The following is a 54,504-nucleotide window of genomic DNA, read 5'->3' on the forward strand; positions in this document are numbered from 1 at the left end:
CTGGCGGCAGAAGGCGGCGCAGGGGATCTCCGAGGGGATCGCGGGCTTCCTGGAGAAGTAGGAAGCCCGGCGCCCGTGCCTACGAGCTGGAGCTGGGGAAGGCCTTGACCGGGCCGCCCGTGTCCACGAGTTCGCAGCGTTCCTGTTCCACGTGGCAGCGGACCAAGTAGGACGGCCCGTACTGCGGGGCGATAGGGGCAATCATTCCGTCTTTGGTCCGAGCGGGTTTCGCCTCGGCCAGTTCCAGTAGCACCGTGTCGTCGTCCTCCCAGGCCATGTCCTGGGGATGGACCGATGGGACCGACCACAGCCCGCCCGTCACCTCGCCGCTCGACGTGTCGCTCACGACGTATCCGCCCTCGCGCAGGGCGACGAACCGCTGCCCGTCCGGCGAGAAGTGCACGTCCTCCATGTCGCAAACCTTCCAGCGCTGGTTGTCCGGCTGCGCGATGGAATAGGCGCGCATGCAGCCGTCGGACGTGGACAGGAGCACGGTGTCCGAGGCCACCGAGTAGTCCTCCACCCCCCCGTCCCGGTCCGCGGACGGCCAGGGCGTTCCGTCCCGGTCGAGGCTGCCGATGTTCTGGACGCGCGCGTCCCAGTTGATGAGTACGTCGTCACCGGCGAAACCGTGGACCGAGTCGATGTCGTCGTAGGAACGGGAGCCGACCTTGCCGGTGGTCAGATCGGCGCGCTTCACGACCTGCGACCGGCCCTCGTTGGGGTGCACGGTCCACGCCGCGAACCGCCCGTCCTCGGAGACGTTGAGCTGGGTGGTGTACTCGCCCTTCGCCGTGCGTTCGAGTTCCGTCGAGGTTCCGTCCGCGTCGACATGGACCACGACCGCGACATCGCCGGGCCCGTCCGCGAGATAGACGAATCCCCTGTCTCCGGCGCGCCAGATCCGAAGCCCGGTGTACTCCTTCGGAATGGGGATCGCCCGGCCGCCGAGCATGACCCGCAGGGCTCCCTTTCCCTGCTCGCCGCGCGTCCCGTACGGCACATCCGTGTCCGGCCCGACGGGCATTTTCCGCAGCGCCTGCGGTACCGAGTCCGCGGTCGCCCACTCCGGCCGCGAGGCCGGCGGCTGCTCGCCGGTCCCCGGCAGACCGCTCAGCAGGACCCCGACCGCCGCGACCGCGGCCACCGCTGCGGTCGTCGCGGCCAACCGCCGCCGCCCCACCGCGCGTTTGCCGTCGCGCAGCACGCGGTCCGCCCAACCGTCGGGCAGGGACACCTCGTCCGCCCGTGTGGCGAGCAGTTCCCGCACCTGGCCGCCCTGTTCCTGCTCTTCGCTCCGCTCCGTCACAGCGCTTCCTCCACAGCGTTCGGCAATCCCCCGGCGACCATCGCGCGCAACTTCTTCAGGGCCCGGTGGGCCTGGGTCTTCACCGTGCCGACCGAGCAGCTCAGCAACTCGGCGGTCTGCGGCTCGGTGAGGTCCTCGTAGTAACGCAGTACGATCACCGCGCGTTGTCGGGGCGGCAGCGAGCACACCCAGGCCCAGATCCGCTCCCGTTCGTCGACCTCCGAGGCTCCGTCCGGGGCAACGGGGTCGGGCACGTCGAGCGCGCCTTCCGGCAGACCGCCGGTCAGTCGCTCGCCGCGCACGCGTCTGCTGCGCCACCAGGAAGTGGCGGTGTTGGCCAGCGTCCGCCGGACGTAGGCCTCCAGCGCCCGCGGCTCACGCAGCCTGGGCAGGGCGACGTACGCCTTGACCAGCGCGGACTGCAGCAGGTCCTCGGCCAGTGCGTGGTCGCCGCCGGAGAGGAGATAGGCGGTGCGCAGCAGGGCTCTTGAACGGAGCTGCACAAACTCGGAGAACGCCTCTTCGTCGCGTCTGCCTGCCATGTCCGCCTCTCCTGGAACTGTCATCGACATGTAGGGGACGCGCGGGCGGGGCAGAACCGTTGACCGGAGGAACCGTGAGTTTCCTGCGCAGGTAGCGGGCGGGACGTTCACAAACGATGATCCCGGGGGACACCGTGACGGGACGGACGATAGTGTCGTCCCTACGATGAGGGGTCACCCCCGCGCTTCACACCGGGCCTGAGGGCGACATGGTGACAGCGACGCCTCTTTCTGATGACGAGACGACTGAACTGAAGGACCTTGAAGTGAATATCCGCTCCCTCACTAGAGGCGACGGCGTGGTGATCGGAGCAGCGGTGTTGCTCTTCATCGCGTCGTTCCTCGACCTGTACTCCGTCGACGGAGTTCCGGACAGCTTCGACCTCCCCAACCTGTGGGAGAGCGGGCCGGTCCTGCTCGGGGTCGTACTGGCGGGCCTGATCGGTGGCGCGCTCGTCGTGATCACCCGGGGTCGTCCGCAGCCCCTGAAGGTCGCCGGACTCGACCTCGGCCAGTTCGGCGCCGCGTTCACCGTCTTCGCCGCGTGGTGTGCGCTGGGCAACATCTTCGACGTGCCCGGTGGCTTCGACAACTTCGGCGGCTCCAACGACGGTGCTCCCGACGCCGGCACGGGGCTGATCCTCGCCCTGGTCGCGACGCTGATCATGGCCGGCGCCGCCGTTGCCACACCGCTGGTCCCGGCCCTCAAGGCCCCGCTCCTCCCGGCCCCCGGCCCCGCCGCCCCCCAGCCGTACGGCGGCCAGCCGCCGCAGGGCGGTTACGGGTACCCGGGTGCGCCGCAGCCGCAGGCCGGTCAGCCGCCGTTCGGTGGCCAGCCGCAGCCGCAGGGCGGTCAGCAGCCGTTCGGCGGTGCCCAGCCGCAGGCTCCGGCGCCGCAGCCCGCCGGGGACTTCTCGCCGTTCTGGTTCGCGGTTCCGGTGGCCCGTCCGCTGTTCGCGGAGGACGGTTCGCCGACGCCGATCGCCGAACTGGCTCCGGGCACCTGGTACCTGGCGGTCGAGCAGCGCGGTGCGCAGCTCATCGCGCAGACGCAGGACGGGCGTCGCGGTGTCCTGCAGGACACCAGCGGCATCCAGCGCGGCTGACGCGATCACAACGGTCACGGCCCCTCGCCCTTCCGGGCGGGGGGCCGTTGTCGTACAGTCGCAGCCCCCGTGAACTGACACACCGTCAGGAGATGCTGTCATGCGGCTCGGTCTTGCCCTCGGTTACTGGGGCCGCGGCCCCTCCGCCTCGCACCTGCCGCTGGCACGGGAGGCCGAGCGGCTCGGGTACGACTCGGTGTGGACGGCCGAGAGCTGGGGTTCCGACGCCTTCACCCCGCTGACCTGGATCGCCGCCCACACCTCACGGATCCGGCTGGGGACGGCGGTGGCCCAGATGGCGGCCCGGTCACCGACCACGACCGCGATGCACGCCCTCACCCTCGACCACCTCTCCGGCGGCCGCATGATGCTCGGCCTCGGCCTGTCCGGGCCGCAGGTGGTGGAGGGCTGGTACGGGCGCCCGTTCCCGAAGTCGCCGCTGACCGCGACCCGTGAGTACGTGGATGTCGTACGGCAAGTGCTGCGGCGGGAGGGGCCGGTGGAGTTGGACGGGCGCTTCCACTCCCTCCCCTACCGCGGGCCCGACGCCACCGGCCTCGGCAAACCCCTCAAGCCCATCACCCACCCCCTGCGCCCCGGCGCCCTCCCCGTTCTGCTCGGTGCCGAGGGGCCGAAGAACGTCGCCCAGACGACCCGTATCGCCGACGGCTGGCTGCCGCTGTACTGGTCGCCCACCCGCCCCGAGGCCTACGCCCTCCCCGAAGTCCTCCCGGAGGGCTTCCTGGTGGCACCCATGGCCCAGGTCCGCGTCTGCGACGACGTGGCCGAGGGACTGCTCCCGGTCAAGACCATGCTCGGCTTCTACATCGGCGGCATGGGCCACGCCAGCCGCAACTTCCACGCCGACCTCATGGCCCGCATGGGGTACGAGGAGGAGGCCCGCCGTATCCAGGACCTGTTCCTCGCCGGGCGCCGGGAGGAGGCCGTGCTCGCCGTACCGGACGCCTTCGCCGACGAGATCTCCCTGGTCGGGCCCCGGGAACGGATCGCGGAGCGGCTGGAGTTGTGGCGCAAGGGCCCGGTGACGGACCTGCTGGCGCTGGCGCCGGACGAGAGGTCGCTGCGGGTGCTGGCCGAGCTCAACTCGTGAACGGGGGTTTGCCGGACGCGGACCGGGCTACCCGCCTGGCATGTCCCCTCGATATCGCAACGGCACCAACCAGGCCGGCACGGTCATCGCGGCCGTCGCCGACATCATGGCCTTCATCCTGGGCCTGTGGATCCTGATGTACCTGCTCGACGCCAACCGCGGCAACGCCTTCGTGGAGTTCGTCCACGACACCGCCCGCTGGCTGGCGGGCTGGTCCCACGACTTGTTCACCTTCGACGAGGCCTGGGCCAGGGTGGTGGCCGGTTACGGCCTCGCCGCGGTGGTGTACCTGTTCATCGGCCACGCCATCGCGAACCGGGTGCAGCGCCGCTAGCCGAACCCGGCCTACGCCCTGTCGCAGCAGTCCGGGTCCAGCCCCAGCGGAAGCTGCTCTCCCCCAAACACCTGGCACGTCGCCTCATGGCCTCCCAGGGCCGCCACCGCCAGCAGCAGGGAACCCGCGGTCCAAGTCGTCAGCTCCTGCGGCCAGATGGCGTCGTCCTCGAAGACATAGCCCGTCCAGTACAGGCCCGTCTCGTCGTCCCGCAGGTGCTGGATGGACTGGAGGATCTCCAGGGCGCGGTCGGACTCGCCCATCGCCCACAGAGCGAGGGCGAGTTCGGCCGACTCGCCGCCCGTCACCCACGGGTTGGGGACCACGCAGCGCACGCCGAGCCCGGGGACGACGAAGCGGTCCCAGGACTCCTCGATACGGGCCTTGGCCTCGGCGCCGGTGAGGGCGCCGCCGAGGACCGGGTAGTACCAGTCCATGGAGTAGCGGTCCTTGTCCAGGAACCGCTCGGGGTGCCGGCGGATCGCGTGGCGCAGGGCGCCCGCCGCCAACTCCCAGTCCGGTTGGGGCTCCTCGCGCTGCTCGGCGATGGCGAGCGCGCACCGCAGGGCGTGGTGGACGGAGGAGGACCCGGTGAGCAGGGCGTCCGCCGTCGGTGTGCCGTCGTCGTCGCGGCGCCAGCCGATCTGGCCGCCGGGCTGCTGGAGCCGCAGCACGAACTCGATCGCCGCGTAGACGGCGGGCCACATGCGGTCCAGGAAGGTGTCGTCGCCGGTGGAGAGGTAGTGGTGCCACACCCCTACGGCTATGTAGGCGACGAAGTTGGTCTCCCGGCCGCGGTCGGTGACGTCGTCGAAGGCGCCGTCGGCGTAGGCGGCGTACCAGGAGCCGTCCTCGTTCTGGTGCCGGGCCAGCCATTCGTAGGCGCGCTCCGCGGCGGCGTGCTCGCCGGCCGCGTCCAGGCCCATCGCGGCCTCGACGTGGTCCCAGGGGTCCAGGTGGTGGCCGCGGAACCACGGGATCGCGCCGTCCTCGCGCTGCACGGCGAGCAGTCCGGCGACGGTGGCGGCGGCCTGCTCGGCGGTGAGGACCCCGGGCAGGACCAGGTGTTCCGTCCGGGGGGTGGTCACTTGGCGTCCACCCGCGGCAGGTGCGGCTTGGTCGCGTACGCCACGAAGCTCTTGCCGATCAGCGGGTTGAGGGCCTGCTCGGCCACCCGCGTGGCCAGCGGCTTCTTCATGATGTCCCAGACCAGCAGCTTGTGGTAAGCGCGCACCGGCAGCGCCTTGTCGTTGTCGACGCCGAAGGCGCACTTCAGCCACCAGTACGGCGAGTGCAGCGCGTGCGCGTGGTGGGTGCCGTACGGCTTGAGGCCCGCCTCGCGGATCTTCGCCAGCAGCTCGTCCGCCTTGTAGATGCGGATGTGGCCGCCCTCGACCTCGTGGTAGGCGTCGGACAGGGCCCAGCAGACCTTCTCGGGGCCGTAGCGCGGGACGGTGATGGCGATCCGGCCGCCCGGCTTGAGTACCCGGACCATCTCCGCGAGGACGCCCTTGTCGTCCGGGATGTGCTCCATGACCTCGGAGATGATCACGACGTCGAAGGACTCGTCCGGGAAGGGCAGCGCGAGGGCGTCGCCCTCCATGGCGGTGGCGGTGGCGCCCTCGGGGGCCTCCCCGGCCTCCTTCATCGCCGCGAACCACTTGGCGACCTCGCGGATCTCCTCGCCGTTCTGGTCGAGGGCGACCACGTGCGCGCCGCGCCGGTAGCACTCGAAGGCATGCCGGCCGGCACCGCAGCCGAGGTCCAGGACTCGGTCGCCCGGGGCGAGCGGGAACCGGGAGAAGTCGACGGTCAGCACGTGGCCCTGCTTTCGGAGCTCTCGGAACGTACGGAGGTAAGGGAATCTGCGGAAACCTGCGGGGCGGGCCGGCGGCCGCCCGCCCGCGCGATCGCCTCCCGGTAGTGCGCGACCGTCCCCTGCGCGGCGCGCGCCCAGGTGAAGCGTTCCAGCACCCGTTCGCGGCCCGCCCGGCCCAGGCGCGTACGCAGCTCGGGGTCGGCGAGCAGGCGGCCGAGGGCGGCGGCCAGGGCGCCCGCGTCACCGGGCGGTACGGCCAGACAGGTCTCCCCGTCGGGACCGGCGACCTCGGGGATCGCGCCGCCCGTGGTGGCGACCAGCGGGGTGCCGGTGGCCATGGCCTCGGCGGCGGGGAGGGAGAAGCCCTCGTACAGCGACGGCACACAGGCGACCTCGGCCGAGCGGACCAGGTCGACGAGTTCGGCGTCGGAGATGCCCTTGACGAAGTCGACGGCGCCTTCGAGCCCGTAGCGCTCGACGGCCTGCGCGACCGGACCCTCGGTGGGCTTCTTGCCGACGACGACGAGGTGGGCGTCGGGCTGCTCGGTGCGCACCTTGGCGAGCGCCTCGACGAGGAACACCAGCCCCTTCAGGGGCACATCGGCGCTGGAGGTGGTGACGATCCGGCCGGGTATCCGCGGCACCGACGGATCCGGCGAGAACAGGTCGGTGTCGGCGCCGATGTGCACGACGTGGATACGGTCCTCGCGCACCCCGAGGTGCTCCACGATCTCGGCGCGGGAGGTGCCGGAGACGGTGAGGACGGACGGCAGGCGGCGCGCGACGCGCTTCTGCATGCGGGTGAAGGCGTACCAGCGGCGCACCGAGTAGCGGCGCTGCCAGCCCTCGGCCGCGTCCAGCTCCAACTGCCGGTCCACGGTGATGGGGTGGTGGATCGTGGTGACCAGGGGCGCGCCCACGTCGCCCAGGAGGCCGTAGCCGAGCGTCTGGTTGTCGTGGACGACGTCGAACCGGCCGCGCCGGGCGCGCAGATGGCGGCGGGCGCGCAGGGAGAAGGTCAGCGGCTCGGGGAAACCGCCGGTCCACATGGTGGCGACTTCGAGGGCGTCGATCCAGTCCCGGTACTCGTCCCGCTTCGGGGTGCGGAAGGGGTCCGGGGAGCGGTACAGGTCGAGGCTGGCCAGCTCGGTGAGCGGCACGCCCTCGTCGAGTACGGGGTAGGGCTGGGCGCCGATGACCTCGACGCGGTGGCCGAGGCGGGCCAGTTCGCGGGAGAGGTGGCGGACGTAGACGCCCTGGCCGCCGCAGAACGGGTTCCCTTTGTAGGTGAGAAGCGCGATGTCGAGCGGTCGCTCGCCGTCCGCGGCGGGTTCCTGGGGGGACCCCGTCCGACTGGCCTCAGCGGTCACTCCGGGCCCCCTTCTCCCTGCTCTGGTCCCGCGAGATTATGCCGGGACGCTAATGTAGAACAAGTTACAGACTTGATCGTTCAAGAGCTTCCGAATCTACCGGCAGGTAGAGACGGCGTGAGCAGTGGATCAGGTGATTCACGCCACGGTCGGGCTCTGGCGAGGAGAACGGCGAGGGGACAAGGTGGACAAGGTGGCAGCCAGTACCGCGAGACCGGTCACCGCGCCCCTCACCGAGCGGCAGGAGGCGCGGCGCCGCCGCATCCTGCACGCGAGCGCGCAGCTCGCCAGCCGGGGCGGTTTCGACGCGGTGCAGATGCGGGAGGTCGCGGAGTCCTCGCAGGTGGCGCTGGGCACGCTGTACCGGTACTTCCCGTCCAAGATCCATCTGCTGGTCGCGACCATGCAGGACCAGCTGGAGCGGATGCACGGCACCCTGCGCAAGAAGCCGCCGGAGGGCGACACGGCGGCGGAGCGGGTCGCGGAGACGCTGATGCGCGCCTTCCGGGCCCTCCAGCGCGAGCCACACCTGGCCGACGCGATGGTGCGGGCGCTGACCTTCGCGGACCGCAGTGTCTCGCCCGAGGTGGACCAGGTGTCCCGGCAGACGACGCTGATCATCCTGGACGCGATGGGCCAGGAGAACCCGACGCCCGAACAGCTCTCGGCGGTCCGGGTCATCGAGCACACCTGGCACTCGGCGCTGATCACCTGGCTGTCGGGCCGGGCCTCGATCGCACAGGTGAAGATCGACATCGAGACGGTGTGCCGCCTGATCGACCTGACGGCACCGCCTCAGGAATAGGGCCGGGGCTATTCCTCGGGCGGGAACACGGCCTCCCCGCTCCCCACCATCGTGATCACGATGGCCTCCACCGGGCAGTTCTCGGCGGCGGCCAGCACGCCCTCGGCCGCGTCCGTGTCCGGCTCGACGGGGTGGGACTGGCGGGCGGTGTCGAGCCGGAAGCCGGCGGGCGCGCGGTGGACGCACTGGGCCGAGCCGATGCATACGGACCGGTCGACCTCGACGTGCCAGCGGTCGCCCATCGCCTACGCCTCCCACCCGGCGGGCAGGTGGATCATCTTGTGCTCCAGGTACTCGCCGTACCCCTCGGGCCCGAACTCCCGCCCCAGCCCGGAGTTCTTGTAGCCGCCGAAGGGGCCGAGCATGTCGAGGCTGAAGGTGTTCACGGAGTACGTGCCGGTACGGACCCGGCGGGCGACCTCGATGCCCCGCTCCACATCACCGGTCCACACGCTCCCGGAGAGCCCGTAGTCCGAGTCGTTGGCGATCTTCACGGCCTCGTCCTGGTCGCCGTAGGGCAGCAGGCAGATGACCGGGCCGAAGATCTCCTCGCGGGCGATGCGCATGGAGTTGTCGACGTCGCCGAAGAGGGTCGGCTCGACGTACCAGCCCCGGTCGCGGCCGGGGGGCCGTCCGCCGCCGGTGAGGATCTTGGCGCCCTCCTCCTGCCCGATGCGTATGTAGTCGAGGTTGCGCTGCTGCTGGCGGCGGGCGACGAGCGGGCCGACCTGGGTGGCGGGGTCGAGGGGGTCGCCGACGACCAGGGCGTTCGCGGCGGCGGCGAGGGCCTCGGCGAACTCGTCGTAGCGGGAGCGCGGGAGGAGGATGCGGGTCTGGGCGACGCAGGCCTGGCCGTTGTTCATCCAGGCGGCCGGGACGATACCGGCGACGGCGGTCTCGACGTCGGCGTCCGGCAGGACCACCGCGGCGGACTTGCCGCCGAGTTCGAGGGTGACGCGGGTGAGGTTGCGGGCGGCGACCTCCATGACGCGCTTGCCGGCGGCGACGGAACCGGTGAAGGAGACCTTGTCGACGCCGGGGTGCCCGACCAGGTACTCACTGACCTCCCGGTCGGCGGGCAGGATCGACAGCACGCCCTCCGGCAGCCCGGCCTCCGTCGCGATCTCGGCGAGGAGATAGGCGTCGAGCGGCGACTCCGGGGACGGCTTGAGGATCACCGTGCAGCCGGTGAGCAGCGCGGGCGCGAGCTTGGCGGCGGCGACGAACTGGGGCACGTTCCACGGCACCACGGCGGCCACGACCCCGACCGGCTCACGTCGCACGAGGATCTTCCCGAGGACTCCGTCGCGGTGTTCCTCGTAGGTGAAGTTCCGGGCCACGGTGATCGCGGAGTCCCACACCATCATCGCGCCGAGCGCCTGGGCGAGGACGCTCCAGGAGTACGGGGAGCCGTTCTCGGAGGAGATGACGCGGGCGATCTCCTCGTGCCGGACGGCGATGGCGTCCTTGATCCGGTTGACCACCTCGATCCGCTCGTCGAGGCTCATCCGCGGCCAGGGCCCCTCCTCGAAGGCCCGCCGCGCCACGGCGACCGCCCGGTCGACATCGGCGGCGCACGCGTGCGGCACCCGCCCGATGACCTCCTCGGTGTGCGGCGAGATCACCTCGATGACGTCCTCGCCCAGGGGGTCGGTGAACTCCCCGCCGATGAACAGCTGTCCGTGTTCCACGAGCTCGGTCATGCCCGACGCCTCCTGCGGACCTGGAGCGCTTGATTTCTGACGCTGTATCAGAACTGATACCAGTTCTATTGGGAGGAGTCCACGGGCGGGCCGGACCCGGAAAATGGGGTGCATCGGTCGACTCAGGCTACTTTTGCAACTGGTTCTAGTTATAGTGAGCCAGGCTCGTGGGGTGGAGGGCAGATGGCGGGAGCGCAGGACCTCGGTGGGGGCGTACGGTCCGTTCGGGTGCCGATTCCGGACAACCCGCTCGGGCACACGCTGGTGTACGTCGTGGACACCGACCGGGGGCCCGTGCTGATCGACACCGGGTGGGACGACCCGGGGGCCTGGAACACCCTCGTCGAGGGGCTGGCGGAGTGCGGGACCGCCGTCGGTGAGATCCACGGCGTGGTCATCACCCACCACCACCCCGACCACCACGGCCTGTCCGGCAAGGTCCGGGAGGCTTCCGGGGCGTGGATCGCGATGCACGAAGCCGACACGGCCATCGTGCGGCGTACCCGGTCCGCCGAACCCGAGCGCTGGTTCACGTACATGGCGGCCAAGCTCACCGCCGCCGGCGCCCCCGAGGAGCACGTCGCCCCCCTGCGCGCGGCCCGCCGCCGCAACCTGCCCGGCCTCAACCCCGCCCTCCCGGACCGGGAGATCGTCCCCGGCGAACTGCTCCCCCTCCCCGGCCGCCGCCTGCGCGCGATCTGGACCCCGGGTCACACACCCGGACACGTCTGCCTGCACCTGGAGGAGGCACACCCGGCCGGACTCCCCGGCAACGGGCGCCTGTTCTCCGGGGACCACGTACTCCCGGAGATCACCCCGCACATCGGCCTGTACGAGGACCCCGACGACGCCACCGTCACCGACCCGCTCGGCGACTACCTCGACTCCCTCGAACGCGTCGCCCGCCTCGCCCCGGCCGAGGTCCTCCCGGCCCACCAGCACACCTTCACCGACGCCGCGTCACGCGTCGAGGCCCTCCTCGCCCACCACGAGGCCCGCCTCACCGGACTCCTCTCCCTCCTCTCCAACCCCCTCACGGCCTGGCAGCTCGCCGAGCGGATGGAGTGGAACCGGCCCTGGGAGCAGATCCCCTACGGGTCCAGGAACATCGCGGTGTCGGAGGCCGAGTCCCACCTGCGCCGGCTGGTGAAGCTGGGGCGGGCGGAGGTGGTGAGCGGGAGCGAGCCGGTGACGTACGTCGCGGTGTGAGGGGGCGGGCGCTTGCGGGCCGTGTTGCAGGAGGCGTGGGCCACACAGGGGGCGTGAGCCGTTCAACACGCCCGTCCACGTGCGGGCCGAGCCGGTCCCCCCGCCCCCGGCCTCCCCGCCGGCGCCTTCCTACGGGCCGGTAGAGTGGCCGCGTCGTCATCACACCCGTACGGGGGGAAGCCGGTGCAAATCCGGCGCTGACCCGCAACCGTGAGCAGCGCGCAGGCGCTGCGAGCCGGACTACCCCGCGCGGTACGTGAACGGCTCACGTGCGTCGGCATCCCGTCGGCGCATGGCACCGTCGAGGTCTGCGGAGCCGAGCCGCCCGGGGTCCGTCCCGCGCTGCCCGGCTCCCCTCAGGGAGAGGCACCCGCCGATCATGAACGTCCGCCGCAGCGCCGCGGCCCTGGCCGCCACCGCCGTGATCGGCCTGGCCACCCCCGTCCTGGCCGGCCCCGCCGTGGCCGCCACCCCGTCCCCGTCGCCGTCCGTCGAACTCCCCTCCGGGCTCTACGGCTCCGGTGACCCGACCTACGACGGCGTCTGGCGCCACTCCCTCGCCCTGATAGCCCAGACCCGGGTCGGCGTCACCCCCTCCGCCAAGGCCGTGGACTGGCTGCTCGGGCAGCAGTGCGCCAACGGCGGCTTCGCCGCCTTCCGCGCCGACCCGGCCAAGGAGTGCGACGCCAAGCTGATGGTCGACACCAACAGCACGGCCGCCGCCGCCCAGGCCCTGGCCGGGCTCGGTGACGGCAAGTACATGGGACAGGCCCAGAAGGCCGCCCAGTGGCTGAAGAGCATCCAGAACAAGGACGGCGGCTGGGGCTACACACCGGGCGGTGCCAGCGACGCCAACTCCACCGCGATCGTCGCCGGCGCCCTCGCCGCGACCGGCCAGGACCCCGACACCATCGTGACCGGCGGCAAGTCCCCCTTCGACGCCCTGCGCGCCCTGGCCCTGCCCTGCGACCAGGGCGGCGCCTTCGCCTACCAGCCCGACAAGAAGGGCAAGCTGATCGCCAACGCGGACGCGACCGCGGCGGCCGTGGTCGGTCTGCGGGGCGCGGACCTGAACTCCCTGAAGGCCGCCGACGACCAGGCGCTCACCTGCACCGACGGCAAGGCTCTCAAGCCCGCCCAGGCCGCCGCCAACGGCGCCGCCTACCTCGCCGACGCCCTGAAGAAGGACGGCCACCTCCTGTCCTCCATGCCCGGCGCCGAGGACCAGCCCGACATCGGCAACACCGCCGACGCGGTCGTCGCCCTCGCCGTGACCGGCGGTCCCGAGGCGGCGGCCGAGCCGCTGGCCTGGCTGGAGAAGAACGCCGCCGACTGGGCGAAGCAGAACGGCCCGGCCGCGTACGCCCAGCTGATCCTCGCGGCGGACACCGCGGGCGCCGACGCCCGGAACTTCGGCGGCACGAACCTCGTCGAAGGGCTCAACGCGACCGGCCCGGCGCCGAAGGCGGAGGCACCCGCCAAGGAGTCCAAGGACGAGAAGAAGGACGACAAGGACGGCGTCAGCCTCTGGTGGGTCATCGGCGTCGGACTCGTCGGCGGCATCGGCGTCGGCTTCCTGATCAGCAGCCGCAAGAAGGGACAGCGGAAGTGATACGCCGTGCCCTCGCCCTGCTGCTGACCGCGCTGGTCCTCGGCACGGCGGCCGCTCCGGCGCAGGCGGCGACGTACCGCTACTGGTCGTTCTGGGACCGGGACGGCTCGAAGTGGACGTACGCCACCGTCGGCCCCTCCGTCTCCGTCCCCTCGGACGGCGACGTCCAGGGCTTCCGCTTCACCGTCAGCGAGGACTCCGCCCAGGCCGCCCAGCCGCGCGGCGAGCAGACCTTCGGCACCATCTGCGCCCGTACGCCGGAACGCGACGGCCGCAAGCGCGTGGCCCTCGTCCTCGACTTCGGTACCGCCAAGGACGCGCCCTCGGGCGAGACCCCGCCCCGCCTGCGCACGGTCTGCGCCCAGGTCCCGGAGGACGCGACCACGGCGGAGGCCCTCGCCGAGGTAGCCAAGCCCCTGCGCTACGACTCCAGCGCCATGCTCTGCGCCATCGACGGTTACCCGACCGCGGGCTGCGGCGAGGAACTGGGCAAGACCAAGGACAAGGACGTCGGCAAGAGCCAGTCGAAGAGCACGAACGACTCCGACAACTCCCCGTCCCTGGGCCTGTGGGCAGGAGCAGCAGGCGTGGCAGCCCTGGGCGCAGCAGCCCTCTGGCAATCCCGCCGCCGCCGAAATGACTGACACCGGCAACACTGAACGTAGCGGCGGAGCATCGTGCTCACGCAGCTGCGGGCAGTCGTGCCTCCCCCAGGGCCTCAAGGGCCTGGGGGGACCCCCAGGCGGCACGGGTGGGCGCAGCGGCACCCGGCAAGCGCCGGCGAGCGCACCCACCCCACGCCGACCCCAGCCCAGCCGCACCCGGCACGCACCGGCAAGCACCCCCCTCCACCCCGGCGCCTGGTGGCTCTGGGCCCTGTCCCTCGGCACCGCCGCCACCCGCACCACCAACCCCCTCCTCCTCACCCTCCTCATCGCGACATCCGCCTACGTCGTAGCGACCTGCCGCCATAACGCCCCCTGGTCCCGCTCCTACAACACCTTCCTCAAACTCGCCCTCGCCGTCCTGGCCCTCCGCTTCGCCTTCGCCGTCCTCCTCGGCTCCCCCATCCCCGGCACCCACACCGTCGTCACCCTCCCCGAAGTCCCCCTCCCCGACTGGGCCCAGGGCATCCGCCTGGGCGGACGAGTCCACGCCGAAGCCCTCGTCTTCGCCTTCTACGACGGCCTCCGCCTCGCCACCCTCCTCATCTGCGTAGGCGCCGCGAACTCCCTCGCCAACCCCACCCGCCTCCTCAAATGCCTCCCCGGCGCCCTGTACGAGATGGGCGTCGCGGTGGTCGTGGCGCTGACCTTCGCCCCGAACCTGATCGCCGACGTGCAACGCCTGCGCGCCGCCCGCCGCCTGCGGGGCCGCCCGGACCGTGGCTTCAAGGGCCTGCTCCAGGTCGCCCTCCCCGTCCTTGAGGGCGCCCTGGAACGCTCGGTCGCCCTGGCCGCCGCGATGGACGCCCGCGGCTACGGCCGTACCGCCGACGTCCCTCCGGCCGTACGCCGTACCACCTCCGCCCTCACCCTCGGCGGCCTGCTCGGCGTCTGCGCCGGTACGTACGGAGTCCTCACCGCGGAGGGCGGCACCTACGGCCTCCCCGTCCTCCTCCTCGGCCTCACCGCCGCCCTGGTCGGCCTGCGCCTGGGCGGTCGCCGCGCGGTCCGCACCCGGTACCGCCCCGACCCCTGGGACCTGCGGGCCTGGCTGGTCACCGGCTCCGGCGTGGCGGTGGCCGCGCTGATGTTCCTGGCCGAGGCGGAGAACCCCGCCGCCCTGGAACCGAGCGTCATCCCGCTCACCGCCCCCACCCTCCCCCTCTGGCCCGCGGCGGCGATCCTCCTGGCGCTGCTCCCGGCATTCGTCGCCCCCGCGAAGGCCAGCCCGATCCCCAGCCCGAAACCCACCAAGGAACCGTCGTGATCCGCTTCGAAAACGTCTCCGTGACGTACGACGGCCGCCCCGAACCCACCGTCCGCGGCATCGACTTCGAGGTGCCGGAAGGCGAACTCGTCCTCCTGGTCGGCCCGTCCGGCGTCGGCAAGTCCACAGTCCTCGGCGCCGTCAGCGGACTCGTGCCGCACTTCACGGGCGGCACCCTGAGCGGCCGGGTCACGGTCGCGGGCCGTGACACCCGTACCCACAAGCCCCGCGAACTGGCCGACGTGGTCGGCACGGTGGGCCAGGACCCGCTCGCCCACTTCGTCACGGACACGGTCGAGGACGAACTCGCCTACGGCATGGAGTCCCTGGGCCTCTCCCCCGCCGTGATGCGCCGCCGCGTGGAGGAGACCCTCGACCTCCTCGGCCTCGCCGACCTGCGCGACCGTCCGATCGCCACGCTCTCCGGAGGCCAGCAGCAGCGGGTGGCGATCGGCTCGGTCCTCACCCCGCACCCCCAGGTCCTGGTCCTGGACGAACCGACCTCCGCGCTGGACCCGGCGGCGGCCGAGGAAGTGCTGGCGGTACTCCAGCGCCTGGTGCACGACCTCAGTACGACGGTCCTCATGGCGGAACACCGACTGGAGCGCGTGATCCAGTACGCGGACCAGGTGGCCGTACTCCCCTCCCCCGGCGCCCCGCTGACCCTCACCGCCCCGGCGGAGGCGATGGCGGTCTCCCCGGTGACCCCACCCGTCGTGGACCTGGGCAAGCTGGCGGGCTGGTCCCCGCTCCCGCTGACCGTGCGGGACGCGAGGCGGCGGGCGGGCGATCTCCGGGACCGCCTGGAGGCGCTGAGCCCCGAGACACAGCGCCACCCCCGCACGTCCCCGGCCGAACCCCGCCACCCGACGACCCCGCCCCGCCGCCGCTGGTTCACCCGCACCCCTCGGCCCGCAAAGGCCCCCCAGGCCCCCCGCACCGCCGAGGTGAAGGGCCTGTCCATCACCCGGGACCGCATCCGCGCCCTCCACGAGGTGAGCCTCACCGTCTCCCCCGGCGAGACGGTCGCCCTCATGGGCCGCAACGGCGCCGGAAAGTCCACCCTCCTCAACTCCCTCGTGGGCCTGATCACCCCCACCCGGGGCACGGTCGAGGTGCACGGCCGCACCCCCCACCGCACCCCGCCCCCCGAACTGATCCGCCACGTGGGCCTGGTCCCCCAGGAACCCCTCGACCTCCTCTACGCCGACACGGTCGCCGCCGAGTGCGCGGCGGCCGACGCCGACGCGGAGGCGACCCCCGGCACCTGCCGCGCCCTGGTCACGGAACTGCTCCCGGGTGTCGCGGACGACACCCACCCCCGCGATCTCTCCGAGGGCCAGCGCCTGACCCTCGCCCTGGCCGTGGTCCTGACCGCCCGCCCGCCGCTGCTCCTCCTCGACGAGCCGACCCGCGGCCTGGACTACGCGGCGAAGGCCCGCCTGGTCACGGTGTTGCGCGCACTGGCGGCGGACGGCCACACGATCGTCCTGGCCACCCATGACGTGGAACTCGCCGCCGAGCTGGCCGACCGGGTCGTACTGCTGGCCGAGGGCGAGATCATCGCGGACGGCCCGACGGCGGAGGTGGTCGTCTCCTCCCCCTCCTTCGCCCCGCAGATCGCCAAGATCCTGGCGCCGCAGCAGTGGCTCACAGTCGCGCAGGTCAGGCGGGCGCTCGTATGACCACGGCAAAGCCCACCCCACAGTCCCGCCCCATCCGCCTGGGCCCACGCTCCCTCCTCTCCCTGATCCTGGTCAGCGCCGTCGGCCTGGCCGCCCTCGGCTGGCCCCTGTTCGCCCCGCCCGAGGCGGCGGTCAACGCCCACTCCCAGGACGCGCCCTGGCTCTTCGCGGGCCTGCTGGTGCTCCTCGTGGCCGTGGTCGCGGCGACGATCTCGGAGTCGGGGCTGGGCCCGAAGGCGGTGGCGATGCTCGGGGTACTCGCCGCGACCGGCGCGGCCCTCCGCCCCATCGGCGCGGGCACGGCCGGCATCGAGCCGATGTTCTTCCTGATGCTGCTCAGCGGCCGGGTTCTCGGCCCGGGCTTCGGCTTCGTGCTCGGCGCGCTGAGCATGTTCGCGTCCGCGCTGCTCACGGGCGGGGTGGGCCCGTGGATGCCGTTCCAGATGCTGGCGATGGGCTGGTTCACGATGGGCGCGGGCCTGCTCCCCGGCCCCGACCGCCTGCGCGGACTCCCCGAGCGCCTGATGCTGGCCGCGTACGGCTTCCTGGCCGCCTTCGCCTACGGCACGCTGACCAACCTCGCGGGCTGGCCCTTCATGAGCAGCCTCGCCTCGAACATCGCCTTCGACCCGGAGGCGGGCGTCCCCGCGAACCTGGCCCGTTTCGTCGTGTACTGCCTGGCCACGTCCCTCGGCTGGGACCTGGGCCGCGCCCTGGTAACGGTGCTCCTCACCCTGACCCTGGGCCCGGCGATCCTCCGCGCACTGCGCCGGGCGACCCGGCGGGCGGCTTTCGAGGCGCCGGTCACATTCGACGGGACCGCTCGGTAAGGGCGTACACGCGGACCGTGATCACGACGGTGAAGCACCCCACATGACCCACATCACCTACGATCCACCTTAGTGGGACATATCGGACGCCATGCCTACGCCAATCCGGCACCTGACCTGCACATTGAGCCCCCCATCACACAAGAAACATGTACCCCACATACGAATGCAACTAGCAAAACCGGGCATTGCGGACCCCGGCTCGGCCTGGTTCTGTGGATGACGTCGCACGGCGCCGACAAGCCCACGGGCCTCGGCGCCGACGCATGTCAGCGTTACGCACCGCATGACGACGGCACGCAGCGACCGCCCCGTCCCCGACGAAAGGTCAACGCCTTGTCCGCCGTTTCCGTCCTCCGCCGCATCGCCACTCCGAAGAAGGCTCTCGCCGGTACCGCTGTGGCCGTTGCCGCCACCGGCGCGATTTTCGCCGCGGCGCCCGCGCAGGCCGCCACGACCGGGGCCTCCGCTCAGGCGACCGCGAAGAAGATGATCGGCGACTCGGCCCAGTACCAGTGCTTCTCCAAGATCGTCGAGCACGAGAGCGGCTGGGACGTCAACGCCACCAACGCCTCGTCCGGCGCCTACGGCCTCGTCCAGGCCCTCCCGGGCTCGAAGATGGCCTCCGCCGGCTCCGACTGGAAGACCAACCCCGCCACCCAGATCGAGTGGGGCGTCGACTACATGAAGGACCGCTACGGCAGCCCCTGCGGCGCCTGGAACTTCTGGCAGTCCAACGGCTGGTACTGAGCGAAGCCAGTCACACATTCACACGTAGCGAAGGTGCCCCCGGATTGAACACCTGGGGGCACCTTCGTCATGTGCGGCCGCCCCTCGCACTAGGACGCGGAGTAGTCAAAGACAGTGCCCGTCTCAGCGTCGACGAACTTTGCCGACTGGCGACGTTATTGCCGCACGAGCAGGACTTTTCCGAGGATGACTCAGGCGCAACGCTCTTCGTTGGCCTGCCGCAAGCAGAAAACGAAAGCCCACTCAGCAGCACATTGGGTTCGCGTGCAACATGCTGCGGACCGGTCAACTGCGCTTATTGCACGGTGTATTGGACGGTAACACGCGCCCTGTACACGTCATGATCGATTTCGGCCAATCGACCGCTACCGGCCCGTCCGCGGAACGGGCGAAACTCCATTGCGTACGGCCCTCCCGTCATGGAACATCCGTCCGGTGAGACTGAGCGTTCTCCCCTACTGGCTCCCCTGGTCCGACGTCGACCCCGCCACGCATCCCTTCGACGCCGCCGAAGCGCTCGACGTCGTACGGGGGTTGGAGCCGGCGGGGCGTGCGCCCACGCGGCCGGAGTGGCGGCATGTGAAGAACTGGGAAGAGCGGAGCGAGCGGTACCAGGTGGTCATCGACTGGTCCCGCACCGTGGGGGCGGAGTGGACCGACGCCATGACGGCGGCGCTCGTGGAGCGGTACGGGGTGTGGGCCAGCGGCTGGCGCTGGTCGCACGACGAGGGGGACCTCGGTGGCGGCCCCGTCGGGCACTGGTGCTGCTCCCTGCACTCGATCACGACCCCGGACGAGACCCTGAACCGCATCGCCACCTCGCTCTGCGAATGGCGTGACTGGCTGGAGTTCCTGGCCCGCTTCTTCGACCGCTACCCGCTCCCCGACCTCCCCGCCGCCGACCGCCACGACGCCTGGGAGCGCGCCACCCAGCAGCTCATCCTGCACTCCCTCGACCGCACCGGCTCCGGCGACGCCTGGTACGCGCACTGCCGCCGGGTCCTGACCTGGTTCCTCTCCCGCTGGAACGTCGATCCCGACACCGCCTACGCCCTCGTCGAGGAAGCCATAGGCGGACGCTTCGAGAGCTGGATCGCCCCGGAGGACACCCTCGTCACGGACGTCGCCGAGAAGCTGGCCGACTCCCTGGCCACACCCCCCGCCCCGGACCCCGAGACCCTCCCCCACCACTTCATCACCGCCCGCCTCCACTGGTACGAGGACGAACGCCGCACCCACGGACGGTGATCGCAACTCCCGGTCACCCGCGGCCCCGACACCCCGCCCCCACCCCCCAAGTGACCCGACATGGCCGATCACCTACGCACCTGGCTCGCCCTCCGCGACGAGATCCCCTGGCACCGCTCCCGCCCCGTCGCCCTCCCCGCCCCACGCCCCCTCCGCGACGGCGCCGCCCACGACATCCACACCTTCGACCACGCCCGCGACCCGGCCCGCGCCGCCCGCCTCCTCGCCGCCCTCACCCGCACCCGCGAGGACGCCGCCGCGCACACCCCCCTCTCCTTCCACCTCCTCAGCTCCTGGCAACGCCTCGTCCTCGGCACCCCCGAGGCCCCCTTCCGCCGCCACCCCGCCTACGCCAAGGGCGGGCGCGAGCGTTACGGCATCTCCCCGGACCTCCCCGCCCGCCTCAACACCTGCCTCGCCGAAGCCGAAGCCGAGTCCGACGACCTCCCCCTCCCCTCCCGCGCCGCCCGCGCCTACCTCGACGTCTGCTTCTTCCACCCCTTCACCGACGGCAACGCCCGCTCCGCCTTCCTCACCCTCACCTACCTCCTGGCCCGCGCGGGCATCACCCTCGACCAGGTCGGCCCGATCCGCCGCATTCAGCGCCGGGCCGACGACCCCGAAGGCGCCCTCGCCCTCGCCGACCTCATCGCCCTCCTCATCAACCGCACTCGAACCACACCGACTTCCCACCCCCACTCCGCCGATCGACCCCCCACTTGTCCGCCACCTCACTGAGCAGCACCAGACCTCGGCCGCTCTCCGAATCCACCGCCAACCGGCCCTCCACACACGGCACTTCGGCACACCCGTCCGCCACCTCCACCCGCACCCCGGCCTCCCGGCGGATGTGCCGCGCGGAGTGCTCGCCGACGGTGAGGTGGATGGCGTACTGCACCGTGGAGGGCGCCGCGAGCGCGGGGGGAATGTATTCGTTCACGCCACGAGGCTGACCTGGCGCGACTACCCTTAGCTACGGATCGGACACAACCCGTTCACTCGTGGGGGCAAACCGTGACAAACGTCAACGTTCTGGACCCTGGAGCCTCGACTCTCGACTACTACGGCTTCGAACTCCGCCGGTACCGCGGGGCCGCCGGACTCACCCAACGCCAGCTCGGAGACATCCTCAACTACACGGGCTCCCTCGTGGGCCAGATCGAAACGGCACGCAAGCTCCCCACGGTGGAGTTCAGCCAACGGGCCGACGCGGCGCTCAACACGGGAGGGATACTGTCCCGGCTCGTCGTACTGGTGATGCGCAGTCAACTTCCGGCCTGGTTCCAGCAGGTGGCGGAGCTGCAAGCGCGGGCCATCGAGATCTGCTCCTTCGAAACGCACATGGTGCATGGCCTCCTCCAGACCAAGGACTACGCACGTGCCGTACTCGGAGTGCTCGACTCCATCAACCTCGAAGACCGCGTGGCCGTACGACTGGCCAGGCAGAGCATCTTCGAGAAAGACGAACCGCCTGTGTTCTGGGCGATCGTCACCGAGGCTGCGCTGTACCAGGAGATGGGCGGCCCGGAGGTCATGCGGGAGCAGCTAGCCCACCTGCTGTCGTTCGAGAACAACCCCCGGGTGAACATCCAGGTTCTGCCGTTCAAGTCCGGCGCACACGCGGGTTTGCAAGGCTCGTATGACATCTACCGCTTCGCCAACGACCCGACCATCGTCTATACGGAGGGGTACGGCAGCGGGCATCCCACCGCCAACCCAGACACCGTCAAGGACTGCTCGCTCCGTTACGATCATCTTCAGGCCGCCGCTCTCTCCCTCAAGGACTCGGCGGAGTTGATCCGGCGCGTAATGGAGGACCGCTATGGAGAGCAACTGGCGTAAGTCGTCGTACAGCGGTGACCAGGGCGGCAACTGCATCGAGATCGCCGAGAACGAAGCCAGCGTCGCCATCCGCGACTCCAAAACCCCGGCGGGACCGATCCTCACCATCGCCCCCGCCGCCTTCGCCACCTTCACCACCTGGGCCGCTACCAGGACTATTCGCAGGGCACCGGGTTTCAGTCCGGTGGTGAAGCGAATCTGAGAGCTGTTCTGACCTCGGATGTGTGTGCACTGTTCACCTCGGCCCAGGTCAGAGGGCCGGTTCTGCTGCTCGATGTACTGCTTCACGATGCTGAGCGGTGCGCCGCCGACGGAACCGGCGAAGTACGAGCCGGACCAGAGGCGTTGTGCCCGCCAGTAGTGGCGGACGAGGTCGGGGAACTCCTGGCGCAGGCGCCGGGAAGAGACGCCCTTGAGGCTGTTGACCAGTTTGGACACGGCGACCTTCGGCGGGGAGTTCACGAGCAGGTGGACGTGGTTGTTCTCGCCGTCGAACTCCACCAGCTCGGCCTCGAAGTTCTCGCGCACGGCCCGCATGATCTCCTCGCACCGCGTCAGGTGCCGGTCGGCGAAGACCTTGTGCCGGTAGTTCGTCACGAAAACCGAGTGGACATGCATGCGGAAGACACAGTGACGACCGGCACGAATGTTCTCATCGATACCCATAAACCAATTGCGTACCGTGATCCGGGTGCAGCTTCGGTACAGCTTCCGCCTGTACCCGAGCGCCGGTCAGCGCGTGGCGCTGGCGAGGGCGTTCGGGTGCGCGCGGGTGGTCTACAACGACGCCCTCAGGGCCCGGGAGACCGCCCGCAGCGAAGGCATGCCGTTCCCGAGGACCGGGGACCTGTCGAAGCAGCTCATCACCGAGGCGAAGAGCACCCCCGGAGCGGGCGTGGCTGGCCGAGGTCTCCGCGGTCGTCCTGCAGCAGTCCCTGCGCGACCTGGACGCCGCGTACCGGAACTTCTTCGACGGCCTGAAGGGCAAGCGCCCCCGCATGGGCGCACCCCGGTACAAGTCGAAGCGGGACACCCGGCAGTCGGTCCGTTTCACCGCGAACGCCCGCTGGTCGATCACGACCGGCGGGAAGCTGCGCCTGCCGAAGATCGGCGACCTGAAGGTGAAGTGGTCCCGCTTCCTGCCCTCGACGCCGTCCACGGTGACGGTGGTCAAGGACAGCGCGGGCAGGTATTTCGCGAGTTTCGTCATCGAGACCGGCCCGGAGGAAGTCCTCCCGGAGGTCAGGCACGAGGTGGGCATCGATCTCGGGCTCGGGCACTTCGCGGTCCTCTCCGATGGCACGAAGGTCGACAGCCCGCGCTTGCTGCGCCGCGCCGAGAAGCGCCTGAAGAAGGCGCAGCGTGCCCTCTTCCGCAAGGAGAAGGGCTCCAGCAACCGGAACAAGGCCCGGATCAAGGTCGCCCGTGCACACGCGCGAGTGGCCGACGCACGCCGCGAGTTCCACCACCAGCTCTCCACGAAGCTGATCCGCGAGAACCAAGCGGTCGCCGTGGAGGACCTGGCGGTGAAGGGACTCGCCCGCACGCGCCTGGCCAAGTCCGTCCACGATGCCGGATGGTCGGCGTTCGTCGGGATGCTGGAGTACAAGGCCGCCCGGTACGGGCGCACCTTCATCCGGATCGGCCGGTTCGAGCCGACCTCACAGGTGTGCTCGCAGTGCGGCGTCAAGGACGGCCCCAAGCCGCTGCACGTCCGTGTGTGGACGTGCGGGGCGTGCGGGGCGGTCCTGGACCGGGACATCAACGCGGCGGTCAACGTCGCCAAGGCGGCCGGACTGGCCGTGTCAGCCTGTGGAGCGCAGGTAAGACCGGGACTCGTCCCGGCACCGCGCGGCGAAGCAGGAACCCACCCGACACCGCAGCCTTCAACCGCGCGGTAGGCGGGAATCGCCGTCCTTCAGGGCGGCGAGGATGTCAAAGACGCTGGATGATCGTGCCGGTGGCCAGTCCGCCCCCGGCGCACATGGTCACCAGCGCGAACTCCTTGTCCGTGCGCTCCAGTTCATGGAGGGCCGTAGTGATGAGCCGCGCTCCGGTCGCCCCGACGGGGTGACCGAGTGCGATGCCACCGCCGTTGACGTTGACCTTGTCCAGGCTCTGTTCGAAGACCTGTGCCCAGCTCAACACCACGGACGCGAAGGCCTCGTTGATCTCGACGAGGTCGATGTCCTTCAAGGACATCCCCGCCTTGCCCAGCACCGCGTTCGTGGCGTCGATGGGGCCGTCGAGGTGGAAGTGGGGGTCCGCCCCGACCAGGGCCTGAGCCACGATCCGGGCCCTGGGCCGCAGTTTCAGCGCCCGCGCCATCCTCTTCGACGCCCACATGATGGCCGCCGCTCCGTCGCTGATCTGCGACGAGTTGCCGGCCGTGTGCATCGCCGTCGGCATGACCGGCTTGAGCCCCGCCAGCGCCTCCATGGACGTGTCGCGCAGCCCCTCGTCCCGGTCCACGAGCCGCCACATACCCTGCCCCGCCCGCTGCTCCTCCTCCGTCGTCGGGACCTGTACGGCGAAGGTCTCGCGCTTGAAGCGCTCCTCTGCCCAGGCGGTGGCCGCCCGCTGCTGCGACAGCAGCCCGAGCGCGTCGACGTTCTCGCGCGTCAGCCCCCGATGACGCGCGATCCGCTCGGCCGCCTCGAACTGGTTGGGCAGGTCCACGTTCCACTCGTCGGGGAAGGGCTTCCCCGGCCCGTGCTTCGACCCCGACCCCAGCGGCACCCGGGACATGGCCTCGACGCCGCAGGAGATGCCGACGTCGATGACCCCGGCGGCGATCATGTTGGCGGTCATGTGGGAGGCCTGCTGGGAGGAACCGCACTGGCAGTCGACGGTCGTGGCCGCCGTCTCGTAGGGCAGGCCCATGGTGAGCCAGGCGGTGCGCGCGGGGTTCATGGACTGTTCGCCGGCGTGGGTGACCGTGCCGCCGACGATCTGCTCGACGCAGTCGGCGGGGATGCCGGTGCGGCCGAGGAGTTCGCGGTATGTCTCGCCCAGGAGGTAGGCGGGGTGCAGGTTGGCCAGGGATCCGCCACGCTTTCCGATGGGCGTGCGGACGGCTTCGACGATCACGGGTTCGGCGGCCATGGGGGGCGGTCCTCTCGTCCAGAGGCCAGCAGGGCCTGACAAGGCACACGCACAACTAGTACGTGTTCTAGTTACTGTGCAGTCTGCTGATGTGACGCCCATCACCGCAAGGGTCTTGCAGTCTTCGGCACCCGCCGTTACGTTCGCGAGAACTGATGGTCCGTCAGATGGCTGGAGCCGCCATGCCCTGTCCGGCGCTTCCCGACGGGTTCGACTTCACCGACCCCGACCTCCTCCAACACCGGGTTCCCTTCGCGGAGTACGCGGAGCTGCGCCGGGCCGAACCGGTGCGCTGGATACCGCAGCCGGCCGGGCTCGCGGGGTTCCAGGACGACGGGTACTGGGCGGTCACGCGGCACGCGGACGTCAAGTACGTCTCCACGCACCCGGAGTTGTTCTCCTCCTGGGTCAACACCGCGATCATCCGGTTCAACGAGCACATCGAGCGCGACGCGATCGACGCGCAGCGGCTGATCCTGCTGAACATGGACCCGCCCGAGCACACCCGGGTCCGTCAGATCGTGCAGCGCATCTTCACGCCGCGCGCGATACGGGCGTTGGAGCAGCGGTTGCGGGACAGGGCGCACTCCATCGTCACCGAGGCGCGCGCCCACCCCGGGCCCTTCGACTTCGTCACCCAGGTGGCCTGCGAACTGCCGCTCCAGGCCATCGCGGAGCTGATCGGCATCCCGCAGGACGACCGGGCCAAGATCTTCGACTGGTCCAACAAGATGATCTCGTACGACGATCCGGAGTACGCGATCACCGAGGAGGTCGGCGCGGAATCGGCGACGGAGCTGATCGCGTACGCGATGAACATGGCGGCCGACCGCAAGCAGTGCCCGGCGAAGGACATCGTGACCGCGCTGGTGGCGGCGGAGGACGAGGGGAACCTGGGCTCGGACGAGTTCGGTTTCTTCGTGCTGATGCTGTCGGTCGCGGGCAACGAGACCACGCGCAACGCCATCACCCACGGTATGCACGCCTTCCTCACCCACCCCGAACAGTGGGACCTGTTCAAGCGGGAGCGGCCCGAGACGGCGGCCGAGGAGATCGTGCGCTGGGCGACGCCGGTCAACTCCTTCCAGCGCACCGCCACTCAGGACACCGAGCTGGGCGGGAAGCTGATCCGGAAGGGCGACCGGGTGGGGCTGTTCTACGCCGCCGCCAATCACGACCCCGATGTCTTCGAGAACCCGCACCGCTTCGACATCACCCGCGACCCGAACCCGCACCTCGGTTTCGGCGGCGGGGGCCCGCACTACTGCCTCGGCAAGTCCCTGGCCGTCCTGGAGATCGACCTCATCTTCAACGCCCTCGCGGACGCCATGCCCGATCTGCGGATGGCCGGCGAGCCGGACCGGCTGCGCTCGGCGTGGATCAACGGTGTGAAACACCTCCAGGTCACCCTGGAGGACTGACAGACCCGGGGGAGGCGGCGGCAACCCCCATCCCTGCGCCCTGCCGCCGCCTCCCCCGAGACTCGTAACCGGCCCGCCGGCTCTTCCTGTGGGCCCCGGTGAGTACCGGATCAGCCCCGAGTACGGTCCTTCAGCGGCTCGGGCTCGCTGCTGACGGCGGCCTGGGTCACCAGCCGGGCGCGGGGGCCCTGGAGCAGGTAGGTCAGCCCGAAGCCGATGCCTACGGCGGCGGCGCCGCCGGCCGCGTCCAGCAGCCAGTGGTTGCCGGTGACGACGATCGCGGTGAGCGTGAAGAAGGGGTGCAGCAGGCCGAGGAGCTTCATCCACATCCTGGGGGCGACGATCGCGATGATCAGCCCGCACCACAGGGACCAGCCGAAGTGCAGCGACGGCATCGCGGCGTACTGGTTGGTCAGTGAGGTGAGCGTGCCGTAGTCGGGTTTGGAGAAGTCCTGGACGCCGTGGACGGTGTCGATGATCCCGAGGCCCGGCATCAGGCGGGGCGGGGCGAGCGGGTAGAGCCAGAAGCCGACCAGGGCGAGCAGGGTGGTGAAGCCGAGTGCGGAGCGGGCCCAGCGGTAGTCGACGGGGCGGCGCCAGTACAGCAGGCCGAGGACGGTCAGCGGGACCACGAAGTGGAAGGACAAGTAGTAGAAGTCGAAGAAGTCCCGCAGGACCTGCGCCTTCACCACGGCGTGGTTGAGGGTGTGCTCGATGTCGATGTGCAGGAAGCGTTCGATGTCGAGGATCTGCTGCCCGTGCTCCTCGGCGCGCGCCCGGCCCGCGGAGTTGCTGCCGCCGGTCGCGGCGAGGCGGATCTTGGCGTAGGCGGCGTAGGTGACGCGGATGAGCAGCAGTTCCAGCAGCAGGTTGGGGCGGGTCAGCACCCGGCGCAGGAACGGCACCATCGGTACGTGCTTGAAGCGGGTGGGGACGGGATCGGCGTACCGGGTGGGGATCGGGGTCTGGTAGTAGGGCGAGGTGCGGGACAGGAACGGCACGAAGGTGGCCGCGGCGAGCGCGGCGAGCAGGACGGCGTTCTCCCGCAGGGGGTAGAGCGCCTCCATGTTCGGCAGCAGCGTCTTCGCCGGGAGGGTCATCACCAGCACCACGGCGACCGGCCAGACGTAGCGGTCGGAGGCCTTCTTGCCGACCCGGCCGACGACCGCGAGCAGTACCCACAGCAGCTGGTGCTGCCAGGCGGTGGGTGAGACGACGATGGCCGCGCAGCCGGTGACGGCGACGGCGAGCAGGAGCTGTCCGTCGCGGGCGTAGCGCACGGCCCGGCTGACGCCGAGGACGGCGACGGCGGCTGAGAGCGCCAGGAACAGGGTGATCTCCAGCGGCCCGTCGAGGCCGAGCCGCAGCAGGGCGGCGTGCAGGGACTGGTTGGCGAGGTCGTCGGCGGGTCCGCCGAGGCCGACCCCGGCCAGATGGTGGACCCAGTAGGTGTACGAGTCGTGCGGCATCGCCGCCCAGGCCAGCACGGTGGCCCCGGCGAAGGTGGCGCCGGTCGCGGCGGCGGCCTGCTTTCGGCCGGTGAACCACAGCAGCGGCACGAACAGCAGCAGGGTCGGTTGGAGCGCTCCCGCGAGGCCGATGAGCGCGCCGCTGGAGCGCTGGCCGCGCACGGCGAAGCAGCCGAGGAGGACCAGCAGGACGGGGATGATGCCGGTCTGACCGAGCCAGAAGCTGTTGCGGACCGGCAGCGACAGCATCAGCAGGCTGACCGCGACGGGCGCGGCGAGCAGGGAGGTGCGCCGGCTGACCGGCTGCGGCAGCGCCCGGGCGGCGACCAGGCCGAGGGCGACGACCAGGAGGAGGGTGCCGAAGGTCCAGCCCCAGCCGAGCGTCTGCTCGGCGGACTTCGTCAGCGGTTTGAGGACGAGGCCGCCGAAGGGGGTGCCGGTGAAGCGGGTGGAGTCGTACAGGGAGCCGTTGACGTGCAGGACGCCGCCGGTGCCGACCCAGGTCTCCAGGTCGGTCAGCCGTTCGTCGCTGGGGGTGGTGAGGACGACGATGACCTGTCTCACGGCCAGGACGGCGGCGATGATCCACAGGCCGATCCGGGCGGCGCGCAGGCGCGCTCTCGCAGTGCCCACGGCCGTCGCTCCGAACGCATTCGCCGGTCGTCCGCTGTGCTGCTGCGCATTCGCCACGCCGAGTCGGCCTCCCGCCCCGTCGGTCCCGCGCATCGCGCGAGAGATGCCCGTTTACGAACCCTATGCGGCTCGCACCGCCCCTGGAAGAGACGCAGGCGACCGCGGATTCACCTGACATCCGCCTGCCTTTTGTCCGGATGACGATAGCTGTGACCGACTTCCGACGCTGGTACGCGGGGCGGTCCCGGCCACCCTCGCGCGGCCCGTGCGGGCCGGTTCTTGGCAGATGCGATCACTTGCCGCCCGGGAGGAAACACGTCCCCTGAACGAGTGAACGCCGAACCCTGGTTGCCCTCAACCGGGGGCGCGCTCAGGCTGGGAGGGGTGGCTGGAATCGTGCGGTTCGTTCGACACCCGAAGGGATCACCGGACTATATTCCTTAGGGACACTACTTAGATGCTCTAACTAGCCATGCGAAAGGCGCGGGTACATGAGCGAGTCGCACCTCTGGGACACCGTCGACGACTACTTCACCGCCCACCTCGCCCAGGACGACGAGGCGCTGCAGGCGGCCCTGCGCGACAGCGACGCCGCGGGCCTGCCGCAGATCGCCGTCAGCCCCACCCAGGGCAAGCTGCTGCGGTTGCTGGCGGAGATCCAGGGCGCGCGCACGGCCCTGGAGATCGGCACGCTCGGCGGCTACAGCACCATCTGGCTGGCCCGCGCCCTGCCCGCGGACGGGCGCCTGGTCTCCTTCGAGTACGACCCGAAGCACGCCGAGGTCGCCGTCCGCAACATCGCCCGCGCGGGCCTGGACAAGGTGGTCGAGGTACGCGTCGGCGCCGCCCTCGACCTGCTCCCCCGGCTCGCCGACGAGAACCCCGCGCCCTTCGACGTGGTCTTCATCGACGCGGACAAGGCGAACAACCCGCACTACCTGGAGTGGGCGCTCAAGCTCACCAGCGCGGGCAGCCTGATCATCGTGGACAACGTGGTGCGCGGCGGCCGGGTCGCCGACGCCGACGAGACCGCGCCCGACGTCGTCGGGACACGCAAGGCCATCGAGCTGATCGGCAGCCACCCGCGGCTCAGCGGGACGGCGGTCCAGACCGTGGGGAGCAAGGGCTACGACGGGTTCGCCCTTGCACGCGTGCTCGACTGAACCCGCCGGGGCGTATCAGACCTCGTGGTAGAAGCCGACGTTGATGCTGCGCGGAGCGGTGCGGTCGTGGACGACGATCTCACCACTGCCGCCCCTGGGAAGCCGGAAGCTGCCGCCGTAGGCGATCGCCTGGGCGTACTCACCGACGGTGATCTTGACCTCGGAGGACGGGTCGGGCTGCGAGCCGCGCAGCCAGGTCACCTGCCACACACCGTCGGCACCGCACTGGAACTCCAGGTGCACCCGGGAGACGAACAGCCAGTCGTCGGGAGTGTGCAGCCGGCACTGGGACTTGTCACGGCCCACGCGCAGCACGGCTCCCGGCTCGCTGGGCGCGTCGGCCATGAGCATGCCGGCCGTGGCACCCTCCTCCGCCGCGGTGACGGCGGCCATGGTGAGTTCGAGCACGTGCGTCCTCCTGAAGTGTCCTTGTTCAGCCGCCGCATGATAAATCGCCCGGCCCGACCGTGTCCGGCACAATGGAGTCATGACCGAGCGAAAGCCACCGGGCGTCCCGTTCGAGTCCTTCGTGGACAAGCAGATCCGCGACGCCGAACGGCGCGGTGACTTCGCCCGACTCCCGGGCGCGGGACAGCCCTTGCCGCCGGGCACCGACACCACGTACGACGAACTGTGGTGGATCAAGCAGAAGATGGCCCGTGAGGGCCTGGCGGTGCTCCCGCCCACGCTCGCCCTGCGCAAGGAGGCGGAGGACGCCCTGGAGGCGGCGCTCCAGGCTCCCTCGGAGTATCACGTCCGGAAGATCATCACCGAGGTCAACGCCAAGATCCGCGAGATGATGTTCAAGCCCCCGCCGGGACCCCCGCTCGGCAAGAAGCCGTACGACGTCGAGGACGTCGTACGGCTCTGGCGGGAGCGCGGAGGCGCGCGAAGGCGCGTAAGGCTCCCTCGGGCAGGCCGAGTGCGCCGATTCAGATGCGCATCAGCCGGTCGGCCAGCTCGCGGTAGTCCTTCAGCGCGAGCCGCAGTTGCTCGGTGTCGGTCGCGGACTCGTCGTCCTGCCAGGAGCCGCGCAGGGTCCGGCGCCGCCGGCTCAGCGCCTCCGTGACCCGCCCGGAGACCTCCTCCAGCACCAGGTCGGCCTCCTCGACGGCGGCCCGGGGCCGCTCCACGAAGTCGGACAGGGCGTGCTGGAGCCGCAGTTCGAGCTTGTCGCACTCCTCGCGCCGCATGAGCGGGGTGTGTTCCGGCATGGTCACTCAACTCCCCTGGTGCCGTGGCTGGTTGCGGCCGGACGGGCGTGCCTGCGATGACCGTGTCCGTCGGACCCGACCAGCTCGTCGAACAGGTGCCGCGCCTCGACCATGGCCTCCCGCATCTCCTCCGTACTGCCCTGGCCGCCGTCGGCCGCCGCACGGTGCACGCGCCGGTAGCCGTCGACATGACCGGCGTGGTGCACGGAGAGCGCGGAGACCTGCTCCTCGTACGCCCCGCCGTCCGGGAAACCGCGCTCCCCGGCGACGGAGGCGAGCAGCCGGTCGGCCTCGCCGACGGCCTCCCTCGGCGACTCCACGAACCGCTCCTGGGCCGCCGCCCAGCGCGCCTCGTACTCCTGCCTGCGCTCCGGCTCCAGCTCACGCTCCCGCAGGTCGCCGTGGCGCCGTACGCGCTCGGCGAGTTCCCGTTCGGCCGCCTTGGTGTCCCCGTCGTGCCGGGCCACCGTCCGCTCGTACTCGGGCCCGAAGCGCCGCTTCAGACCCCGCCCGTTTCCCTGCCCCCGGGCGCGCAGGGCGAGGACGGCCGCGCCGATGACGACGACCGCCGCGATCACGATCAAGGCAATGATCAGGCCAGTGGACATGGACGCCTTCCACAGTTCTCGACCCAACCGGTCTCCGTGCGAACCGGTACCGCCCCCGGGTAGCCCCGGCGGCGGTACTCAAACCGAACCGACGGACAATGCCCCCATGACCTGGACCATCACCACCGAGCCCCCCGCCTCCGCCACCGCCGGCGCGCTCTGGCGGGAGTACTACACGGAGGTCAGCGACCGCTGGTACCTGCGCTTCGAGGGTCACCGCACGGATCCGGCGGAGCTGGAACGGGAGATCGCGGCCCAGACCTGGGAGGAACTCACCCCGCCGACCGGCCGGTTGCTGGTGGCGAGGTACGGGGGCGAACCGGCCGGAACGGCGGGCGTCCACCTGCTGGACGCGCACACCGCGGAACTCAGGCGTGTCTACGTCCGCCCGGCCCACCGGGGCAGGGGCGGCGCCGAACTCCTGGTCCGGGCCGCCGAGGACGCGGCCCGCGCGATGGGCGCGACCCACATCGTCCTGGACACCCGCAGCGACCTGACCGAGGCCCGCGCGCTGTACACCCGGCTCGGGTACACGGAGACCGAGCGGCACAACGACGAGCCCTACGCCGAGCACTGGTTCCGCAAGGAGCTGGCGCCGGTCAGCTGAGCTGCGCGTGGGCGACGGCGTGGGGCTGTTCCCGCTCCGAGCCGCACAGTTCGGCGTTGAGCTCCTTGACCAGGGAAACCAGGTCGGTGGGCCGGTCCGGCCCCCACCAGTCGCCGAGGAGTTCGGCGAGGGAGTCCTCACGGGCCTGCGCCAGCCGCTCAGCGACCTCGCAGCCCTCATCGGTCAGTACGAGATCCGGCCCCGTACGCACCGCGAGCCGCCGCTCCTCCACCTGCCGGGCGGCGGCGAGGATGACGGCGAGCGGGACCGTACTGCGCTCGGCGAGCTGGGCGGGTTCGACCGAGCCGTACTTGCGGATGCGCAGCAGCAGCCAACTCGCCGCGGGCAGCAGGTCGTAGCCCGCCCGCTCGGTGATCTTGACGTAGATCTCGCGCCGCCCCTCACCCGTGCCCAGCACCGAGAGCGCCCGGCACACCTCGTCGTACGACGACCGCTCCACCGGGTTGCTGGCCAGCGTCTCGGTGATGTCCGGCGCGGTGACCGACCCGCGCAGCTTGTCCTCCTTCAGGAACCAGGCCAGCACGAAGCCGAGCAGGGCGACGGGGGCGGCGTAGAGGAAGACATCGGTGATGGAGGTGGCGTACGCCTCCACCGCCGCGGGCTGGAGCGAGCCGGGCAGTTCGGCGATCCCGCGCGGGTCGGACTCCAGCGCGTCCGCGGAGACGCCGGGCGGCAGTTGGGCGCCGCGGAAGGCGTCGGCGAGCTTGTCGTCGAGCCGGCCGACGAAGACGGAACCGAAGACGGCGACGCCGAAGGAGGCCCCGATGGACCGGAAGAAGGTCGCGCCGGAGGTGGCGACGCCCAGGTCCTCGTAGGGCACGGCGTTCTGCACGATGAGCACCAGCACCTGCATGACGAGCCCGAGCCCGAGCCCGAAGACGAAGAAGAAGGTGCTCATCACGCCGGTGGAACTGCCGACATCGAGCTGGTGCAGCAACAGCAGCCCGATGGCCGTGATCCCGGTCCCCGCGATGGGAAACACCTTCCACCGGCCGGTACGGCTGACGATCTGCCCCGAGACGGTGGACGCCAGCAGCATGCCCACCACCATCGGCAGCATGTGCACCCCGGACATCGTCGGTGTCACGTCCTGCACGACCTGGAGGAACGTCGGCAGATAGGTCATCGCCCCGAACATCGCGAACCCGACGACGAAGCTGATCACGGCGGCCAGGGTGAAGGTGCGGATGCGGAACAGCTTGAGCGGCAGCACGGGTTCGACGGCCCGCCGCTCGACGGCGACGAAGGCGACGGCGAGCACCGCGCCCAGCACGGCGAGCCCGACGATCTGCCAGGACCCCCAGTCCCAGGTGGTCCCGCCCAGGGAGGCGACGAGCACGAGACAGGTGGCGACGGAGGCGATGAGGAGGGTCCCGAGATAGTCGATGACGTGCTGTGCGGACCGCCGGGGAATGTGCAGCGCGAGCGCGATGACGACCAACGCGACGACCCCCACGGGCAGGTTGATGTAGAAGACCCACCGCCAGCTCAGATGCTGGGTGAACACCCCGCCCAGCAACGGCCCGAGCACACTCGTGGCCCCGAACACGGCCCCGAACAGCCCCTGGTACCGCCCGCGTTCGCGCGGCGGCACGAGATCCCCGACGATGGCCATGGACAACACGATGAGCCCGCCGCCCCCGAGCCCCTGCAGGGTCCGGAAGCCGATGAGCTGGGCCATGTCCTGGGCCATGCCGCACAGCGCGGAGCCGATGAGGAAGATGACGATGGCGAGCTGGAAGAGCCGTTTGCGCCCGTACTGGTCACCGAGCTTGCCCCACAGCGGCGTAGCGGCCGTGGAGGCGAGCAGATAGGCGGTGACCACCCACGAAAGATGCTCCATACCCCCCAGATCGCTGACGATGGTGGGCAGAGCGGTGGAAACGATGGTCTGGTCAAGGGCCGCGAGCAGCAGCCCGAGCAGCAGAGCACCGATGGGAACGAGCACGTTCCCCGGCACGCGTTCCTGGACCTGGCTGTCCCCTGCCATGCCGACCTCCCGAGTCCTCCCGAAACTCGACGCACCTTCCATCCTGGTCGGTGTGACCGGTTATGGCCTGTTGAATCCTGTGAAACGTGACGTTCCGGGGGGCGTGTCGATGACGGTGTGAAGTAAATCTGCATAATCTCTGGAGTTCGCGAGGGGAGTCGCGAGGGGAGGGACAAGCGCGTGACAGAGCAGAGGAACCATGGGTGCCCGGAGTGCGGGGCGCCCCGGGGAGCCGACGGCACCCCGTCCTGCGGCTGCACGGAACGAGCCGCCGAGGCCCTGCGCGACGCGCGCGAGGCCCAGGCGGCAGCGGCGGAGGACTTCAACCCGCTGCGCATACGTCCGTACGTGGACCTGGAGGGCAACGGAGAGGAACCGCCCGGGGACCCGGAGGCAACGATGGCGCTGCGCGCCCCGGCCGCGCCGCCCACCCCGGACCTGAGCCTGTTCGAACCGTCGACGCCTTCACAGCACCACCACCCGGAGCAGACCCAACCAACGGGCAACCGCCGCCGGGGCCGCATGCTGCTCATCGGCACGGCGGCGGCATCGGTGGCGGTCCTGGCGGCAGCGGGCATGGCCAGCGGCCTGTTCAACTACGAAACCCCGACGCGGGAGACGTCCCTCCCGGACCCGGTCAGGGCAAGCGTCCCCGACGAATCCCCGGAAACAACGCAGAAGTCGAACCCGAAGGGCGCGACCCCCACCCCGACCCAGACGTCGGCGTCCCCGTCCCCTTCGGAATCGGAATCACCATCACCGACACCGTCGGAGTCGAGCACGTCGGCCTCCGGCTCCCCGTCCCCCACGACCACGGAGTCGTCCCCGACCCCCACCCCGGCCAAGGCCTCGGAGGAGGCCCCGGCCGCACAGCCGACCACCCAGCCCTCCGGCCCGGTCCTCCGCCGCGGCGACAAGGGCCCCGAGGTAGTAGAACTCCAACTCCGCCTGCGCCAGCTCTACCTCTACAACGACGAAATCCACGGCAACTTCAACTGGCGCCTGGAAAACGCCCTGATGAACTACCAGTGGAGCCGAGGGGTGGGCCGAGAGTCCCTGGGCGTCTACACAGCGGAAACAAGGGCAGCCCTGGAGTCGGAAACAACGGAGCCATAGCGGAAGGCCCAGGCAGGCAAACCCAGCCCGTCCGGCACTTGAGAACGAGCCCCGTTCAAGCCCAATCCCACCCACCCGCAGGTAACCACGCAGGCCGGCAAACCCAGCCCGTCCGGCACTTGAGGACGAGCCCCGTTCAAGGCCATTCCCACCCACCCGCAGGTAACCACGCAGGCCGGCAAACCCAACCCGTCCGGCGCCTGAGGACGAGCCCCGTTCAGGGCCAATCCCGCCCACCCGCAGGTGACCACGCAGGCCGGCAACCCCAGCCCGTCCGGCGCTTGAGGACGAGGCCGTTCAGGCCGATGGGGGTCCAGGGGGCGCAGCCCCCTGGTGGGGTCGAAGGGGCGAAGCCCCTGGGGACGGGACGGGAAGGGGCGGCGGGGGCGAAAGACCAAACAGTCACCCCACGTACAACCGCACAACCCCTCCGTCAACAGCCACCCGCACCGACGTCAAATCCGGCACCACCACATCCGGCCCATGAACCCGAGCCCGATCCCCCACCCCCACAACCCGCATCCCCGCAGCCCGCCCCGCCTGAATCCCCGCCCCGGAATCCTCGAACACCACACAATCCCCAGGCTCGACCCCCAACTCGGCCGCCCCCTTCAAGAACCCCTCGGGATCCGGCTTACTGGCCCCCACACACTCCGCGGTCACCCGCACATCCGGCAGCCCCAACCCCGCCGCCCCCATCCGCGCGGTGGACAGCGCGACATCCGCGGACGTCACCAGCGCATGCGGCACACCCCCGGCCACCAACGAGGCCAGGAACTCCCCCGCCCCCGGCACCGGGACAACGCCCTCCACATCCGCCGTCTCCTGCTCCAGCATCCACGCGTTCTCCGCATGGTTCTGCGCCATGGGCCGCCCGGGCAGCAACAGCGCCATGGAGGCGTACCCCTGCCGCCCGTGCACGACCTTCATGACCTCGTCGCCGTCCAGACCATGGCGATCGGCCCAGCGCCGCCAGACCCGCTCCACGACGGCATCCGAGTTGACGAGGGTCCCGTCCATGTCCAGCAGCAGGGCACGGCAGGTGAGCACGGTGGTGGCCGACATCGGCAGCTCCAAGGCACAGGTCGCGGAAAGGACCGAGGGAAGCGCGGGAAAGGACAAGGTGGCCCCGCCCGCCGGTCAGGGAAAACGGACGGGATCCACTTTGTTCCCCCACGGTACAAAACCGTTCCATGATCCCGCCACTCCCTTCCCCGCGAACCCCACCCCGCAGAGCGCTCACCCCACAGAACACTCACCCCGCAAACTCAGCCCGCGATCCCCTCCCACAGACTCCACACCCCGAGCCCGATCATCAGCGCGGCCGCGATCTTCGTGATCAGCCTCAACGGCACCCGCTTCATCAGCGCCTTGCCACCCACGATCCCCAGCCCCGCCACGGACCACAGCGCCAGCACGGCCCCCAGCCCCACGGACAGCGGATCGTCGTACCGCGCGGCGAGATTCGCGGTCATGATCTGCGTGAGATCCCCGAACTCGGCGACGAGGATCAGCATGAACCCTGCCCCGGCCACCTTCCAGAAGGACTGGTCCTCCGGCCGACGGACCGCCTCCTCGCCGTCGTCCTTCTTCAGCAGCAGCATCGCGGCGCCGCCCAGGAACAGCAGCCCGGTCACCACCTGCACAGCCTGCTGCGGCAGCAGGGTCAGCACGCTCCCCGCCGCGACGGCGAGCGTGACATGCAGCGCGAACGCGGCGGCCACCCCCGCGAACACATACGACGCCCGGTACCGCGTACCGAGCACAAGCCCGGCGAGCGCCGTCTTGTCGGGAAGTTCCGCGAGAAAGACAAGGCTGAACGCGACCGCCATCACACTGAAGCTGATCAAGGTTCCTCAATCGGTCGGGGCTGCCCCACCGAGAGTGCTGGTCCTCTTCGCGAAAAAGACACCTCGGCACGGCAGCGCACGGTAAATGCACTGCTTTGCCGAAGGTCTCGCTGGCAGGACCCGTGATCCACGGGTCCGCCTCCGGGCGCCGGCTCAGCCGAGCTGAGCAGTATGTCGACGTTCCGGCGAAGAGCTACTCCCCTTCTGCACCGGCCATCCTACGCGATCGTTTCGCCGTAAACCTTGTCATGTCATGCACGCGTCACTACCTTCTCACGCAACGCTCATCTCCCCGCAACACGGCGTGGCGAGCATTCCCGCACCGGCACGCCAACACCCCCACTCCCCAAGGAAGTTCACATGTCGAAGTTCTACGCGCGTCGACGCGTGAGCACGGTCACCGTCCTCACCGGTCTCATAGCCTCGGTCGGTCTCTTCAACGGACCGACCGCCTCCGCCGCCCTGCCCACCCCGGTCAGCGCCGCCACCGCCCGCTCCTACCTCGCCTCGCTCACGGTGGCGACGGAGGACCGCACCGGCTACGACCGCGACCTGTTCAACCACTGGATCACCATCTCCGGCAGCTGCAACACCCGCGAGACGGTCCTCAAGCGCGACGGCACCAACGTCGTCACCAACTCCTCCTGCGCCGCCACCAGCGGAAGCTGGTACTCCCCCTACGACGGCGCCACCTGGACCGCCGCCTCCGACCTCGACATCGACCACCTCGTCCCGCTGGCCGAGGCCTGGGACTCCGGGGCCGACGGCTGGACCAGCTCCAAGCGCCAGGCGTTCGCCAACGACCTGACCCGCCCGCAGCTCCTCGCGGTCACCGACAACGTCAACCAGTCCAAGGGCGACCAGGACCCGGCCACCTGGATGCCCTCGCGCACCGCGTACCGCTGCACGTACGTCCGCGCCTGGGTCCAGGTGAAGTACTACTACGACCTGTCCGTGGACTCCGCCGAGAAGAGCGCGCTCACCAGCTACCTGAACGCCTGCTGACCCCGCGCGCGATCCGACGGCTCCGGAACCTGTCCACCGCCCTCCGTCGTTCCGTACCGTACGGGGCGACGGAGAGGGGATCACCGTGGCCGATCTCAGACTGGGCCCGCTGCTGAGGTACGCCGACGGATCGTCGGCGACCGTCTGGGTCGAGACGAGCCGCCCGTGCCTGGCCGAGGTGCGCGGCGGCTCGGGCGCCGGCGGCGAGTCCCGCACCTTCCAGATCGCCGGGCACCACTACGCGCTGATCGAGGTGGGCGGACTCACCCCGGGCACCGCCCAGCCGTACGAGGTGCTGCTCGACGGCGCCCGCGTGTGGCCACTGCCGGACTCCCCGTTCCCGCCCTCGGTGATCCGCACGCCGGCACCGGACGACGACACCGTCCGCGTCGCCTTCGGCTCCTGCCGCTGGGCCGCCCCGCCGGACGGCGGCCACGACCCGGTCGGACCGGACGCCCTGGACACCCTCGCCGCCCGGGTCGCGGCCGACCCCGAGGGCGAGCGCCCCGACGTCCTGCTGCTGCTCGGCGACCAGGTGTACGCCGACGAGGTCTCCGAGGACACCCACCGCTGGCTGGCCGCCCGCCGTGACCTGAGCGACCCGCCCGGCAGCCAGGTCGCCGACTACGAGGAGTACACCCACCTCTACTACGAGTCCTGGCTCGACCCCGAGGTCCGCTGGCTGCTCTCCACGGTCCCCAGTTGCCACGTCTTCGACGACCACGACATCGTTGATGATTGGAACACCTCGGCCTCCTGGCTCGCCGACATGCGGGCCACCCCGTGGTGGCAGGAGCGCCTGCTGAGCGGGCTGATGTCGTACTGGGTCCACCAGCACCTGGGCAACCTCAGCCCCGCCGAACTGGCCACCGACCCGCTCTACGCCGCCGTACGCCACTCCCCCGACGGGACCGACGAGTTGCGCGCCTTCGCCGCCCGCGCCGACGCCGATCCGGCTTCCGTGCGCTGGAGTTACCGGCGCGACTTCGGCCGGGTGCGGCTGCTCATGCTCGACAGCAGGGCCGCCCGCGTCCTCGACGAGGACAGTCGCGCGATGATCGACCCCGGGACGGCCGACTGGCTGCGCGCGCAGATCGAGGACGGGCGCGGGGACTACGACCACCTCCTGATCGGCACCTCACTGCCCTGGCTGCTGCCGCATCTGGTGCACTACGCCGAGGCGTGGGACGCGGCGCTGTGCCGGGGCGACAAGGGCGAGCGCTGGGCCCGGTTCGGGGAGCGGCTCAGGCGCGCGGCCGACCTGGAGCACTGGGCCGCCTTCCCGGACTCCTTCGAGGCACTGGCCGAGACGCTGCGCGAGGCGGGTTTCGGGCCCGGCGCACCGGCGACGGTGTGCGTGCTGTCGGGGGACGTGCATCACGCGTACGTGGCCGAGCCGTCCTGGCCCGAGGGCGCCGGACAGCCCGGGGCCCGGGTCGTCCAGCTCACCTGCTCCCCGGTCCACAACTCCGTCCCGTTCCACATTCGGCTCGGATTCCGGTTCGGCTGGAGCTCCCCCGCGCGGGCCCTGGGCCGGCGTCTCGCGGGGCACGGCGGAGTCCCCCGGCCGGGCTTCAACTGGCGTCGCACGGGCGGCCCTTGGTTCGGCAACCAGCTCATGACCCTGACCCTGAAAGGCCGTTCGGCCCGTCTCCGGCTGCAACAGGCCCGCCCGGAGAAGGACGGGGCCCGGCTGCACACGATCATGGAGCGCGAACTCGGCGACTAGGGACTGCCGTTGACGATTCATGGCCAAATGTTGAACTTGCAAGCACAGTGAGGCGTACCTAGCCTGAGGCTCACCGGAACTCCGTCCCCACGGCCTCCAAGGAGCCCCCCACATGACCGGACGCCTCAACAGCGCCCAGCCGTACGCCCTCGGCCTGTTCCGCATAGTCGTCGGCCTGCTCTTCACCTGCCACGGCGCCGCCTCCCTCTTCGGCGTGCTCGGCCGCCAGAGCGTCGAGACCGGCGCCTGGCCCAACTGGTACGCCGCCGTCATCGAGTTGGTCGGCGGCAGCCTGGTCCTGCTGGGCCTGGCCACCCGCGCCGCCGCGTTCGTCTCCTCGGGCGCCATGGCGTACGCCTACTTCAAGGTGCACCAGCCGGAGGCCCTGTGGCCGATCCAGAACAGCGGCGAGGGCGCCGCGATGTACTGCTGGTCGATGTTCCTGCTGGTCTTCACCGGCTCCGGCGCCCTCGGCCTGGACCGGCTCCTCGCCAGGCGCTCCTCGGCGCAGGGCGAACGGCCCCGGGAGCAGACGCCGGTGGCCGCCTGAGACACGACCGCGGCGCCCGTCCTCCGCAGGGACGGGCGCCGCGGTCGTCCTCCCGGACGGTTCAGGCCACCCAGCCGAACGGCACCGTGAAGCAGCCCGCCCGTTCCCTGCTGCCCGGCTTGTCGTGCAGGACGACGGAGGCGGCCTCCCCCTTGCGGAAGCCCCAGTTGTGCTCGGCCCGCGCCTGGCCCGCGCCGCGCTCGTCGGTGGTGAAGTCCAGCCACACCTCGTTCTCGGCGTTGACGTGGTGCGCCTCGGAGGACACCACGTGCTGGTAGTGCCCGCCGGACGCGGCGGGATCGGCGCCGCAGGGATTGCGGTGCACATGGACGCCGTACGCGTGCCCCGGCTTCAGGCCGCTCACCCGCAGCCGCACGCTCGTGGCGCCGCCGGCCGACATCCGCTGCTCGACCTCGATCCAGGCGGCCGCCGGGACCAGTTCCTGGTCGTACGTCAGCGCCGCCGAGGGGACGAAGGCGCCGGGCGGCGCGAACCGCGCGTCCGTGCGCATCGAATAACCGCCGGCGCCGTCACCACCACCGACGGCGAGCACGGCCGCCGCGAGGGCGCCCGCGCATATGCCTGCCACCATGATCTTCCTCACTTCACTGGATTCCGGAAAACCCCCTCTCCCGTGCTACGGGACACTTCACAGCCCCGCTCCCCGGGGACCGGCAGCCGGGTGAACATCACGTGTTGAACACACGGGACCCCTGTGAACCACGCGTCACGCTCCGCCGCGTACGCTGTACAACCACGGGGGAAACGGGGAGTCGGGGTGCTGGAGAGTTTCGAAAGTGTCGGATCACTGGCCGCAAGTCCATGGATCTACGGGCTGGTAGCCCTGTCGGTCCTGCTGGACGTGTTCCTGCCGGTGCTGCCCAGCGGCGTACTGGTCATCATGGCCTCGACCGCTGCGGCCCTGCCCGCGACCGCGGCGGCGGCCGGCCGCGCCACCCAGGTCCCGGACATCCTGGCGCTCACGCTGTGCGCCGCCACCGCGTCCGTCCTGGGCGATCTGGTGGCCTACCGCCTCGCCTGGCACGGCGGGCTGGACCGCGCCCTCGCCCGCTCCCGGCGGCTGACCCTGGCGCAGGAACGTCTCGGCACGGCCCTCTCGCGCGGCGGCGGCGCCCTGGTCGTCCTCGCCCGCTTCGCCCCGGCCGGCCGCTCGGTGGTCTCCCTCTGCGCCGGTGCCGCACAGCGCCCGGCCCGTGACTTCCTGCCCTGGTCGGCGCTGGCCGGACTGTCCTGGGCCAGCTTCAGCGTCGCGCTCGGCTACTTCGGCGCGCAGTGGATGGGCGCGGGCTGGGTGGCGACGGGGGTGTCCCTCGCGGCGCTGGCGGCGGTGGGCGCGGTGGCGACGTATCTGGTACGGCGCGAGCCCGCCTGAAGACGGCGCGAGCCCGTCTGAAGACATCGCGAGCGCGCCTGAAAAGGGCTGCCACGGCAGTCAATTCACCAACAACAGGGAATTCGGCCGCACATAAACAAAGGCAAGGGAGTTCGGATATCCCTTGCCACTCTTAACATATAGCGCATGGGGGGCCTTGCGGCAAGGCCCCCCATGTCCCGCACAATCGCTCATCCAACGCCAGTAGCTGCGGAAATGAGTGATTCGCGAAGTGAATGCCCCCTTGCTGCGCAGCGCGTTCGACCTTCCCGAGCGGCTCGCCGCCAAGGCCGATCCGACGCTGATCTCCGACGACGAACGGCACTTCGCTGCGATCGCGGAGAGCCTGGAAGAAACCATCAACGAACTGTCCGAGCAGCTGGCCGCCGCACTGCGGGCGCCCGGCGGCACGGGCCGCGCCGCGATGGACCGGGACGCGGAGGTGCACCGGCTGTCGGCCCGGCTGCGCGCCCTGCGCCGGTTCGGGCTCGACCTGGTGCTCGGCCGTATCGTCACCGCCGACGACCTCGAACCCCTGTACATCGGCCGCTTCGGCCTCACCGACCGCGACGGGCGACGGCTGCTCGTCGACTGGCGGTCCCCGGCCGCCGAGCCGTTCTTCGCCGCGACCCACGGCAACCCGCTGGGCCTGGTCAGCCGCCGCCGGTACCGGTGGACGAACGGCCGGGTCAGTGACTACTGGGACGAGGTCTTCACGGCCGACGGGCTGGAGGGCCACGCCGCCCTGGACGACCAGTCCGCCTTCATCGCGAGCCTCGGCACCAACCGCTCGGAGCGGATGCGCGACGTCCTGGCCACCATCCAGGCCGACCAGGACTCCATCATCCGCGCCTCCTCGCGCGGCGCCCTCGTGGTCGACGGCGGACCCGGCACCGGCAAGACCGTCGTCGCCCTGCACCGCTCGGCCTACCTGCTCTACTCCGACCCCCGCATCGGCCACCAGCGCGGCGGACTGCTCTTCGTCGGCCCGCACCAGCCGTATCTGTCGTACGTCTCCGACGTCCTGCCCAGCCTCGGCGAGGAGGGCGTACAGACCTGCACGGTGCGCGACCTCGTCGCCGAGGGCGCCGAGGCACCGGAGGAGAGCGACCCGGAGGTGGCCCGCCTGAAGTCCTCCGCGGACCTCGTGCGGGCGATCGAGAAGGCCGTCCGCTTCTACGAGGACCCGCCCACCGAGCCCCTGACCGTCACCACACCCTGGGCCGAGATCCGGATCACCGCCCGCGACTGGGCGGAGGCCTTCCAGGCGCCCGGCCCGAGCACCCCGCACAACGAGGCGCGCGAGCTGATCCGGGAGGAACTGGTCTCGATCCTGCTCGACCGGTTCGACGACCCCGACGGCATCGACGACGAGATCCCCCTCGACCAGCTGCGCCGGATGCTGCTGCGCGACGAGGAGGTCACCGGGACCCTCGACCGGGCCTGGCCGCTGATCGAGGCCGGCGACCTGGTCGGCGACCTCTGGTCGGTCCCGGCGTATCTGCGCCTGTGCGCACCCTGGCTGACGCCCGACGAGGTACGGCTGCTGCAGCGCAAGGACGCCCCGCAGGCGTGGACCGTCTCCGACCTGCCCCTGCTGGACGCGGCACGCCAGCGGCTCGGCGACCCGACCGCGGCCCGCCGCCGACGCCGCGCACAGGCCGTGCTGGAGGCCCAGCGCGACCGTATGAACCAGGTGGTGGAGAACCTGATCGCCGCCGACCACAACCTCGACGGCCTGATGATCCAGCTGCGCCGGGCCGACTTCCAGCGCAACCTGGTCGACGAGTCCGAACTGCCCAGCGCGGAACCGGACCTGCTCGCCGGGCCGTTCGCGCACATCGTCGTCGACGAGGCGCAGGAACTGACCGACGCGGAGTGGCAGATGCTGCTGCTGCGCTGCCCGTCCCGCAGCTTCACCATCGTCGGCGACCGCGCCCAGGCCCGGCACGGCTTCACCGAGTCCTGGGAGGAGAGGCTGGCGCGGATCGGCCTCGACCGGGTCGAGGTGGCCTCCCTCAGCGTCAACTACCGCACCCCTGCGGAGGTGATGGCGGAGGCCGAGCCGGTCATCCGGGCGGCGCTGCCGGACGCCAACGTGCCGACCTCGATCCGCAGTTCGGGCATCCCGGTCCGGTATGCCCCGCGCACGGACCGGGACGCGATCATCGAGGAGTGGCTCGCCACGAACGCCGACGGGGTCGCCTGCGTGATCGGCGACCCGTCCTTCCGGGCCCGGCCCCGGGTCCGGTCCCTGGCGCCGGAGCTGTCGAAGGGGCTGGAGTTCGACCTGGTGGTCGTGGTCGACCCGGAAGGGTTCGGCGGGGGCATCGAAGGCGCGGTGGACCGCTATGTGGCGATGACCAGGGCGACGCAGCGACTGGTGGTCCTGGGCTAGTCCGAGTCCTCCTGGGAGGACGTCCGGGCGTGCTTGGCCTGCGTCCGGGCCTCCACCCGGTCCTCAGGCGGGAGTTCCGACCAGAAGCGGTGCGTGCTGACGAACACCGCCAGCTCGTGCTCGCGGCGCCTGAGCTTCTCCACGGCTGCCTGCTCATCGGCGGTCCAGCCGGGAGAAGCGGGGCGCTCCACCTTCCGCCAGCCGTTGTCGTCACTGAAGCCGTCGAGCGGTTCCACCGACCAGGGCAGCCGCTTGAGCAGGGCCGACAGCTCGGCCCTGACCTGATGCAGCTCCTCCTGACCGGCGAGGAGGTCACTGGGAAAATCATAGGTCGTAGCCACGACCTCAATGGTACGCCTGTTCGATTTTTGGTCGCGAGTTGCTTCGCGTGGTTCATCCGAACGGGTGCGCGATCGGATGCGGGGGGCGAGGGCCGGTCGGATCGGGGCCCAGGGCCGGACGCCGGGCCCAGAATGAACCCATGAGCCCGAGCCCGCACTGGACCGCACGCCCCGAGACCACCGACGACATCGACGCCGTACGCGAGATCGTCCTCGCCGCGTTCGAAACGCCCCTGGAGGCCGACCTGGTCGACACGCTGCGCACCGACGAGGCCTGGATCGACGGCCTGTCGTACGTAACAACGGACGCCACCGGCACCCCCGCCGGCTATGCCCTCCTGACCCGCTGCCACATCGACGACGTACCCGCCCTGTGCCTGGCCCCGGTCGCCGTCCACCCCGCCCACCAGCGCACCGGCGCGGGCGGGGCGGCGATCGAGGCGGCCCTGGCGGCGGCGGCACGCCAGGGCGAGCGCTTCGTCACGGTCCTCGGGCACCCCGCCTACTACCCCCGCTTCGGCTTCACCCGGGCCTCCGCCCACGGCATCGGCGTCACCTTCGACGTCCCCGACGAGGCCCTGATGGCCCAGGCCCTGACGGACGCCCCGTTGCCGTCCGGCACGATCCGCTACGCCAAACCTTTCGGAGTCTGAGATGCGCAGCGAAGCGAAGGACGTGGACAGCTACCTGGCCGAGCTGCCGGAGTCCCGACGGGCAGCCCTGACCCGCCTGCGGGACCTGTGCCGGGCCGAACTCCCCGCCCACACCGAGGTGATGGCGTACGGCATGCCGGTCTACACCCGCGACGGCGAACCGGAGATCGCCTTCGCGTCGCAGAAGCAGTACATCTCCTTCTACCTGATGCTCGACGGCGTCCGGGAAGCCTTCGCCGACCGCCTGGCCGCGCAGGACATGGGCAAGGGCTGCCTGCGCTTCCGCAATCCCGAGGCGATGGACGAGACCCTGTTGCGGGACTTGCTGCGGGCGACGGCGAAGGCCCCCGGAAAAACCGGCTGAGCCGCTAGCTGCCCAGTTCCGCGACCACCCGCGTGGCAACCGGCACGGAAATCCCATGCCGCTCGGCGGCCCGGAGCAGCGCCCCGCCGATGGCGTCGAGTTCGAGCGGCCGCCCGGCCTCCGCGTCCCGCTGCATGGAGGACTTGGTGCCGGCCGGGAAGGCGTCGTACCGCGCGAGGGCCTGCGCCGGGTCCCCGGGCCCACCGCAGGCGCGGCTCACCGCGGCGGTCTCCTCGACGAGCGCGACGAGTTCGTCCCGGTGCCGGGTGCGGACGTCGCCGAGGGGAAGCGCGTACCGGGTGGTGAGGAGGGCGAAGGGCGCGAGGAAGGACATCTTGGCCCAGAGGACGCCGACCTCGTCGTCGAGGACGCGGGTGACGGGCCCGGAGGCCCGGAGCACCTCCCCCAGCGCCTCCAGCCGCTCCCGCGCGACACGGTCCCCGGTCAGATCGACCTCGCAGAACGGACTCCCGTGCTCGATGACTCCGGGCGCGACCCGGGTGGACTCGACGCGGATGACGCCGGGCGCGACAAGATCGTCACGGTGATGGGCACGCAGCATCGCCGGGTGCTCGACCCCGTTCAGGAACGGCACGAGGAGGGCGTCCCCGAGCACGTCGGCGGGCACGCGCCGGAGAGCGGCGTCGAGGGAGGTGTGCTTGACGCACACCAGGCAGACGTCAACGGGCTCCCGAAGCTCGGTATCGGCGTCCACGGCGGCGCTGAAGTCCCCGAAGACCCCACTGCGCACGGACACCCCGGACTGCCGCAGAGCCCGAACGCTCTCCTCCCCCGCGAGACAGACCACACGATGCCCGGCACGGGCGAGCAGCCCGGCCAGGAGCCCCCCGATCCCCCCGGGCCCGAGCACCGCAACACGAAGTACGGATCGATCGGTCATGACAAGTCACCCTCCCAACGGTCGGCCCCGCATTCGGGTGGCCGCCGAACAAGGATCATGACAGACGCTCGTTGTCAGTGCCGCGAGTAAGACTGGACTCATGTGCCGAAGCATCAAGACCCTCCGGCCCCCGGCGTTGCCCGAGGAGGCCACGGAAGCCGACATCCGGGCGGCAGCCCTCCAGTACGTCCGCAAGGTCTCGGGCTTCAGAGCCCCCGCGGCCCACAACCAAGAAGTCTTCGACGAGGCGGTGGACGCCATCGCGGAAGCCACGGCCAGACTCCTCGCAGGCCTGGAAATCCGAGGCCAGTCCCCTCGAAAGGCGAGCTAGGCCCCGCTGTGCCGGGTGAGACAGGTGTACATCAGCTCACCCTCCCACCCCCCGACCTCGGCGAAGTTCACGACAGCCGCCCGCGAGGGCGCCTCGCACAGGGGCGCGTCCGTGGTGAAGGCTGGCGTCAGCCCGGTCGGATCGAAGGGCAGCAGGTCGTGGCACTGGTACCCGGGAGCGTTCATCAACAGAATCGCCTCCCGTTCGGGCCCGGACGCACTCCCGGTGTACACGAGGCAGTACGAGGCCCCGGGGTCCCCACCGGTGGGCGGCGTCTGAATGACGCGCACCTGCTCCGGCCCACTGGGCGAGGGCTCGGCGAGAACGGAGGGCGGGGCCTCACTGGCAGCAGCCGAGGGCGAGGAGGACTCCCCGTTCCCTCCGAAGGAACCACTCGGCGAAGCACTCACCCCCGGCCCTCCCTGCGCCTGCGCCCCACGCCCCTGGAACAAGGCAACCCCGGCGCCTACGAGCCCACCCACCACGCCAACTCCCGCCACGACCGCCACCAAGGGCCACCACCGGGCCCGCCGCGTCGGCAGCCGCACCACCGGAATGTTGTCGAGGGTGTCCCCATTGTGAAAGCGAGCGAGCGCCTCCTCCTCGTCCGGCCGAAGCGGACGCTGCGGCTTGTCGTCGGGCACAGGTTCCCCCCTGTAGAGCACGCCACGGAAAGACCAGCAGTATCCCGCGCCCAAAGCAGCCCTACGCCCCACCTGCCGGAACTGAGGCCTCGACCGAGGCGTCCGAACCGGTGTGAAGGAAGAGATCAAAGCCCTCACCGGCTTCCTGGTAGCCGCCCTGGGCGCCACCGCGACACTGCTCGCCTGGGCTCCACTGGCACGGGTCAGCGTCGAGGGCGGGTTCGAAGGGGCACACCGGGACCTCAGCGTCCTGTACATAGACCTACCGCTCGTCGCCACGGGCGGCGCCCTGGTCCCCCTCACCTGCTGGCTACTCACCCTGCGCTATTCCCAGCGCCCCTGGCTCGCCGTCCTCACCACGGCCACCGCAACCGTCCTGGGCGTCTGGGCCCTCACCAGCTGGTGGACCCCGCACCAGGCCCCTGGCTTCACCGGCTGAAACGACGACGGCCCCCGGAGGAACTCCGAGGGCCGACCACCGGTGGGCGCGGACGGTTTCGAACCGCCGACATCCTGCTTGTAAGGCAGGCGCTCTACCCCTGAGCTACGCACCCTGGACAGGCCGTCAGCCTACATTGTCCCGGGCCCTGTGCCGCAATCCGGTATCCGGGCGGACAGGGAGTGACTCGCTCCCTGATGGACGTGCCCCGGACTCCTCCAGTGCTCATGTCGTGCGCGCTCACGCCTGCGACGGGAAAGTCACGGTCCGAACCGCGAACTAACCGGCCCGTGTGTTCGTCATTAACCGGTGGGAGAATGACAGCGCCGGGCAGGGCGGACCACAGCACGGGAGAGGGATGTGACGGCGACACCATCGCAGTCGGACTCGCCGTTGGTGTTGCGTGCACGTCGTGTGGTTGGGGACGCCGTGACTCTGCTCGCGTTGCCTCTTGTCGCCGCGCTCGTGTTGCCCGTCGCTTTCGCCGGGGGCGGTACGCGGCGCTGGTTCGGCGGGCGGGCGGAGAATCAGCGGGCGGAGGCGCAGGCCGCGAAGGACGACGCGGCGGCCGCGTTCTACGAGCTGGACACCGCCCAGCGTGACCTGCGGATCTCGATAGAGACGATCACCGCTGTCGACGACTCCCCCGCCGCCCGGCGTGCCGTCGCCGATTTCGAGGCGATCAGCCGGCGGATCGACGAGGTCAGTCATCAGTACATCCAGGCCGTGGATGCCCATGACCTGGATCGGGACGATCTGGAGGCCTCGGCCGCGGCGCGGGCCCGGACCGAGCTGACCAGGGCCAAGGACGAGCTGGCCAACGTCAAGCGGGAGCTGGATCGGTTCGCGGACGGGCTCGGGCCGCTGCTCGGCAAGGCCGAGACGCAGCTCGCGCGGCTCGCGCCCGCCGTGGAGCGGGCCCGGCAGGGGCTGCTGGCGGCCTCCAACGCCCTGGACGCCGTACGGGGCTCGGGGTTGAAGGCCGATGATCTCGCCGCCCGGCTCGCGACTCTGGCGCCGGAGCTGACCAAGCTGAACCAGGGTGCCGGGCAGCACGGGGTGCCGCAGACGCTGGAGCGGGCCGAGCGGGTCGCCCGGGAGGCCGAGGCCGTACGCGCGGAGGCCGAGCGGCTGCCGGAGCGGGCCGCCGAGATCGATCACCGGCTGGTGTCGCTGCGGACTCGGGCGCAGGCCCTGACCACGCGTTCCGAGCAGGTCGAGCCGGTGCTGAGCGAGCTGCGGCGGCGGTTCACGGTGGCCTGCTGGCAGGACCTCCAGGGGGTGCCGGAACAGGCCGGGGAGAACGTGCGGCAGGCCGAGCTGAAGCTGAAGGAGGCGCAGGCCGCACGGGACGAGCAACGGTGGCCGGACGCCACGGCGTTGCTGTCGACGGTGCGGGCGCTGCTCAATTCCACCGACGAGTCCGTCTCCGCCGCCGGTGACCGGCTGCGGCGGCTGAATGCCGTACAGAAGGATCCCGCCGCGGAGATCGACCGTACGCGGTTCGCGATCCGGGACGCCCAGCGGCTGGCCATGGCCGGGCGGAACACCCCGGATCCCCGGCACGCCCGGCCGCTCGACGATTCGGTCGCCCGGCTTGAGCGGGCCGTGGGCACGCTGGAGGGGCGGCATCCCGACTACTGGCACTTCCTGACGGAGCTGGAGGGGGTGCGGGAGACCGTGGCGCGGGTCGTCGCGCAGATACGGGAGGAGCGAGGGGCCTCGGGCGGCTGACCCGGTGGCCCGGCCCCGGTTAACCTGTGCGCATGCCTCGCTATGACTACCGGTGCCGGACCTGCGGTGACACGTTCGAAGTCAGCCGTCCCATGGCTCAGTCCTCCGACCCCGCGCAGTGCCCGGCGGGACATGACGACACGGTGAAGCTGCTGTCCACCGTCGCCGTGGGCGGTACGGCGAGCGCCCCCGCGCCCAAGGGTGGCGGCGGGGGCTGCTGCGGCGGCGGTTGCTGCGGCTAAGGCCTGCGGCACTGGCGTAGGAACTCCCGCAGAATCCGCTCCCCCGCCAGTACTCCCCGTTCCGGCAGGGCGCTGACGCCCGGTGCCGTCCACTGGGCGTCGGCGAGTTCGCCGTGCCCGGGGCGCCAGCCCTTGTCGGCGGCGAGGAGGAGGTCGGCGTCGAGGAGGGAGTCGCCGGCGGCCAGGGTGAGGTCGGCGCCGGTGCGGCGGGACAGTTCGTGCAGGGCCGCGCTCTTGGTGAGCGGCTTGGGGACGGCGTAGATCTTGCGGCCCTGGAGGGAGACGGTCCAGCCGCGGTTCTCCGCCCAGACGGCCAGTTCCTTCACCCATTCCTCGGGCAGCAGTTCCCGTTCCACGACCAGGTAGGCGAAGAGGTCCTCGGCGACCCGGTGCTTGCGGACCCAGGCGGGGTCGGCGGTCGCCATGAGGTGGGCGCGGATCTCGTCGAGCGGTGCGCACTCCTCGGCGAGCCGGGCGGTGACCCGGGCCTGCCAGTCGAGGTCGGAGACGCCGTCCACCAGGATGTGGCCGCCGTTCGCGCAGATCGCGTAAGTGGGGGGCGGGCCGGGGAGGTTGATGCGCTGGTACTGCTTGCGGGTGCGGGTCGTGGTGGGGACGAACAGCGCCGTGTCGCCGAGTTCCGTGAGCAGGTGGGCCGCTGTCTCCGTCATGAACGACAGCGGCTTGCTCTCGTGCACCTCGACGCAGAGCAGCCGGGGTGCCCGTGCGTCCGGCATGGTGAGGGCGAGGGCCGCCGAGGAGTAGATGAGTGTGCGGTCCAGGTCGCTGGCCACCAGCACCGGCATCAGGCGTTCACCGCCTTGCCGTCGGCGCCCGTCGCGCCCCGCGTGTACTTGGGGTGGATCAACCCCACGCAGGTGTACGGCAGTTCGGTGACCTCTTCCACCGGGACCCCTCTCTGTTCGGCCAGCAGGCGTACGTGGTCCAGGTCGGCGCCGGCGCCTGCGCGGGCCAGGATCTTCCACGGTACGCGACGCAGCAGGACGCGGGTGGTCTCGCCGACGCCGGGCTTGACGAGGTTCACGTCGTGGATGCCGAACTCCTCGCTGATGCGCTCGACTGCCGCCCAGCCCTCCCACGTTGGGGTCCGGTCGGCGGAGAGGAGTTCCTTGGCGAGGGCGTCGACGGCGTCGGAGACCTCGGTGAAGCGGGCGGCGACGGCGTCGAGGAAGGCGACGGAGACGTCGGCGCCGGCGAGTTCGCGGTAGAACTTCGCGCCGTGGAAGTCATTGGGGCCGACCAGGTCGGCGCGCAGCACGGTGCGCGAGATCAGGCCGGAGACGGTGGAGTTGAGGCAGGCGGAGGGGATGAGGTAGTCCTCGCGGGTGCCGTACGTGCGGACGCAGGAGCCCGGGTCGGCCAGTACGGCGATCTCCGGGTCGAAGCCGGTGATGTCCTCGGTGGCCTCGAACTCCTCGATGGCGGCGGTGAGTTCGCGGGTGATGGCGCCCTTGCCGGTCCAGCCGTCGACGAAGACGACGTCGCTGGGGTCGTGGTGGGCGGCGAGCCAGCGCAGGGCGTTGGCGTCGATGCCGCGGCCGCGGACGATGGAGACGGCGTAGTGCGGCAGGTCCAGGCCGTGGCGGTGCTGGGCCCAGCGGCGCATGAGGATGCCGACGGGGGTTCCGGCGCGGGCGAGGGAGACCAGGACCGGGCGGGGTGAGCGTTCGGCGAGGACGACCTCGGTGACCGCGCCGACGGCCTGGGCGAGGCGGGCCGCGGACTCCTCCAGCGCGGTCTGGAAGAGCTGCTGGTACTGCTCGCTGGGCTGGTACTCCACGGGCAGGGACTCGGCGTAGTGGGCGCCGCCGCTCTGGATGGCCTCCTCGCGTTCCTCGGTGGGTGCCTCCAGGGTGACGTCGGAGAGGTCCTGGAGGAGCCAGCCGACCTCCTCGGGGGCGTACGAGGAGAAGGCGGGGCCGCGCAGGGGCTCGGGCAGCATCGAGGGCCTTTCGGGTGCGTACGAGGGGACCACCACGAGGAGGACCTGCGCGGTGTGGGCCCGGAGCTGGGCGAGCAGGCCGTCGGGGGCGTGCAGTTCGGGGGTGTCGGCGGCGGAGTCGACGACGGCGACGACGGTGTCGAAGCCGGATCCGGCGACGTTGTAGGCGTAGCGGTCGCCGGGGCCGTCGGCGGGATTGTCGTGGGCGGGGAAGACCAGGCGGGTGCGGATGGCGTAGCCGGGGTCGTCGACGGCGAGGACCGGGGAGCGGGTGGTGGTGGAGTAGCGGATCTCCGCGTCGGTGATCTGCTCCAGTTCGCGGGCCAGGCGCAGGGGGGCGTACATCAGCTCTTCGAAGCCGAGGACGTGGACGCGGCGGGCGTCCTCGGGGAGGGCTTCGGCGAGGCGGGCCGCCATGGCGGGCAGGGCGTTCTCCAGGCGTATTCGGTGGGCCTGGGTGAAGCCGTGGCGTCCGCCGTCGGGCAGGCCGTGCGGCCAGTGCAGGTCGACGCGGCGCACGGCGGCGGGCCGGTGTTCGGCGAGTGCGGGGGTGTGGGGTTGCTCGTGCTGGGCGACGAGGGCCTGGCCCTTGTCCAGCACGCCGTCCGGCAGGGTGACAGTTCCGGAGGCGGCGGCCACGAGGTCGACGCGGGCGCCTATCTCCCGTGCGAAGGCCTCCAGGCGCCGGGTGTCCTGGGGCGAGCGCATGTCGACCAGGGCGACGACGACGTACCGGCGCCTGGGATAGCGCTCGTGGAGGTCGCGGATGGTGTTGAGGACGGTGTTGCCGGTGGAGAACTCGTCGTCGACGAGGACGAGCGGGCCGTCGCCGAGCAGCAGGGTGGGGTCCTCGGGGAGCAGCAGGTGCGAGGTGGCGTGGCTGTGGGACTCCTCGAAGCCGCCCGCGGGGGCGACTCCGGGGACGGGGCGGCGCGTGGAGTGCAGGTAGGGCGCGGAGCCGACGCCGTCGGCGACGGAGTGGCCGAGTCCGGTGGCGGTCTCCGCGTAGCCGAGGACGACCGCCCGCGCGGCCTCGTCGGCGCCCAGCAGCTCCCGCACCTGGCGGCCGAGGGTGAAGCCGTGGCCGTAGACGACGGTGGGGGACTGCGGGATGTGTTTGCCCAGTACGTGGGAGACCAGGAGGTGGGCCCGCTTGGGGTTGCGGCGCAGGGCCAGCCCGAGCAGGTCCTTGAGGGTGTCGTCGCCCTCCAGTTCGACGCCGAGCCGCTGGGCGACCCAGGTGCCGGACCAGACCCCGTTGTTCACTGCGTTGTTCATGCGTCCCTTGGTTGTCGGTGGTCAGCCGGGGATTCCGGCGGCGAGCAGCTCCACGAAGCCCACGTCCTCGTTGGCCACTCCGAAGACCTCGGCGCGCAGCATGGTCCGCTCGGCCCAGGCGCGGTGCGGCTTCACCTCGTTCATCTTGTTCGTGTACTGCGAGCGCAGCACGCCTCCGCCGCCGCTCTCGGGGCGCAGGATGTCCTGGGCGTCGCTGAACTCCTCGTGGCTGACGACGGACAGCGCGTGCACGGGCAGGACGTGGGAGGGGTGGATGCAGGTCTTGCCGGTGAGGCCGTTGGCCTGGTCGAGGGCGATCTCGCGGAGCAGTCCGTCCATGGCGTGCTCGATGAGGGCCTCGCGCAGTTGCTCGGCCTGGCCCTCCAGGAAGGGGCTGCGGCGCAGCTGGGGCTTGAACATACGTTCCTGCGCGCGGAAGTACTCCCACACCGGGCCGGTGACGGTGAAGCCGGTGCCGTCGGCGCGGCCGAGCATGTTGACCACGTCGGCGATGACGGAGGCGACGATCTGGACGTCGTACGCCGTCATGTCGGGAGCCCGGCGCAGACCGTAGGAGGAGCAGAAGTCGGTCACGCCGAGGCGCAGCGCGAGCACTCTCTCACGATACTTGTCGACCGCCCGGAAGATCCCTTCCAGGGTCTCCACGCGGGACTCGCGGAAGAGCAGCTCGGGCGATTCCAGCACGGGCATGGCGAACAGGCGTCGCCCGCTCATGACCTCGGCGCTCGCGAGGGCCTCCAGGAACGGGATGCCGCGTTCCTCGGTGAACTTGGGCAGCACGAAGCCGGAGAGCAGGGCGATGGTGGGGCCGAGGCGGTGAGTGAGGTCGGGGATCTGCTCGGGTGTGCGCACCCGGATGAACAGCAGCGGCAGGGCGGACCGGTCGCCGGTGGCGAGGTCGGCGAACTGGTGTACGAGGTTTTCCTCGCCCGCGGCCACGTCCTCGTCGCCGATGGAGTCCTCCAGGCACAGCACCATCGACACGACACCGCGAGCGGCCTGCTTGCGGACGTCGTCCGCCAGCCGGGGCCGGGTGGCCGGGCTGTACAGGGTGGCTCCCAGGGCGGCGGCGAGCAGCCGGGCCGGGGAGTCCGCATCGAACTCGCACGGCTGCTGATGGAAGAGGCGACGCCGCACCTCAGGGGCGATGTGCCCGAAATGACGCATAAAACTCCCCCGTGGTGGCTGAGCGACCCCTGTGAACCGTTCGCAGGTGGCCGGTAATAGTACGTAGATACCTCTGTCAGGGGTTCCCGCCGGGCATGAATTTCTGGTAACGCGGCTGTGGACACGGTGCGCTGATCATGTACCCCCGCGTTGTCGTGATCACTACCGAGAGGGCAGGATGACCGCATGACGCACGCGATGCTGAAGGGGTCGAACGTCCCGCTCGAAGCCACGACTGTACGTGCCGTGCTCCGGTGGACGCCCGGGCAGGGGGTCCCGGATGTCGACGCCTCGGCGCTGCTCCTCGGCCCCGACGGTCGGGTGCGCTCCGACGAGGACTTCGTCTTCTACAACCAGCCCCGACACCCCTCCGGGAAGGTCTGGCGGCTCGGCAAGAAACGGCTGGCCGAGGGCCTCACCGACACGATCCAGACAGACCTCGCCGGTGTCGAGCCCGACGTCAGCCAGATCTACCTGGTCGCATCGGCGGACGGCGCGACCTTCGACCTCGTACGGTCGCTGCGCATCCTGCTGTACGACGCGTCCGTCGCCGACGGCGAGCCGCTGCTGTACTTCGACATCAAGCCGGAGACGGGCAAGGAGACCGCGCTGATCTGCGGCGAGCTGTACCGCCGCGGGGAGGGCTGGAAGTTCCGCGCCCTGGGCGAGGGCTACTCCAACGGTCTGAAGGGCCTGGCCACGGACTTCGGCATCTCGGTGGACGAGTCGGAGGAGGCGGCCGCCGCCGCGCCAGAGGAGCCCGCGGAGGAGCCGAAGTCGCAGCCGCTGCCGCCGGAGCAGCCCACGACCGTGGTCCCCCCGCAGCCCGCGTACGGCTACCCCCAGGCTCCCCAGACCCCGCAGGCCCCGCCGCCCACCACCCAGCCGGCCTACGGCTACCCCCACCCCACCGCCCAGCCTGCCCAGGGCGGCTACGGCTACCCGCC

General features: G+C 70.9%; 53 protein-coding genes, 1 tRNA gene, 4 pseudogenes and 1 riboswitch (2 of these 59 cut by a window edge). Of the genes and pseudogenes, 34 read left to right on the top strand and 24 right to left on the bottom strand.

Annotated elements, in window-relative coordinates:
• Positions 1-61, top strand: partial view of an N-acetylmuramoyl-L-alanine amidase gene (locus tag ACZ7L7_RS19215; RefSeq protein WP_472076608.1) — the 3' portion only. Its footprint begins 890 nt before the window's first position; the window shows 61 of its 951 coding nt (coding positions 891-951); the start codon falls outside the window, past its left edge; its stop codon occupies positions 59-61.
• A gap of 18 nt (positions 62-79) precedes the next feature.
• Here the strand turns inward: ACZ7L7_RS19215 and ACZ7L7_RS19220 are convergent, their stop codons facing one another.
• Both ACZ7L7_RS19220 and ACZ7L7_RS19225 read right to left on the bottom strand, forming a co-directional pair.
• Positions 80-1,309, bottom strand: coding sequence for a hypothetical protein (locus ACZ7L7_RS19220; RefSeq protein ID WP_261718216.1), 1,230 nt, complete (start codon positions 1,307-1,309; stop codon positions 80-82).
• Positions 1,306-1,851 carry a SigE family RNA polymerase sigma factor gene (locus ACZ7L7_RS19225; protein WP_093720148.1) on the bottom strand — a complete coding sequence of 182 codons (546 nt, stop codon included), beginning with the start codon at positions 1,849-1,851 and terminating at the stop codon, positions 1,306-1,308. The genes ACZ7L7_RS19220 and ACZ7L7_RS19225 overlap by 4 nt, the downstream gene beginning before the upstream one ends.
• 266 nt (positions 1,852-2,117) lie before the next feature.
• Between ACZ7L7_RS19225 and ACZ7L7_RS19230 the strand changes: the two genes are divergently transcribed.
• The 3 genes from ACZ7L7_RS19230 (at position 2,118) to ACZ7L7_RS19240 (ending at position 4,402) form a co-directional block, all read left to right on the top strand.
• Positions 2,118-2,957, top strand: coding sequence for a DUF5336 domain-containing protein (locus ACZ7L7_RS19230; RefSeq protein WP_285434839.1), 840 nt, complete (start codon positions 2,118-2,120; stop codon positions 2,955-2,957).
• Positions 2,958-3,057: 100 nt separating this feature from the next.
• Positions 3,058-4,068: an LLM class F420-dependent oxidoreductase gene (locus ACZ7L7_RS19235; RefSeq protein WP_471593278.1), complete on the top strand. Its 1,011-nt coding sequence runs from the start codon at positions 3,058-3,060 to the stop codon at positions 4,066-4,068.
• A 40-nt stretch (positions 4,069-4,108) separates the two neighbouring features.
• On the top strand, positions 4,109-4,402 hold the full coding sequence (locus tag ACZ7L7_RS19240) for a hypothetical protein (RefSeq protein WP_093720145.1): 294 nt from the start codon (positions 4,109-4,111) through the stop codon (positions 4,400-4,402).
• Positions 4,403-4,413: 11 nt separating this feature from the next.
• Here the strand turns inward: ACZ7L7_RS19240 and ACZ7L7_RS19245 are convergent, their stop codons facing one another.
• The 3 genes from ACZ7L7_RS19245 to ACZ7L7_RS19255 are packed head-to-tail and all read right to left on the bottom strand — an operon-like array spanning position 4,414 to position 7,591.
• Positions 4,414-5,490, bottom strand: coding sequence for a prenyltransferase/squalene oxidase repeat-containing protein (locus tag ACZ7L7_RS19245; RefSeq protein ID WP_285515730.1), 1,077 nt, complete (start codon positions 5,488-5,490; stop codon positions 4,414-4,416).
• Positions 5,487-6,221: a class I SAM-dependent methyltransferase gene (locus ACZ7L7_RS19250; RefSeq protein WP_093720143.1), complete on the bottom strand. Its 735-nt coding sequence runs from the start codon at positions 6,219-6,221 to the stop codon at positions 5,487-5,489. The genes ACZ7L7_RS19245 and ACZ7L7_RS19250 overlap by 4 nt, the downstream gene beginning before the upstream one ends.
• Positions 6,215-7,591 (bottom strand): glycosyltransferase family 4 protein, encoded by a 1,377-nt coding sequence (locus ACZ7L7_RS19255; RefSeq protein ID WP_285515731.1) that lies wholly within the window; start codon positions 7,589-7,591, stop codon positions 6,215-6,217. The genes ACZ7L7_RS19250 and ACZ7L7_RS19255 overlap by 7 nt, the downstream gene beginning before the upstream one ends.
• A 184-nt stretch (positions 7,592-7,775) precedes the next feature.
• On the opposite strand from ACZ7L7_RS19255, the gene ACZ7L7_RS19260 reads away from it, so the two are divergent.
• On the top strand, positions 7,776-8,396 hold the full coding sequence (locus tag ACZ7L7_RS19260; RefSeq protein ID WP_093720141.1) for a TetR family transcriptional regulator: 621 nt from the start codon (positions 7,776-7,778) through the stop codon (positions 8,394-8,396).
• 8 nt (positions 8,397-8,404) lie between these two features.
• On the opposite strand, the gene ACZ7L7_RS19265 is transcribed toward ACZ7L7_RS19260, so the two are convergent.
• Both ACZ7L7_RS19265 and ACZ7L7_RS19270 read right to left on the bottom strand, forming a co-directional pair.
• Positions 8,405-8,638, bottom strand: coding sequence for a ferredoxin (locus ACZ7L7_RS19265; RefSeq protein WP_285515732.1), 234 nt, complete (start codon positions 8,636-8,638; stop codon positions 8,405-8,407).
• Positions 8,639-8,641: 3 nt separating this feature from the next.
• Entirely contained in the window at positions 8,642-10,099 is a 1,458-nt protein-coding gene (locus tag ACZ7L7_RS19270; RefSeq protein ID WP_285515733.1) for an aldehyde dehydrogenase, read from the bottom strand.
• Positions 10,100-10,282: 183 nt separating this feature from the next.
• On the opposite strand from ACZ7L7_RS19270, the gene ACZ7L7_RS19275 reads away from it, so the two are divergent.
• From ACZ7L7_RS19275 to ACZ7L7_RS19325, 11 genes are all read left to right on the top strand, one after another.
• On the top strand, positions 10,283-11,308 hold the full coding sequence (locus ACZ7L7_RS19275) for an MBL fold metallo-hydrolase (RefSeq protein ID WP_453606228.1): 1,026 nt from the start codon (positions 10,283-10,285) through the stop codon (positions 11,306-11,308).
• A gap of 173 nt (positions 11,309-11,481) precedes the next feature.
• Positions 11,482-11,554, top strand: a riboswitch (cobalamin riboswitch).
• Between the two features lie 133 nt (positions 11,555-11,687).
• A complete protein-coding gene (locus tag ACZ7L7_RS19280) occupies positions 11,688-12,920 on the top strand; it encodes a prenyltransferase/squalene oxidase repeat-containing protein (RefSeq protein ID WP_472076613.1) in 1,233 nt (410 codons plus the stop codon).
• Entirely contained in the window at positions 12,917-13,564 is a 648-nt protein-coding gene (locus tag ACZ7L7_RS19285) for an SCO2322 family protein (RefSeq protein ID WP_471432531.1), read from the top strand. The genes ACZ7L7_RS19280 and ACZ7L7_RS19285 overlap by 4 nt, the downstream gene beginning before the upstream one ends.
• Positions 13,557-14,852, top strand: a complete 1,296-nt coding sequence (locus ACZ7L7_RS19290; RefSeq protein WP_453606233.1) for a CbiQ family ECF transporter T component — start codon at positions 13,557-13,559, stop codon at positions 14,850-14,852. Before ACZ7L7_RS19285 ends, ACZ7L7_RS19290 begins: the two co-directional genes overlap by 8 nt.
• Positions 14,849-16,537 (top strand): ABC transporter ATP-binding protein, encoded by a 1,689-nt coding sequence (locus ACZ7L7_RS19295; protein ID WP_472076615.1) that lies wholly within the window; start codon positions 14,849-14,851, stop codon positions 16,535-16,537. Before ACZ7L7_RS19290 ends, ACZ7L7_RS19295 begins: the two co-directional genes overlap by 4 nt.
• Positions 16,534-17,367: an ECF transporter S component gene (locus tag ACZ7L7_RS19300; protein WP_285515739.1), complete on the top strand. Its 834-nt coding sequence runs from the start codon at positions 16,534-16,536 to the stop codon at positions 17,365-17,367. The genes ACZ7L7_RS19295 and ACZ7L7_RS19300 overlap by 4 nt, the downstream gene beginning before the upstream one ends.
• Positions 17,368-17,703: 336 nt before the next feature.
• Entirely contained in the window at positions 17,704-18,117 is a 414-nt protein-coding gene (locus ACZ7L7_RS19305; protein WP_261718228.1) for an aggregation-promoting factor C-terminal-like domain-containing protein, read from the top strand.
• Positions 18,118-18,552: 435 nt separating this feature from the next.
• On the top strand, positions 18,553-19,365 hold the full coding sequence (locus tag ACZ7L7_RS19310; RefSeq protein ID WP_472076617.1) for a hypothetical protein: 813 nt from the start codon (positions 18,553-18,555) through the stop codon (positions 19,363-19,365).
• A 60-nt stretch (positions 19,366-19,425) separates the two neighbouring features.
• Entirely contained in the window at positions 19,426-20,103 is a 678-nt protein-coding gene (locus ACZ7L7_RS19315) for a Fic family protein (RefSeq protein WP_453606239.1), read from the top strand.
• A gap of 276 nt (positions 20,104-20,379) precedes the next feature.
• Positions 20,380-21,207 carry a helix-turn-helix domain-containing protein gene (locus ACZ7L7_RS19320; RefSeq protein WP_472076619.1) on the top strand — a complete coding sequence of 276 codons (828 nt, stop codon included), beginning with the start codon at positions 20,380-20,382 and terminating at the stop codon, positions 21,205-21,207.
• Positions 21,188-21,409, top strand: coding sequence for a DUF397 domain-containing protein (locus ACZ7L7_RS19325; RefSeq protein WP_285515743.1), 222 nt, complete (start codon positions 21,188-21,190; stop codon positions 21,407-21,409). Before ACZ7L7_RS19320 ends, ACZ7L7_RS19325 begins: the two co-directional genes overlap by 20 nt.
• A gap of 53 nt (positions 21,410-21,462) precedes the next feature.
• Here ACZ7L7_RS19325 and tnpA read toward each other — a convergent pair.
• Positions 21,463-21,873: pseudogene (gene tnpA / locus ACZ7L7_RS19330) on the bottom strand (IS200/IS605 family transposase); the annotation flags it as partial.
• 25 nt (positions 21,874-21,898) lie between these two features.
• On the opposite strand from tnpA, the pseudogene ACZ7L7_RS19335 reads away from it, so the two are divergent.
• A pseudogene (locus ACZ7L7_RS19335) lies at positions 21,899-23,108 on the top strand (RNA-guided endonuclease InsQ/TnpB family protein).
• A 34-nt stretch (positions 23,109-23,142) separates the two neighbouring features.
• On the opposite strand, the gene ACZ7L7_RS19340 reads toward ACZ7L7_RS19335, so the two are convergent.
• Positions 23,143-24,312 (bottom strand): steroid 3-ketoacyl-CoA thiolase, encoded by a 1,170-nt coding sequence (locus ACZ7L7_RS19340; RefSeq protein WP_285516313.1) that lies wholly within the window; start codon positions 24,310-24,312, stop codon positions 23,143-23,145.
• A gap of 182 nt (positions 24,313-24,494) precedes the next feature.
• Here ACZ7L7_RS19340 and ACZ7L7_RS19345 point away from each other — a divergent pair, with 182 nt between their 5' ends.
• On the top strand, positions 24,495-25,733 hold the full coding sequence (locus ACZ7L7_RS19345; protein ID WP_285516377.1) for a cytochrome P450: 1,239 nt from the start codon (positions 24,495-24,497) through the stop codon (positions 25,731-25,733).
• 110 nt (positions 25,734-25,843) lie between these two features.
• Here the strand turns inward: ACZ7L7_RS19345 and ACZ7L7_RS19350 are convergent, their stop codons facing one another.
• Positions 25,844-27,892 (bottom strand): bifunctional glycosyltransferase 87/phosphatase PAP2 family protein, encoded by a 2,049-nt coding sequence (locus ACZ7L7_RS19350; protein WP_472076621.1) that lies wholly within the window; start codon positions 27,890-27,892, stop codon positions 25,844-25,846.
• A gap of 434 nt (positions 27,893-28,326) precedes the next feature.
• Here ACZ7L7_RS19350 and ACZ7L7_RS19355 point away from each other — a divergent pair, with 434 nt between their 5' ends.
• Complete coding sequence (locus ACZ7L7_RS19355; protein WP_453608742.1) at positions 28,327-28,998, top strand: O-methyltransferase; 672 nt, start codon at positions 28,327-28,329, stop codon at positions 28,996-28,998.
• A gap of 15 nt (positions 28,999-29,013) precedes the next feature.
• Here the strand turns inward: ACZ7L7_RS19355 and ACZ7L7_RS19360 are convergent, their stop codons facing one another.
• Positions 29,014-29,406: an FHA domain-containing protein gene (locus ACZ7L7_RS19360; RefSeq protein WP_285516316.1), complete on the bottom strand. Its 393-nt coding sequence runs from the start codon at positions 29,404-29,406 to the stop codon at positions 29,014-29,016.
• A gap of 79 nt (positions 29,407-29,485) precedes the next feature.
• Between ACZ7L7_RS19360 and ACZ7L7_RS19365 the strand changes: the two are divergent.
• Positions 29,486-29,887 (top strand): annotated as a pseudogene (locus tag ACZ7L7_RS19365) (DnaJ family domain-containing protein); the annotation flags it as partial.
• Between the two features lie 43 nt (positions 29,888-29,930).
• Here the strand turns inward: ACZ7L7_RS19365 and ACZ7L7_RS19370 are convergent.
• Positions 29,931-30,194: pseudogene (locus ACZ7L7_RS19370) on the bottom strand (hypothetical protein); the annotation flags it as partial.
• 20 nt (positions 30,195-30,214) lie between these two features.
• Entirely contained in the window at positions 30,215-30,820 is a 606-nt protein-coding gene (locus tag ACZ7L7_RS19375; protein WP_285516318.1) for a hypothetical protein, read from the bottom strand.
• A gap of 106 nt (positions 30,821-30,926) precedes the next feature.
• Here ACZ7L7_RS19375 and ACZ7L7_RS19380 point away from each other — a divergent pair, with 106 nt between their 5' ends.
• Positions 30,927-31,427, top strand: coding sequence for a GNAT family N-acetyltransferase (locus ACZ7L7_RS19380; protein WP_285516319.1), 501 nt, complete (start codon positions 30,927-30,929; stop codon positions 31,425-31,427).
• Here ACZ7L7_RS19380 and ACZ7L7_RS19385 read toward each other — a convergent pair.
• Complete coding sequence (locus ACZ7L7_RS19385) at positions 31,420-33,438, bottom strand: DHA2 family efflux MFS transporter permease subunit (protein WP_472076624.1); 2,019 nt, start codon at positions 33,436-33,438, stop codon at positions 31,420-31,422. The two genes, ACZ7L7_RS19380 and ACZ7L7_RS19385, sit on opposite strands and share 8 nt — an antisense overlap.
• A gap of 180 nt (positions 33,439-33,618) precedes the next feature.
• Here ACZ7L7_RS19385 and ACZ7L7_RS19390 point away from each other — a divergent pair, with 180 nt between their 5' ends.
• Positions 33,619-34,554 (top strand): peptidoglycan-binding protein, encoded by a 936-nt coding sequence (locus ACZ7L7_RS19390; protein WP_285516321.1) that lies wholly within the window; start codon positions 33,619-33,621, stop codon positions 34,552-34,554.
• A gap of 402 nt (positions 34,555-34,956) precedes the next feature.
• On the opposite strand, the gene ACZ7L7_RS19395 is transcribed toward ACZ7L7_RS19390, so the two are convergent.
• Together ACZ7L7_RS19395 and ACZ7L7_RS19400 are read right to left on the bottom strand one after the other, a co-directional pair.
• Positions 34,957-35,619 carry an HAD family hydrolase gene (locus ACZ7L7_RS19395; protein ID WP_285516322.1) on the bottom strand — a complete coding sequence of 221 codons (663 nt, stop codon included), beginning with the start codon at positions 35,617-35,619 and terminating at the stop codon, positions 34,957-34,959.
• A 203-nt stretch (positions 35,620-35,822) separates the two neighbouring features.
• Positions 35,823-36,386, bottom strand: a complete 564-nt coding sequence (locus tag ACZ7L7_RS19400; protein WP_453608745.1) for a TMEM165/GDT1 family protein — start codon at positions 36,384-36,386, stop codon at positions 35,823-35,825.
• Between the two features lie 378 nt (positions 36,387-36,764).
• Between ACZ7L7_RS19400 and ACZ7L7_RS19405 the strand changes: the two genes are divergently transcribed.
• From ACZ7L7_RS19405 to ACZ7L7_RS19415, 3 genes are all read left to right on the top strand, one after another.
• On the top strand, positions 36,765-37,409 hold the full coding sequence (locus ACZ7L7_RS19405) for an HNH endonuclease family protein (RefSeq protein ID WP_285516324.1): 645 nt from the start codon (positions 36,765-36,767) through the stop codon (positions 37,407-37,409).
• Between the two features lie 85 nt (positions 37,410-37,494).
• The gene (locus ACZ7L7_RS19410; protein WP_472076627.1) at positions 37,495-39,138 is read left to right on the top strand and encodes an alkaline phosphatase D family protein; all 1,644 of its coding nucleotides are present in this window, start codon (positions 37,495-37,497) and stop codon (positions 39,136-39,138) included.
• 112 nt (positions 39,139-39,250) lie between these two features.
• Positions 39,251-39,688 (top strand): DoxX family protein, encoded by a 438-nt coding sequence (locus tag ACZ7L7_RS19415; RefSeq protein WP_471431972.1) that lies wholly within the window; start codon positions 39,251-39,253, stop codon positions 39,686-39,688.
• A 61-nt stretch (positions 39,689-39,749) separates the two neighbouring features.
• On the opposite strand, the gene ACZ7L7_RS19420 is transcribed toward ACZ7L7_RS19415, so the two are convergent.
• On the bottom strand, positions 39,750-40,280 hold the full coding sequence (locus tag ACZ7L7_RS19420; RefSeq protein WP_471593206.1) for a superoxide dismutase family protein: 531 nt from the start codon (positions 40,278-40,280) through the stop codon (positions 39,750-39,752).
• A gap of 186 nt (positions 40,281-40,466) precedes the next feature.
• Between ACZ7L7_RS19420 and ACZ7L7_RS19425 the strand changes: the two genes are divergently transcribed.
• Together ACZ7L7_RS19425 and helR are read left to right on the top strand one after the other, a co-directional pair.
• The gene (locus ACZ7L7_RS19425; protein ID WP_285516328.1) at positions 40,467-41,081 is read left to right on the top strand and encodes a DedA family protein; all 615 of its coding nucleotides are present in this window, start codon (positions 40,467-40,469) and stop codon (positions 41,079-41,081) included.
• Between the two features lie 232 nt (positions 41,082-41,313).
• Positions 41,314-43,479, top strand: coding sequence for an RNA polymerase recycling motor ATPase HelR (helR, locus tag ACZ7L7_RS19430; RefSeq protein ID WP_472076630.1), 2,166 nt, complete (start codon positions 41,314-41,316; stop codon positions 43,477-43,479).
• On the opposite strand, the gene ACZ7L7_RS19435 is transcribed toward helR, so the two are convergent.
• Complete coding sequence (locus ACZ7L7_RS19435; protein WP_285516330.1) at positions 43,476-43,820, bottom strand: hypothetical protein; 345 nt, start codon at positions 43,818-43,820, stop codon at positions 43,476-43,478. The two genes, helR and ACZ7L7_RS19435, sit on opposite strands and share 4 nt — an antisense overlap.
• 140 nt (positions 43,821-43,960) lie before the next feature.
• On the opposite strand from ACZ7L7_RS19435, the gene ACZ7L7_RS19440 reads away from it, so the two are divergent.
• Together ACZ7L7_RS19440 and ACZ7L7_RS19445 are read left to right on the top strand one after the other, a co-directional pair.
• A complete protein-coding gene (locus tag ACZ7L7_RS19440) occupies positions 43,961-44,473 on the top strand; it encodes a GNAT family N-acetyltransferase (RefSeq protein ID WP_285516331.1) in 513 nt (170 codons plus the stop codon).
• A gap of 1 nt (position 44,474) precedes the next feature.
• The gene (locus tag ACZ7L7_RS19445) at positions 44,475-44,837 is read left to right on the top strand and encodes an iron chaperone (protein ID WP_285516332.1); all 363 of its coding nucleotides are present in this window, start codon (positions 44,475-44,477) and stop codon (positions 44,835-44,837) included.
• Positions 44,838-44,841: 4 nt separating this feature from the next.
• On the opposite strand, the gene ACZ7L7_RS19450 is transcribed toward ACZ7L7_RS19445, so the two are convergent.
• A complete protein-coding gene (locus tag ACZ7L7_RS19450) occupies positions 44,842-45,738 on the bottom strand; it encodes a ketopantoate reductase family protein (RefSeq protein ID WP_285516333.1) in 897 nt (298 codons plus the stop codon).
• Between the two features lie 100 nt (positions 45,739-45,838).
• Between ACZ7L7_RS19450 and ACZ7L7_RS19455 the strand changes: the two genes are divergently transcribed.
• Positions 45,839-46,069 carry a DUF2277 domain-containing protein gene (locus tag ACZ7L7_RS19455; protein ID WP_285516334.1) on the top strand — a complete coding sequence of 77 codons (231 nt, stop codon included), beginning with the start codon at positions 45,839-45,841 and terminating at the stop codon, positions 46,067-46,069.
• On the opposite strand, the gene ACZ7L7_RS19460 is transcribed toward ACZ7L7_RS19455, so the two are convergent.
• Positions 46,066-46,254, bottom strand: coding sequence for a hypothetical protein (locus tag ACZ7L7_RS19460; RefSeq protein ID WP_285434771.1), 189 nt, complete (start codon positions 46,252-46,254; stop codon positions 46,066-46,068). The two genes, ACZ7L7_RS19455 and ACZ7L7_RS19460, sit on opposite strands and share 4 nt — an antisense overlap.
• Positions 46,255-46,825: 571 nt before the next feature.
• Here ACZ7L7_RS19460 and ACZ7L7_RS19465 point away from each other — a divergent pair.
• Positions 46,826-47,152: a hypothetical protein gene (locus tag ACZ7L7_RS19465; protein WP_285516335.1), complete on the top strand. Its 327-nt coding sequence runs from the start codon at positions 46,826-46,828 to the stop codon at positions 47,150-47,152.
• A gap of 43 nt (positions 47,153-47,195) precedes the next feature.
• On the opposite strand, the gene ACZ7L7_RS19470 is transcribed toward ACZ7L7_RS19465, so the two are convergent.
• A tRNA-Val gene (locus ACZ7L7_RS19470) sits at positions 47,196-47,267 on the bottom strand.
• 245 nt (positions 47,268-47,512) lie between these two features.
• On the opposite strand from ACZ7L7_RS19470, the gene ACZ7L7_RS19475 reads away from it, so the two are divergent.
• Both ACZ7L7_RS19475 and ACZ7L7_RS19480 read left to right on the top strand, forming a co-directional pair.
• Positions 47,513-48,886, top strand: a complete 1,374-nt coding sequence (locus ACZ7L7_RS19475) for a hypothetical protein (RefSeq protein WP_472076633.1) — start codon at positions 47,513-47,515, stop codon at positions 48,884-48,886.
• A gap of 32 nt (positions 48,887-48,918) precedes the next feature.
• Positions 48,919-49,128: an FmdB family zinc ribbon protein gene (locus ACZ7L7_RS19480; protein ID WP_285516337.1), complete on the top strand. Its 210-nt coding sequence runs from the start codon at positions 48,919-48,921 to the stop codon at positions 49,126-49,128.
• Here ACZ7L7_RS19480 and ACZ7L7_RS19485 read toward each other — a convergent pair.
• From ACZ7L7_RS19485 to ACZ7L7_RS19495, 3 genes are read right to left on the bottom strand one after another with little or no spacing between them, the layout of a single operon-like run.
• Positions 49,125-49,934 (bottom strand): HAD family hydrolase, encoded by an 810-nt coding sequence (locus ACZ7L7_RS19485; protein ID WP_472076635.1) that lies wholly within the window; start codon positions 49,932-49,934, stop codon positions 49,125-49,127. The genes ACZ7L7_RS19480 and ACZ7L7_RS19485 overlap by 4 nt on opposite strands.
• Positions 49,934-52,369, bottom strand: a complete 2,436-nt coding sequence (locus ACZ7L7_RS19490) for a phosphoribosyltransferase (protein ID WP_472076637.1) — start codon at positions 52,367-52,369, stop codon at positions 49,934-49,936. The genes ACZ7L7_RS19485 and ACZ7L7_RS19490 overlap by 1 nt, the downstream gene beginning before the upstream one ends.
• Positions 52,370-52,390: 21 nt before the next feature.
• Positions 52,391-53,557 (bottom strand): HpcH/HpaI aldolase/citrate lyase family protein, encoded by a 1,167-nt coding sequence (locus ACZ7L7_RS19495; protein WP_472076639.1) that lies wholly within the window; start codon positions 53,555-53,557, stop codon positions 52,391-52,393.
• 186 nt (positions 53,558-53,743) lie between these two features.
• Between ACZ7L7_RS19495 and ACZ7L7_RS19500 the strand changes: the two genes are divergently transcribed.
• Positions 53,744-54,504: the 5' portion of a TerD family protein gene (locus ACZ7L7_RS19500; RefSeq protein WP_472076641.1), read on the top strand. It continues 82 nt past the right edge of the window; the window shows 761 of its 843 coding nt (coding positions 1-761); it begins with the start codon at positions 53,744-53,746; its stop codon lies beyond the right edge, outside the window.

Source organism: Streptomyces sp. NPDC110618, from assembly GCF_055657065.1.

What these genes read in the sequence shown, in the direction of transcription:
- ACZ7L7_RS19480 (WP_285516337.1), top strand. Translation starts at nt 48,919, where the DNA reads ATGCCTCGCTATGACTACCGGTGCCGGACCTGCGGTGACACGTTCGAA.
- ACZ7L7_RS19495 (WP_472076639.1), bottom strand. Translation starts at nt 53,557, where the DNA reads ATGCGTCATTTCGGGCACATCGCCCCTGAGGTGCGGCGTCGCCTCTTC.
- ACZ7L7_RS19315 (WP_453606239.1), top strand. Translation starts at nt 19,426, where the DNA reads ATGGCCGATCACCTACGCACCTGGCTCGCCCTCCGCGACGAGATCCCC.
- ACZ7L7_RS19265 (WP_285515732.1), bottom strand. Translation starts at nt 8,638, where the DNA reads ATGGGCGACCGCTGGCACGTCGAGGTCGACCGGTCCGTATGCATCGGC.
- ACZ7L7_RS19490 (WP_472076637.1), bottom strand. Translation starts at nt 52,369, where the DNA reads ATGAACAACGCAGTGAACAACGGGGTCTGGTCCGGCACCTGGGTCGCC.
- ACZ7L7_RS19300 (WP_285515739.1), top strand. Translation starts at nt 16,534, where the DNA reads ATGACCACGGCAAAGCCCACCCCACAGTCCCGCCCCATCCGCCTGGGC.
- ACZ7L7_RS19450 (WP_285516333.1), bottom strand. Translation starts at nt 45,738, where the DNA reads ATGACCGATCGATCCGTACTTCGTGTTGCGGTGCTCGGGCCCGGGGGG.
- ACZ7L7_RS19235 (WP_471593278.1), top strand. Translation starts at nt 3,058, where the DNA reads ATGCGGCTCGGTCTTGCCCTCGGTTACTGGGGCCGCGGCCCCTCCGCC.
- ACZ7L7_RS19340 (WP_285516313.1), bottom strand. Translation starts at nt 24,312, where the DNA reads ATGGCCGCCGAACCCGTGATCGTCGAAGCCGTCCGCACGCCCATCGGA.
- ACZ7L7_RS19280 (WP_472076613.1), top strand. Translation starts at nt 11,688, where the DNA reads ATGAACGTCCGCCGCAGCGCCGCGGCCCTGGCCGCCACCGCCGTGATC.
- ACZ7L7_RS19400 (WP_453608745.1), bottom strand. Translation starts at nt 36,386, where the DNA reads ATGGCGGTCGCGTTCAGCCTTGTCTTTCTCGCGGAACTTCCCGACAAG.
- ACZ7L7_RS19240 (WP_093720145.1), top strand. Translation starts at nt 4,109, where the DNA reads ATGTCCCCTCGATATCGCAACGGCACCAACCAGGCCGGCACGGTCATC.
- ACZ7L7_RS19440 (WP_285516331.1), top strand. Translation starts at nt 43,961, where the DNA reads ATGAGCCCGAGCCCGCACTGGACCGCACGCCCCGAGACCACCGACGAC.
- ACZ7L7_RS19270 (WP_285515733.1), bottom strand. Translation starts at nt 10,099, where the DNA reads ATGACCGAGCTCGTGGAACACGGACAGCTGTTCATCGGCGGGGAGTTC.
- ACZ7L7_RS19395 (WP_285516322.1), bottom strand. Translation starts at nt 35,619, where the DNA reads ATGTCGGCCACCACCGTGCTCACCTGCCGTGCCCTGCTGCTGGACATG.
- ACZ7L7_RS19275 (WP_453606228.1), top strand. Translation starts at nt 10,283, where the DNA reads ATGGCGGGAGCGCAGGACCTCGGTGGGGGCGTACGGTCCGTTCGGGTG.
- ACZ7L7_RS19455 (WP_285516334.1), top strand. Translation starts at nt 45,839, where the DNA reads ATGTGCCGAAGCATCAAGACCCTCCGGCCCCCGGCGTTGCCCGAGGAG.
- ACZ7L7_RS19290 (WP_453606233.1), top strand. Translation starts at nt 13,557, where the DNA reads ATGACTGACACCGGCAACACTGAACGTAGCGGCGGAGCATCGTGCTCA.
- ACZ7L7_RS19415 (WP_471431972.1), top strand. Translation starts at nt 39,251, where the DNA reads ATGACCGGACGCCTCAACAGCGCCCAGCCGTACGCCCTCGGCCTGTTC.
- ACZ7L7_RS19445 (WP_285516332.1), top strand. Translation starts at nt 44,475, where the DNA reads ATGCGCAGCGAAGCGAAGGACGTGGACAGCTACCTGGCCGAGCTGCCG.
- ACZ7L7_RS19460 (WP_285434771.1), bottom strand. Translation starts at nt 46,254, where the DNA reads ATGAACGCTCCCGGGTACCAGTGCCACGACCTGCTGCCCTTCGATCCG.
- ACZ7L7_RS19355 (WP_453608742.1), top strand. Translation starts at nt 28,327, where the DNA reads ATGAGCGAGTCGCACCTCTGGGACACCGTCGACGACTACTTCACCGCC.
- ACZ7L7_RS19345 (WP_285516377.1), top strand. Translation starts at nt 24,495, where the DNA reads ATGCCCTGTCCGGCGCTTCCCGACGGGTTCGACTTCACCGACCCCGAC.
- ACZ7L7_RS19380 (WP_285516319.1), top strand. Translation starts at nt 30,927, where the DNA reads ATGACCTGGACCATCACCACCGAGCCCCCCGCCTCCGCCACCGCCGGC.
- ACZ7L7_RS19385 (WP_472076624.1), bottom strand. Translation starts at nt 33,438, where the DNA reads ATGGCAGGGGACAGCCAGGTCCAGGAACGCGTGCCGGGGAACGTGCTC.
- ACZ7L7_RS19375 (WP_285516318.1), bottom strand. Translation starts at nt 30,820, where the DNA reads ATGTCCACTGGCCTGATCATTGCCTTGATCGTGATCGCGGCGGTCGTC.
- ACZ7L7_RS19325 (WP_285515743.1), top strand. Translation starts at nt 21,188, where the DNA reads ATGGAGAGCAACTGGCGTAAGTCGTCGTACAGCGGTGACCAGGGCGGC.
- ACZ7L7_RS19485 (WP_472076635.1), bottom strand. Translation starts at nt 49,934, where the DNA reads ATGCCGGTGCTGGTGGCCAGCGACCTGGACCGCACACTCATCTACTCC.
- ACZ7L7_RS19420 (WP_471593206.1), bottom strand. Translation starts at nt 40,280, where the DNA reads ATGGTGGCAGGCATATGCGCGGGCGCCCTCGCGGCGGCCGTGCTCGCC.
- ACZ7L7_RS19225 (WP_093720148.1), bottom strand. Translation starts at nt 1,851, where the DNA reads ATGGCAGGCAGACGCGACGAAGAGGCGTTCTCCGAGTTTGTGCAGCTC.
- ACZ7L7_RS19405 (WP_285516324.1), top strand. Translation starts at nt 36,765, where the DNA reads ATGTCGAAGTTCTACGCGCGTCGACGCGTGAGCACGGTCACCGTCCTC.